The sequence below is a fragment of the Vescimonas sp. genome (assembly GCF_057856985.1).
This window is the reverse complement of the sequence record NZ_DBLZXX010000013.1, coordinates 1-44,027: the sequence shown is the minus strand read 5'-3', so window position 1 is coordinate 44,027 and position 44,027 is coordinate 1. Positions and strand designations below refer to the sequence as shown.

General features: G+C 59.4%; 42 protein-coding genes, 1 tRNA gene and 1 other annotated feature. Of the genes, 14 read left to right on the top strand and 29 right to left on the bottom strand.

Features of this window, described 5'->3' with window-relative positions; genetic code table 11:
- From ACZM22_RS08490 to ACZM22_RS08470, 5 genes are all read right to left on the bottom strand, one after another.
- On the bottom strand, positions 1–545 hold a 545-nt coding region (locus ACZM22_RS08490; protein ID WP_489543748.1), incomplete at its 3' end, for a helix-turn-helix domain-containing protein.
- Positions 546–715: 170 nt separating this feature from the next.
- Positions 716–1,030 (bottom strand): DUF5720 family protein, encoded by a 315-nt coding sequence (locus tag ACZM22_RS08485; protein WP_489543749.1) that lies wholly within the window; start codon positions 1,028–1,030, stop codon positions 716–718.
- A gap of 279 nt (positions 1,031–1,309) precedes the next feature.
- Positions 1,310–2,677: a sensor histidine kinase gene (locus tag ACZM22_RS08480; RefSeq protein WP_489543747.1), complete on the bottom strand. Its 1,368-nt coding sequence runs from the start codon at positions 2,675–2,677 to the stop codon at positions 1,310–1,312.
- A 156-nt stretch (positions 2,678–2,833) separates the two neighbouring features.
- On the bottom strand, positions 2,834–3,640 hold the full coding sequence (locus ACZM22_RS08475) for an HAD hydrolase family protein (RefSeq protein WP_489543746.1): 807 nt from the start codon (positions 3,638–3,640) through the stop codon (positions 2,834–2,836).
- Positions 3,641–3,666: 26 nt separating this feature from the next.
- Entirely contained in the window at positions 3,667–4,662 is a 996-nt protein-coding gene (locus ACZM22_RS08470; RefSeq protein ID WP_489543745.1) for an SIS domain-containing protein, read from the bottom strand.
- Positions 4,663–4,888: 226 nt separating this feature from the next.
- Here ACZM22_RS08470 and ACZM22_RS08465 point away from each other — a divergent pair, with 226 nt between their 5' ends.
- Together ACZM22_RS08465 and frlD are read left to right on the top strand one after the other, a co-directional pair.
- Positions 4,889–5,701 (top strand): TIM barrel protein, encoded by an 813-nt coding sequence (locus ACZM22_RS08465; RefSeq protein WP_489543744.1) that lies wholly within the window; start codon positions 4,889–4,891, stop codon positions 5,699–5,701.
- Positions 5,698–6,486: a fructoselysine 6-kinase gene (frlD, locus tag ACZM22_RS08460; protein ID WP_489543743.1), complete on the top strand. Its 789-nt coding sequence runs from the start codon at positions 5,698–5,700 to the stop codon at positions 6,484–6,486. The genes ACZM22_RS08465 and frlD overlap by 4 nt, the downstream gene beginning before the upstream one ends.
- A gap of 137 nt (positions 6,487–6,623) precedes the next feature.
- Here the strand turns inward: frlD and ACZM22_RS08455 are convergent, their stop codons facing one another.
- The 12 genes from ACZM22_RS08455 to rpmG all read right to left on the bottom strand — a co-directional run bounded on the left by ACZM22_RS08455 (position 6,624) and on the right by rpmG (position 18,321).
- Positions 6,624–7,841 (bottom strand): hypothetical protein, encoded by a 1,218-nt coding sequence (locus tag ACZM22_RS08455; protein WP_489543742.1) that lies wholly within the window; start codon positions 7,839–7,841, stop codon positions 6,624–6,626.
- 80 nt (positions 7,842–7,921) lie between these two features.
- Positions 7,922–10,408, bottom strand: a complete 2,487-nt coding sequence (locus tag ACZM22_RS08450; protein WP_489543741.1) for a helix-turn-helix transcriptional regulator — start codon at positions 10,406–10,408, stop codon at positions 7,922–7,924.
- 59 nt (positions 10,409–10,467) lie between these two features.
- Entirely contained in the window at positions 10,468–12,357 is a 1,890-nt protein-coding gene (locus ACZM22_RS08445; RefSeq protein WP_489543740.1) for a hypothetical protein, read from the bottom strand.
- Positions 12,358–12,423: 66 nt separating this feature from the next.
- On the bottom strand, positions 12,424–13,614 hold the full coding sequence (locus ACZM22_RS08440) for a hypothetical protein (protein WP_489543739.1): 1,191 nt from the start codon (positions 13,612–13,614) through the stop codon (positions 12,424–12,426).
- A 430-nt stretch (positions 13,615–14,044) separates the two neighbouring features.
- Entirely contained in the window at positions 14,045–14,773 is a 729-nt protein-coding gene (locus ACZM22_RS08435) for a hypothetical protein (protein WP_489543738.1), read from the bottom strand.
- 195 nt (positions 14,774–14,968) lie between these two features.
- Positions 14,969–15,340 (bottom strand): 50S ribosomal protein L7/L12, encoded by a 372-nt coding sequence (gene rplL / locus ACZM22_RS08430; protein WP_482680696.1) that lies wholly within the window; start codon positions 15,338–15,340, stop codon positions 14,969–14,971.
- A gap of 75 nt (positions 15,341–15,415) precedes the next feature.
- Positions 15,416–15,925 carry a 50S ribosomal protein L10 gene (rplJ, locus tag ACZM22_RS08425; protein ID WP_483267983.1) on the bottom strand — a complete coding sequence of 170 codons (510 nt, stop codon included), beginning with the start codon at positions 15,923–15,925 and terminating at the stop codon, positions 15,416–15,418.
- Positions 15,926–15,959: 34 nt separating this feature from the next.
- Positions 15,960–16,090: a sequence feature (ribosomal protein L10 leader region), on the bottom strand.
- Between the two features lie 48 nt (positions 16,091–16,138).
- Positions 16,139–16,831, bottom strand: a complete 693-nt coding sequence (rplA, locus tag ACZM22_RS08420) for a 50S ribosomal protein L1 (protein WP_483267984.1) — start codon at positions 16,829–16,831, stop codon at positions 16,139–16,141.
- Between the two features lie 13 nt (positions 16,832–16,844).
- Positions 16,845–17,270: a 50S ribosomal protein L11 gene (gene rplK, locus ACZM22_RS08415; RefSeq protein WP_022135572.1), complete on the bottom strand. Its 426-nt coding sequence runs from the start codon at positions 17,268–17,270 to the stop codon at positions 16,845–16,847.
- Between the two features lie 130 nt (positions 17,271–17,400).
- Positions 17,401–17,928, bottom strand: a complete 528-nt coding sequence (gene nusG, locus ACZM22_RS08410; protein WP_483267986.1) for a transcription termination/antitermination protein NusG — start codon at positions 17,926–17,928, stop codon at positions 17,401–17,403.
- Positions 17,929–17,938: 10 nt separating this feature from the next.
- Positions 17,939–18,151, bottom strand: coding sequence for a preprotein translocase subunit SecE (gene secE, locus ACZM22_RS08405; protein ID WP_483267987.1), 213 nt, complete (start codon positions 18,149–18,151; stop codon positions 17,939–17,941).
- A gap of 20 nt (positions 18,152–18,171) precedes the next feature.
- Positions 18,172–18,321, bottom strand: a complete 150-nt coding sequence (gene rpmG, locus ACZM22_RS08400) for a 50S ribosomal protein L33 (RefSeq protein WP_022135575.1) — start codon at positions 18,319–18,321, stop codon at positions 18,172–18,174.
- 267 nt (positions 18,322–18,588) lie between these two features.
- Between rpmG and ruvX the strand changes: the two genes are divergently transcribed.
- From ruvX to ACZM22_RS08350, 10 genes are all read left to right on the top strand, one after another.
- Entirely contained in the window at positions 18,589–19,014 is a 426-nt protein-coding gene (gene ruvX, locus ACZM22_RS08395) for a Holliday junction resolvase RuvX (protein ID WP_489543737.1), read from the top strand.
- The gene (locus ACZM22_RS08390; RefSeq protein ID WP_489543736.1) at positions 19,011–20,213 is read left to right on the top strand and encodes a BaiN/RdsA family NAD(P)/FAD-dependent oxidoreductase; all 1,203 of its coding nucleotides are present in this window, start codon (positions 19,011–19,013) and stop codon (positions 20,211–20,213) included. The genes ruvX and ACZM22_RS08390 overlap by 4 nt, the downstream gene beginning before the upstream one ends.
- 169 nt (positions 20,214–20,382) lie before the next feature.
- Positions 20,383–23,139: a DUF7601 domain-containing protein gene (locus ACZM22_RS08385; RefSeq protein ID WP_489543735.1), complete on the top strand. Its 2,757-nt coding sequence runs from the start codon at positions 20,383–20,385 to the stop codon at positions 23,137–23,139.
- A 72-nt stretch (positions 23,140–23,211) separates the two neighbouring features.
- The gene (locus ACZM22_RS08380) at positions 23,212–24,240 is read left to right on the top strand and encodes a DUF7601 domain-containing protein (RefSeq protein WP_483269130.1); all 1,029 of its coding nucleotides are present in this window, start codon (positions 23,212–23,214) and stop codon (positions 24,238–24,240) included.
- Positions 24,241–24,247: 7 nt separating this feature from the next.
- Entirely contained in the window at positions 24,248–24,832 is a 585-nt protein-coding gene (locus ACZM22_RS08375) for a hypothetical protein (RefSeq protein WP_484425103.1), read from the top strand.
- Between the two features lie 134 nt (positions 24,833–24,966).
- Positions 24,967–26,220 carry a glycosyltransferase family 2 protein gene (locus ACZM22_RS08370; protein ID WP_483269132.1) on the top strand — a complete coding sequence of 418 codons (1,254 nt, stop codon included), beginning with the start codon at positions 24,967–24,969 and terminating at the stop codon, positions 26,218–26,220.
- Positions 26,221–26,288: 68 nt separating this feature from the next.
- The gene (locus ACZM22_RS08365) at positions 26,289–26,984 is read left to right on the top strand and encodes a response regulator transcription factor (protein WP_484425104.1); all 696 of its coding nucleotides are present in this window, start codon (positions 26,289–26,291) and stop codon (positions 26,982–26,984) included.
- Positions 26,981–28,933, top strand: coding sequence for a sensor histidine kinase (locus tag ACZM22_RS08360; protein WP_489543734.1), 1,953 nt, complete (start codon positions 26,981–26,983; stop codon positions 28,931–28,933). Before ACZM22_RS08365 ends, ACZM22_RS08360 begins: the two co-directional genes overlap by 4 nt.
- A gap of 392 nt (positions 28,934–29,325) precedes the next feature.
- Positions 29,326–29,401: transfer RNA gene (locus tag ACZM22_RS08355), tRNA-Pro, on the top strand.
- 350 nt (positions 29,402–29,751) lie between these two features.
- A complete protein-coding gene (locus tag ACZM22_RS08350) occupies positions 29,752–30,909 on the top strand; it encodes a PIN domain-containing protein (RefSeq protein WP_489543733.1) in 1,158 nt (385 codons plus the stop codon).
- A gap of 56 nt (positions 30,910–30,965) precedes the next feature.
- On the opposite strand, the gene ACZM22_RS08345 is transcribed toward ACZM22_RS08350, so the two are convergent.
- The 8 genes from ACZM22_RS08345 to ACZM22_RS08310 all read right to left on the bottom strand — a co-directional run bounded on the left by ACZM22_RS08345 (position 30,966) and on the right by ACZM22_RS08310 (position 36,469).
- Positions 30,966–32,465, bottom strand: a complete 1,500-nt coding sequence (locus ACZM22_RS08345; protein WP_489543732.1) for a tyrosine-type recombinase/integrase — start codon at positions 32,463–32,465, stop codon at positions 30,966–30,968.
- A complete protein-coding gene (locus tag ACZM22_RS08340) occupies positions 32,429–33,631 on the bottom strand; it encodes a tyrosine-type recombinase/integrase (RefSeq protein WP_489543731.1) in 1,203 nt (400 codons plus the stop codon). The genes ACZM22_RS08345 and ACZM22_RS08340 overlap by 37 nt, the downstream gene beginning before the upstream one ends.
- Before the next feature lie 94 nt (positions 33,632–33,725).
- Complete coding sequence (locus tag ACZM22_RS08335; protein ID WP_489543730.1) at positions 33,726–34,697, bottom strand: relaxase/mobilization nuclease domain-containing protein; 972 nt, start codon at positions 34,695–34,697, stop codon at positions 33,726–33,728.
- Positions 34,658–34,966, bottom strand: coding sequence for a plasmid mobilization protein (locus tag ACZM22_RS08330; RefSeq protein WP_412316193.1), 309 nt, complete (start codon positions 34,964–34,966; stop codon positions 34,658–34,660). Before ACZM22_RS08330 ends, ACZM22_RS08335 begins: the two co-directional genes overlap by 40 nt.
- Positions 34,959–35,264, bottom strand: coding sequence for a hypothetical protein (locus tag ACZM22_RS08325; RefSeq protein ID WP_489543729.1), 306 nt, complete (start codon positions 35,262–35,264; stop codon positions 34,959–34,961). Before ACZM22_RS08325 ends, ACZM22_RS08330 begins: the two co-directional genes overlap by 8 nt.
- A gap of 193 nt (positions 35,265–35,457) precedes the next feature.
- Complete coding sequence (locus ACZM22_RS08320) at positions 35,458–35,820, bottom strand: hypothetical protein (RefSeq protein WP_489543728.1); 363 nt, start codon at positions 35,818–35,820, stop codon at positions 35,458–35,460.
- A complete protein-coding gene (locus tag ACZM22_RS08315; protein ID WP_489543727.1) occupies positions 35,817–36,260 on the bottom strand; it encodes a helix-turn-helix domain-containing protein in 444 nt (147 codons plus the stop codon). The genes ACZM22_RS08320 and ACZM22_RS08315 overlap by 4 nt, the downstream gene beginning before the upstream one ends.
- Positions 36,260–36,469: a helix-turn-helix domain-containing protein gene (locus ACZM22_RS08310; RefSeq protein ID WP_213541927.1), complete on the bottom strand. Its 210-nt coding sequence runs from the start codon at positions 36,467–36,469 to the stop codon at positions 36,260–36,262. Before ACZM22_RS08310 ends, ACZM22_RS08315 begins: the two co-directional genes overlap by 1 nt.
- A 128-nt stretch (positions 36,470–36,597) precedes the next feature.
- Here ACZM22_RS08310 and ACZM22_RS08305 point away from each other — a divergent pair, with 128 nt between their 5' ends.
- Both ACZM22_RS08305 and ACZM22_RS08300 read left to right on the top strand, forming a co-directional pair.
- Positions 36,598–39,675: an RNA dependent RNA polymerase gene (locus ACZM22_RS08305; protein ID WP_489543726.1), complete on the top strand. Its 3,078-nt coding sequence runs from the start codon at positions 36,598–36,600 to the stop codon at positions 39,673–39,675.
- Positions 39,668–40,537 (top strand): hypothetical protein, encoded by an 870-nt coding sequence (locus ACZM22_RS08300; RefSeq protein ID WP_489543725.1) that lies wholly within the window; start codon positions 39,668–39,670, stop codon positions 40,535–40,537. The genes ACZM22_RS08305 and ACZM22_RS08300 overlap by 8 nt, the downstream gene beginning before the upstream one ends.
- Positions 40,538–40,692: 155 nt before the next feature.
- On the opposite strand, the gene ACZM22_RS08295 is transcribed toward ACZM22_RS08300, so the two are convergent.
- The 4 genes from ACZM22_RS08295 to ACZM22_RS08280 form a co-directional block, all read right to left on the bottom strand.
- Positions 40,693–41,160 (bottom strand): helix-turn-helix domain-containing protein, encoded by a 468-nt coding sequence (locus ACZM22_RS08295; protein ID WP_489543724.1) that lies wholly within the window; start codon positions 41,158–41,160, stop codon positions 40,693–40,695.
- A gap of 389 nt (positions 41,161–41,549) precedes the next feature.
- Positions 41,550–42,134 carry an ATP-binding domain-containing protein gene (locus tag ACZM22_RS08290; protein ID WP_489543723.1) on the bottom strand — a complete coding sequence of 195 codons (585 nt, stop codon included), beginning with the start codon at positions 42,132–42,134 and terminating at the stop codon, positions 41,550–41,552.
- 247 nt (positions 42,135–42,381) lie between these two features.
- Positions 42,382–43,572 (bottom strand): MobP3 family relaxase, encoded by a 1,191-nt coding sequence (gene mobP3, locus ACZM22_RS08285; protein ID WP_489543722.1) that lies wholly within the window; start codon positions 43,570–43,572, stop codon positions 42,382–42,384.
- Complete coding sequence (locus ACZM22_RS08280; protein ID WP_489543721.1) at positions 43,560–43,994, bottom strand: hypothetical protein; 435 nt, start codon at positions 43,992–43,994, stop codon at positions 43,560–43,562. Before ACZM22_RS08280 ends, mobP3 begins: the two co-directional genes overlap by 13 nt.
- Positions 43,995–44,027 lie beyond the last annotated feature (33 nt).

Genomic DNA, 44,027 nt, shown 5'->3' with positions numbered 1-44,027 from the left:
ACTTCACGATAACATTCTCTGGCTCCCATCCGATCCGTTCCCATCCTTGCCCCTGCGGGGGTAGGGGGATTTGATTGGATAGGATTTGATATCTCCGTACTTGATAAATCAGTCTTTGGTTGATTAGTATTTAATTGTGCGGGGTTTTCCGTACACGGTTCCGCCGTATCCGGGATACCCATATCCGGGTTTTCCGTATATGGCTTTGCCGTACCCGGTAAAGGCGTACCTGGGCTTGACGACGGCTCGCACTGAGGCATTTCGTAAATGACATACTCGGTATCCGTGATCTTGCCTTTTTCATCCCGAAGCTGGGTGCGCCGGATATACCCGTGGTTTTCCAGCTCCTTCAATGCCGCACCGATGCTGTCCACACCTTCCCGGCAGATCGCCGCAAGACCTCTGGTGGTGTAATTCCACTCGTCAGGGAGCGACAACATCATGGACAGCAGCCCCTTGGATTTCAGGGTCAGCGTCCGATCTTTCAAGTGATGGTTCGACATGACCGTATAATCACGGGTCTTTTCAATACGAAAAACAGCCATCTTCGCACCTCCTTCCTGTGAAAATAAAAAGTGTTGATTTTGAGCGGTTTACCCGTCTGTATGCCTCCGTTACCTTCCGCATGGGAAAACATCCACGCCCTGTTCAGAACGCAAGCCACAGAGGAAGAAACAGAGGATATCCCATTGATTTTGATACATTTTGGGGGCGGCTACCTCTCACGGTCTTTATGGTCATAGTGGAGATCGCCGGAAAACACCTTCGCATGATTGCGGATTTTGATGTGCCCCTTTTCCTGATTCTCCAAAGCCTTGCTGTATCCGGCGTCAGTCAGGAACAGTCGCATTTTTTCACCCTTCCAGCCAACAGGCGAGTCATGGGTAAGAACATCAAAGACGATCATGTGTCTGGTCGCCGGGTCGAAGCGCTCCAAAGCCATAATGTCATGGCCGGATAACTTCTGCGCCCCGGATTGCTGCCTGGCCTCTGCCAGCATTTCCCCGATGGTGCGGGCTTTCTCCGGCAGACGATATTCGGCCTGCACCTTGCGGATCAAATCCATGCACTCCTGATCCGACAGGGAGCGGAGCTTGTCCAGAAGGCCTTTCGCCGTTTCTTTCGTTGCCGGGTTCGGCGCATAGCGCCATGTCATGTAAATCTCATTCAGGGCAGCGTTCTGATTGGTACTTTCAATCTGAAACACCATCCTCATTTCTGCTTCTGTCAGTTTCATTGCCAGCCTCCTTCAAAATGGGTATAAAAAAACGCCATAGGTTTTTTGAGCCTACGGCGTTTCTTGCGATATTCACAATTCCAAACTTTCCAGCCACTCGTCAAAAGATTTCTTGGAAACGCGGATCGCATTGCCTATGCGGACGATCCTGAACTCCTCCTGCTTGACAAGCTGATAGTCCCGCAGCTTTTCGGTGTCGCTGCCCAGCGTGACCATGGAGCGGCTGGTGTCGGTGCTGTACCGCAGCAGCGCCGTCAGACGGCGGATCATCTCGTCCGCCCGCTCCGGCTCGCCCAGCAGAATGGCGTAGCGGATATTCTCCAGCGTATTGTAGAGGAAGTGCGGATGGAAGCGGGATTCCAGCTGAGCGATCTCGGCGCTGTTGTTCAGCTTCGCCAGCTCCATGTTCCGCCGGTTCAGCTCGTTGATGGTGTCCAGCATGGAGTTGATATGCGCGGCGATCTCCTGAAACTCGTCGCCGGTATCCAGCCGGATCTTGTGATCCACATTGCCCTGCTGGATGATGCTCAGCTCGTCGTGGAGCGTCTCCACGGAGCGGGAATTGCGGCTGGCGATCTCCCGAGAGACGCGGAGCAGTGTGAAAAAGAGCACGCCGAACATCAGCACAGCGCACAGGCAGCCGATGATGTAATAGGTGCCCCAGTGCCCCCGCTGCAGCAGTGTGTATACCACAAGCCCGCCCACCGCGGGCTGCCCGGCGCTGACCATATACTGCTGGCCGTCTCTGGTGAAGCGAGTCTTTCCCGCACCGGTGAAGCGGTTGAGGTCATCCACCATTTCGGCATTGCTGGCCACCATGACGGTGCCGCCGGTATCCGTGACCACATAATCGTAGGGCAGGCGTCCCATGGAGCGGTTCCATTCACTGCCGTCCAGCAGCAGGAAGGCATAACCCAGGCCGTCCAGCTGCCGGGCAAACAGCAGCCGGGAACCGCCGGCCGTCATGTAGTAAATGGTGGTATAGACATCCGTGCGCTCCGTCAGCCGCGGGATGACGGACTGGCAGAAGTACAGCAGATGGCTGCTGGGCTCCGCCATGGTGGAAAAGGCCGCGGCGCCGTCTCCGTTCAGCAGAAGCAGGTCACTGACCCGGTGGGAGGAGTAACTGAAGCGGTGGAACTGATAGGACATGTTCAGCTCGGTGATCTCTCCCGTGAGGAAGGACTCCATGACCGCCATGTTGTCCCCGCTGCGCAGATAGTCGGCGCAGGACAGGTAGGTGTCCCGGAATGCCTCGGTGAGCTGGCGGTTGTACTCCCGGTTCTCATAGTAGGTGTAGCCCTCGGAATAGATGGCCAGCAGCACGCCAAACAGCAGCAGGAACGCCGTCAGGAGCACGGCGGTGCTGCGGGTGATCTGCGTCTTCAGCCGTTCCTGAAAGCGGGGCGCGGCGTCCGCCGCCCGTTTCATCCCGCTCATAGGGGCCGCAGCCCCCGCCGGGCCGCGCTCTCCAGCATCAGCGCGGGGTCGCAGCCCGCATCAAAGGGAAACGAGCTGTGAGTATGCATATCCGCCGTTGCAAGCATTTTGCAGCACCTCCGTTGAAGTAGTTGGCTGTATTATAGCACACCGCCGTCACATGGCAAGCAGCTTGTCCACCAGCTCCGCTATAGCGTCGTGCTCGCAGTCGTGTTGGAGCACGATGTCCGCCAGCGCCTTGATCTCCGTGAGGGCGTTGCCCACCGCGATCCCGATACCGGCGTGCTCGATCATGTCCCGGTCGTTCAGGTAGTTCCCGGCGGCCGCCACGTTCTCCGGCGGAATGCCCTCCATACGGCACAGCTCCAGCAGTGCGCTCCATTTGCCGACGCCCCGGGGCGTGATGTCGATGACACCCGGGTCACTGGACACATAGTCCAGCGCAAGACCGCCTCCGCGTATGGCGGCGACAGCCCGGCCCACGTTGCCGCTGGCCATCATGACCTGCACGCCCGCCAGCGGCAGCTCCTCCGCCGAGGTGTAGACCGCCGGGCGGCAGCGGATGCTGTCGGTGTATTCCCGGACGCCGGGGGTCATGCGGCTGACGCCCATGTAGCCGGCGGCGATGACGTAGAGCACACAGTCGTTGTGCCCCAGACACGCGCCGGCCAGCGCACGGACGCTTTCCGCGTCCGCCAGATGCAGCGACAGCACGGCGTCGTCCGCCGCACGGAGGATCTTGCCGCCGGTGTTGCAGATGACATAGTCTGCCTCCCGGTGGTCGCCGCACATGTTCCACATGTCAAATTCGTTGCGGCCCGAGGCGAAGCACACCACATGTCCCGCCTGCCGGAACCGGCGCAGCGCCTGCCGTGTCTTTTCCCCCAGTCGGTGATCGCGGCCCACGGATGTTCCGTCGATATCCATGGCCAGCAGCATGCGGCCCGTTATTCTCTTATCCATCGGTCACAGCGCCTCGCAGCCGGGCATCAATACGGGAACTGGCGGTAATAGCGCCGGATCTCCATGGGATGGCGGTTGATCTGCTCCATGTGGGCGTCAATGCGCTGGGTGACGGCGTGGGTCACCAGATGGGAAATGTCACCCCGGAACGCAGGGCTGATGCCGGTGAGGGGGTAGTCGGCAGCGTCGATAATGGTGTAATTGCCGCAGACTCGGGGCAGGAAGTTCTTCACACGCTCCGACAGCGGACGCTGGGCGTCCTCACCCATAAAGAGGGTCACGGGCGTGTCCTTGTCCACGATCTCCAGCGTACCGTGGAAGAACTCGGCGGCATGGATAGACTTGCTGCGCAGCCAGTGCTGCTCCTCCCAGTAGCACATGGCGTAGGAGTAGGTGGAGCCGTACTGGTTGCCCGCGCCCACGAAATAGTGCATGGCGTCATTGCAGTGCCGCTCCGCAAAGGTCCGGCCGAAGTCGTCCGCCGCCTTCTCCGTCTCCACCAGCGCCTGGGGCAGATAGCGATCATACTCGGCGTACTGCTGCTCGTACTGGGGGAAGTCTCCGGCCAGCTGCATCAGGCGGTCCGCCAGCATGAAGAACTTCAGCTGCTCGTTCTGGGGATAGCGGATGGCGTAGTCGCTGAGCTTCTCCAGCGGGGTATCGGCGGTGTCCACGAAGCCGATGACCACCGCGCCCTGCGCCTTGGCCTTCTCCACCGCCGCCACCACCTCCTGCGTGGTGCCGGTGACGGAGGACAGTACGATCACCGTGTCTTTGCCGATGCGGCGGTTGCCGGTGGTGTTGTACAGCGCGGCGTTCTGCGCGATGATCTCCATGCCGCTGTACTCCTGCACATGGTTCTGGGTCTGCAGCGCGGAGGCGTAGGTGCCGCCGATGCCCAGATAGCAGATGTTTTTATAGCCGCGGCCCGCCACATCCGCCGCGATGCCCTCGATCTCCTTACGGATGGCCAGCGCACCGGCCACGCTGTCCAGCTGCTTCTGCTCGTCAAATTTTATCATAGCTTCCTATCCTTTCTGTTTCAGAATGATCCGATCATTTTTTTGTAGCCCGACGGCTACCGTACATCGTTATCATAGCATAACGCATACGGCCACGCAGGAAAAAAAACTGCACATTTCAGGAAAAAAGCTGTCGGTTTTGCATATGCCGACAGTGGAAGTCTTGCGTGGATTTTGTGCTTTGTGCTATAATTCTGTCACTATCGGACAAGGAGGTCAGTACAGAATGGAGCTGGGACTTTTTACCTGCGGCTACCAGTATACGAATATAGAGTCGGCCTTTATTGACGCGGCGGCCTTCGGCTATGATTTTATCGAGCTGTGGGGCGGACGGCCCCACGCATGGGCGCCGGATATGGACGCCGGACGCGTCGCACAGCTGCGGGAGCTTTCCGCCCGGTACGCCGTGCCCATCCGCGTCTACACGCCGGAGCACAACGGCTATCCCTACAACTACATGCTGGGGGACGAGGGACAATGGGAGGACTGCATGCGCTATCTGGCCCGCAGCATGGAGGTATCCTCCCGGCTGGGTGCGTCCCGTACGCTGATCTCCGTGGGGCACGGCGGCCATACGGAGCCGGCGCAGCGCCGGGCGCGGCTGCTGCGCTCGCTGCGCCGGCTGGCATCGGAGGCGCGGCAGGCCGGGCAGGTCATCCTGCTGGAGCCGCTGTCGCAGTTCGAGTCCAACACCTGCACCACCGCGGCGGAGCTGGCAGAGGTACTGGCAGAGCTGAACGACCCCTGCGTGCTTCCCATGTGCGACGTGGTGGCCTCCTTCGTACAGGGGGAGACAGCGGAGACGCTGTACCGGCTCACCGGCGGGACCATGGCGCACCTGCACATTGCGGACAGCGACGGCCGCAGCGAAAACCATCTCCTGCCGGGAGACGGAGTACTCCCCCTGCGGGAGCAGCTGCAAGCGCTGCGGCGGGCCGGATATGACGGCGCGGCCACCATCGAGCTGGTGTCCATGTATACGGACGATCCCACTTATTACGCAAAATGCGCCATAGAAAGGGTGAGAGAGCTGCTATGAAACGGATCGGATGCGTGGGCGATAACTGTGTGGATCACTACCGTCAGACAGGCGAGGATCATTTCGGCGGCAACCCCGTCAACGTGGCCGTCTACACCCGCCGTCTGGGCGACGGTATCTCCTATGTGGGGGCGGTAGGGACGGACGGACGCGGCGCAGCCCTGCTGGACGCGCTGCGCGGCCGGGGCGTGGATGTCAGTCATGTCCATGTGGACGAGGGCAGTACCGCCGTGACCTATGTGGAGCATATCAACGGCGACCGCGTTTTCGGGGACTACGACGAGGGTGTCATGGCCCAGTTTGCCCTGACGGAGGAGGACATCGCCTTTCTGGGCGGTCACGCGCTGGTGGTCAGCGGCCTGTGGGGACACGCGGAGGGATATCTGGCCCGTATCCGGCAGGCCGGTGCGGTCACAGCCTTCGACTGCTCAGACCGGCCGGAGGATCCGGCGGCGCAGACGGCGCTGCCCTGCACGGACATCGCCTTCTTCTCCGACGACGGCTCAGACGATGAAGCGCTGCGGCAGCGGCTGCGGCAGCTGGCGGCGCTGGGGCCGCGCATCGTGGTGGCCACCCGGGGGAGCCGGGGCAGCATGGCCTATGACGGGCAGCGGTTTTACGGGCAAGGCATCGTGCCGTGCCGGGTGGTGGACACCATGGGCGCGGGCGACAGCTTTATCGCCGGGTTCCTCCACAGCTGGCTGGAGGGCCTGGACATCCCCGGCTGCATGGCCTCCGGAGCGCAGTGCAGCGCCGTGACGCTGGCCTATGAGGGCGCCTGGTGATGTGGGCGGCATGTATACAGAAAGGGCGTGATCTCCACGCCCTTTCTGTATTTCCTGTCTGTATTTATTGGAGCAGCAAGGCAGCCTCCGCAGGAAACCTGCGGAGGCTGCCTTGTTTTCTCCCCCTGTGCGGGCGGTCAGTCCCAGCTCTGGTCCCAGTCCGGCCCCCAATCCGTGCCGGGATCGTACACCGGAAACTCCCAGCCCGCGGCATACACCTTTCCATTGGCGTCATAGGCACGGCCGTCCTGGCCCACGGCGTAGCCCTCCGGTACGGCAAAATACTCCGCGCCGTCGTAGTACCACAACCGCCCGCCGTCCTCCGAGAACCCCGCCTGCGTCAAATCGGCATAGGCCGCGGCATCGCCGTCGCGGTAGAACACACCGGAATAGCTGCCGTCTGGCGCCTGGGTCTCGCTGGCCGTGACGTACAGCGCCAAGCTGCTGCCGTCCTGACTGAGCCGCGGATAGGCGAAGCCGTTCAGAAAGAGGTACGGCCCCCTGCCGTCCTCCCTGTCGTAGATGGTGCCGCTGGCCAGCCCCTCCGGTGAACAGGCGATATACTCCCATCGCGCTGTGTCAATGAGCAGCGTCTCCCCCAGGGCGTTCTGCCACATGCCGTCCAACCGGCTCAGCGGTATCTCCGGCAGATCGCTGTCGGCGGGGACATAACTCACGCCGTCCAGCTCCCCCATGCTGCCCTCCAGGCTGCGCAGGGTAAAGCCGCTGCCGCTGCGGGCCAGCAGGTACGAACCGTCACCGTACCGCAGCAGCACCTGTCTATTCCCGATGTCCCACAGATCCCCCTGACCCGTGCGGCCATACCATGTGCGATAGGTATACAGCGCCTCATCCGCCCGCAGGGCCAGCATACCGCCGTCCTCACCCTGCCAGGTGGTGCAGTCCTCCGCCAGATCCTCCCAGCGCAGCCACTCCGCCGTCACGGTGGAGCCGGATTCCTCCGGCTGGAACACGTACTCCCCGGTGTCCGCGTCCCAGAACCACACCATCCACACGTCTCCCCCCTCGGAATCGGTGAAGGTCATGCCCACATCGCCATTGCCATCGCCATTCCGGTCGGCAAAGTCAATAGCGGCAAAGGTGTCCCAGGGGTCCTGCACGTCCATGGGATACACCACCTGTCCGAACAGCTCCTGGTCCGCGCTGTCGCGGTAAAACACAGCGTCTCCCTCATGGACGCATACCAGCACATCGGTATCCGCGCCGGAGCGCGAGATGGTACCTGCGGCCTGCACCACACCGGTGGTGCGCCAGTCGCCGCCGGATAGATCCTGCCCACAGGCGCTGAGCGCCACTGCCGCGGCGATCAGCAGCGGCATCAATATCTTTTTCATAGTCCGCTCCTCTCCACACATAAAAAAATCCACCGTACTTATTGTACGGTGGATCGCTTTTCTCCACTACTAACCAAAGGTTAGTGCTGTGTCATTTCCACAAGCCGCTTGCGCTTGGTGCGGGTATCGCCCTCGATGAACAGCTTGGCGTAGATGCGGTTGACGTACTGCTTCACGCTGCCCTCCGACAGATAGAGCTTCTCCGCGATCTCGCGGTTGCTGAGCCGCGCCGCGGCCAGCATGGCGATGTCCCGCTCCCGCGGCGTCAGCACGTGGAAGGCCATCGGCACCGCGCTGCGCTGCCGCACCGATGCGCACCGCGCCTCGTACCGCCGCCCCAGCTCGATCATATGCGGCACATCACCCCGCTGGGGCATGTCCGCCAGCAGCGGCGCCAGATAGCGGTAGTTCTCCACCACCGGCATCACCAGTCCGTCCGCCGCTGCATCCTGCAGCACCTGCTCCAGAAGGCCGCGGGCTTCCGCCCGCCGCCCCAGCATCTCACAGGCTCCCGCCGTCTGGAGCTGCACGTGCATGGCCACCAGCGCGTAGTGCATGGCGTCACACACCGCCAGCAGCTGCTGGCTGCGGCCGATGACCTCCGCATAAACCCCCTGGGCCAGGTACACCTGGTTCTCAATGAGCTCCATCATGGGCTTTCCCGGCGCCAGATACCGCACCGACGCCAGCCGGTGCTCCCGAAACACCTCCGGAATGCTCTCCGTCTCGCCGATCAGCGCGTGGTAGTAGGCATCTGTACTGTTCAGGATATTCAGCCACGCCGCGTTGTGCTGGCACAGCAGCTCCCTGCGCCGCTGGTCAAAGTCCTGCCGCGGCGTCTCGCCGGTACACAGACTCAGCCGCCACGCCAGATGGTCGCAGCACAGGGCCATGTTCTCCTGTCCGTTGTCCCGGATCTGGGCGTAGGCGCCGGCCAGTGCGATCCGGGCATCGTCCAGCTGGCCCCGCAGGAACGCGGCCTCGCCCCGCATGATGTGCTCCGCCCCCTGTCCGTGGCCGTTGGTAACACAGTAGTAGTGGGGCATGCACTCGTCCATCTCCGCCAGCTCGCAGTCCAGCCGACCCGCCTGCCGATGGAACATCATCAGCACCGACGGGGACCCGAAGGTCCAGCCGCCCTGCCGCCGGATACTCACCGCCGGACGGGACATCTGGGCGCTGGCGCTGCGGTGCAGGCGGCTCATACCCGCGATGTCGTTGTAGAGCAGGAAGCTCATGATGAGGTCGCACTCGCCCCGCAGGTTGCCCCGCTCCTCCCCGGACATATCGGGCCGCGCATCGATGGCTGCCAGCAGCTGCTCCTTCAGCCGCAGCATCTCGGGGATGCGCCGCCAGTTGAACATGCTGCGCATCAGCACCAGCATGGCCAGCGGGTGCCGCTCCAGTACCTCCGGCAGGCACCGGTCCAGCCAGGAGAGCACCTGCTCCGGCGGCAGCAATGCGAGCAGGATGCCCGCGTCCTTCTCCACCACCCGCAGCACGCCGTCAAAGTCCTCCGCCCCGCCGTAGGCCCGCAGGGCCTGGAGATACTGGCCGCGTTCCTCGTACCACTGGCCGTACCGGCGGCGGCAGCGCTGCTGCGATTCCGGCGGCAGCGTCCGGAAGGTCCGCTGGGCACACTCCTTCATCATGTGATGGAATCGGTAGGTCACGCCGTCCGGCAACCGCGTCACAAAGGCGTTTCGTGCCGTCAGGTCCGCGATCTGCGACGCCGCGTCCGCATATTCGGTGACGGCCTGCGCCATCTCCGCTGTGAACTCGTCCGCCAGCCCCAGCATGGCCAGAAACGCCTGACGCCGCAGGGACAGCGGCTGGATCATGGCGGCGGAGAACATGGTGTAGATATCGGAGCCGCCGTCCGGCAGTGTGCCACGCTCCGCCAGCGTCTGCAAGCTCAGATACGCGGCGGAGAACCAGCCCTCCGTGGTGTGCAGCAGCTGCTCCACCTGGTGGTCGGACAGCTCTGCGCCGCACCGGCGGGCGTAGGCCTCCAGTTCCTCCCGCTCCAGGCGCAGCTGCGCCGCGCCGATGCGCCAGACGTGCCGCCCCAGCCGCAGCACCTCCTGGGGCGGCAGAAACTCGTCCCGCCCCGCCACGATGAGGTGCGCGTTCTCCGGCAGCCGGCGGGCCAGCACGCACAGAAAGGCCGACGCCCGCGGGTCTGCCAGCAGGTGAAAATCATCGATAAAGAGATAGCACGGTCCCAGAAGTGCCAGCGTGCGGCACAGGTCGTCGATGAGCAGGCTAGCCGACGCCTCATCCTGCGGGCACTCGTAGTCCCGCAGCAGGTCTATCCCCGCGTGGGTAAAGGCAGCCTGCACGCTCTGCCAGAAGATGGGCAGACTGTCGGAGTAGACGCTGACGCGGAGCACCGCTGCCTGCTGCTGGCGAATGTGCTCCGCCAGATACCAGCTGACTGCCGTGGTCTTGCCGTAACCCATGGGCGCCACCACTGTGGTCAGTGCGCAGTGCTCAATGGGCCGCAGCTCCTCCCGCAGCCGCTGGGAGATGTAAATGGTATTGCCCTTCCAACGCTGTTTTGCCACAGCGTTTCCCCCTCTCTGTCCCGCCTTGCGGCGGGTATGTCTGATGTGCGCTGCGGCCCTCACGCCGCGTTGTCCAGCTGTGTCAACGGCCGCTCCCAGCGGGGCGTTCCCCAGCCGGTGGTGTCAAAGCCGCTGCGCACCGCCTCCACCATCAGCGTCAGCTTCTGCCGGATGGCGGGCTGCGCCGCCAGTTCCTCAGCAAAATCATCGGAGCCCATGATGTACTCCATGATGCGGGCGCGGTCCTCCCGTGCATTCATGGTGGAGTAGTTGTCCACGAAGTGGACATCCTGCCCGCCGCCGAAGAACAGCCAGTCGCCATCCGCCTCACTCATAGCCGTGTCGTAGTCCTCATAATAGGTGAAGCCCTTGGGGTTGCAGGCAGCCCATGCTTCGCTGTCGATGGCGTCCCACTGCCGGCTTGTCAGCCGGTCCTCCGTGGCATGCCAGATCTCGTGACACAGCAGTTCCTCCGGCGCACCGGCGTTCACCGTATAGGCGACGTAGTGCCACAGGGGACTTTCGAAGGACAGTCCGATGACGCTGTAATCCATGTGGAAATCCGCCACCGGCAGGAACTGTACGCCGCCCTCTCCCAGCTCTGTGCGGAACTGGGCGAAGAAGCCGTCCGGGTACAGAGCCAGCGTCCGGTCCAACGCCTCCAGTGCCTGATAGATAGCGCCCACCTCGTCGTCCAGACCCGCCTGGTCGGTGGTGACGATCTCTTCCCCCGACGCCTGGCAGGGCTGGGCACATTGGCTGGACAGCCGGATGCTGACGCTGTACTTTTCCTCCAGCCGGTCGGCGTAATGCCGCAGCTCCTGCATATTATCCGGCAGCTCACCGCCGGCCAGTTCGCCCCAGTACACCTGAGGGATGCTCTGGTCCACCGTCATGGGCGACGGTGTCTCCTCCGCGGCGCTGCACGTCTCGAATGTCAGCTTTGCAGGGTCCACCGCCGTCAGCACGTAGCTGCCGCTGCCCTGCCGGTACAGTACGTTCACCAGCACCTGCGCCTCCGGCAGCCAGCAGCTGTTCAGCTCCATGCCGCCATCCATGGCGCAGTGTCCCACTGTCTGGCCCAGTCGGTACAGCTCCTGACCGCCGCCATCGCCCCCGCTGCGGTAGGCGTACTGGGAGCCTTCGATCATCTCCAGCTCCATGGCCGTGTCGCCCAACTCCGTGGCCAGTCGGTACGTGCCGTCCTCTGCGGCGTACCGCAGGTCACAGCTCTCCTCTTCCTTGAAGGATCGCAGGCTGATGCCGTATTCCGTGAAGCTCATGCCCTGCACTGTGTCCTGAAGCATCAGGCACTTCCCGCTGTCCAGATCCACCAGCGCCATGCCGCACTCGCTGCTGTACGGTGACAGCATACACCACAGCTCCAGCACATTCTCCGTAGGGTGGTACTCCCCCGTAAATGCAAAGCGCAGGTTTTCCTCCAGCTTCACCAGCAGGGTATCGCCGGTGGCGGTGTCTTGCCGATACAGCGCCGTCCCGCTGAGGTAGTAATACGACGCGCCATCGTGACTCAATACGCCGCCGGGCTCCGCAGGCCGGAACTCTCCGGCGTCCTCCAGCTTCGCGTTCAGGAACCGGTACACCATTTGGGTGCTGTCGTCCCACTTGTAAAATGCCAGGCGGCCGTCCTGAAATGTTTCCTCCGCCATGGTCCAGGCGCCGTCCAGCCGGCGCTCTGCCTCCAGACGGTCCCGCTTCACGTCCACTATCTGCACGGTGGTCCTGTCGCTTTCGTAGTCTGTCCAGCACAATGCCGCGCCGTAGCCGCCGGTGCCGGTCATGGCGGGATAGCCCTGGATATCCACGCAGGACAGCTCCGTCACCGCCTGACGCAGCCCCGTCTGCTGCCCGCCGCAGCCGGTCAGCGCCCATATCATCAGCACCAGCGCCGCCGTCAGCAGCACCAGTCTGTTCCCGCTCCTCTTCATCGGCCGCTCCTTTCCCTGAAAAACAGGGCCTCTCCCCTCACGGGAGAGGCCCCAGCCGTTTGCACGTTATCCCGCCGCGCCCAGATCCAGCGTCAGCGGCTCCTCATAGGACGCCGCACCGGCGATGGACCCGATGGGCAGATAGACGTAGAGATTTCCCGCCGCGTCCGCGTAGGTCATCACATCCAGATTGATATTCTCGTCGGACAGCGTCCATGCCCGCCGCTCGGCCACCAGCTCATCCGTGTCGCCGCCAATACCGGCGTACTTCCCGTCAAACCTCTCGGCTGCCGCCTGACGCACCGCCGCAAGGAACGTCTCCGGCTCCACCTGCAGCGTCTCCAGCAGCTGCGCCGTGGTCATCTGCTCCCCCGTGGCCGTGTCGTACAGATACACGCTGTACGTGTTCATGTCGAAGTCCCAGCCGCAGGATACGATCAGCGACAGCACGTTGCCGCACTGATACGTCTCCCACGTGATGTACAGGCACGACAGGCTGACGCCGCCGGCCATGCTCTCCTGCGCCTCCCGCACGATGGTGCCGTAGGTCTCGTCGATGGTCCGGTTGATGGCTGCCGCGCCTTCCGTCTCCGCCAGCAGCTGGGGCACGCGGTAGGTGTAGCGCCCACTGTTGCCCACGCCGTCGGTGTAGTCAAAGGACTCGCTGTAAAGCTCCTTCACCTGCGGCGTCTGGTGTACTGCGCCTGGCGTGAAGTTGTAGATAGACCCCTTCTCCGTTATGGCATTCAGCATGCCGTCCGCCAGACTCAGGCACGGGACGTACAGCACCTCGCCGCTGTCCCCCGCCACCGTCACCGCCAGGTTGGCCATGATGTCGCTGACGTTGCCGCGCAGGCACACCGGCGCACCGTCGGCGCTCTCGTACAAGATGTCACCGTAGGGCGATGCATCGTTCAGCGGGTCATAGCTCTGCACCGTGACCTTGGCGCTGCTGTCCGCAGACACGATGCAGTACACCTCGTCGCCGTCCTGCTCCACCACCTGCTGCTCCGTCATGTCCGCCAGGAAGGGGAACGTCTGGGTCCAGCCGCTCTCACTCAGCCACGCCAGCACGTCATCGCCCTGCATATAGCCTAGGAATGCCACGCCGCACTGGCTGCCGCTGTTCGCGATCTCCTGCCGCAGCAGGGCCAGCGTGTCCGTCTCCGAGGTCTGATCCTTATTGTTTTCCGCGCCGCCGCAGCCCGCCAGTATCAGCAGGCACGCAGCCAGCAGCAGTGTCCATACTCGTTTCATAGGTTTCCTCTCTGCGGGCCCCGCCCGCGTCCGCAGCCCCGCGCCGTCGGCGCCGGGGGTTGTTGTGGTTGCTGTGTCTGTTCTGATTATATAAGAAGCCTATGCAAATTGCAATCCCTCATCGCGCCGGGGGGATGTTCCGCGCTCTTGGGCGCGGGGATATTTCGCTCTCCGGAGCGCCCCACTTTTGCCAACAGCGGCAAAAGCGGGTAAAAACGAACAATAGGCCAACGGGAACGCCGGCCCCTACGGGGCACAGGGATGTGCATCACGGGAAATGCGGGGTATGTATATCGGGCACGGTGAAAAGCGCAGCGGGCAGGTCGTTTGGTGTCATTTTGCCATTCGTATGTCCATTCGTATGTATAGTAACGCACAAGCCATAAAAAGAGAGGACCGGCCAGCCGGTCCTCTCTTTTTATATTGTTCTTCAGCCCTGGGAGCGGATGTAGCAATCATATTCGCCGCCCCAGTAGAGAATGTTTTCGTCCGCCACGGTGACATTGTACTCCACGTCATCCAGCATGGTGGAACGGGCAAACCAGCTGCCCTCCTCCTGGGAGGGGATAAGCTCGCCGTAGTCCATCATGGCGTCCATGCCGCCGGTGCAATCCAGCAGGGTCCAGACGCCGTCCGCAGTGATCTCCACGCGGCTGTCGCCGTCCACGTCGCCGTCCTGATACCAGTCGCCGGCCAATACAGAGACGTCTGCCGTGGGTTCGGGCTCCACGTCCTGGAAATCGTCAGGCGTGCCGGAACCGCCGTAAGTGAAGGTGCCGATCTCGGCCACGGTCAGCTCCGCGCCATCCAGCTCACAGCGGTAGGCTGTGCCGTTGTGGTCGTTGTAGGCGTAGACATAGCCGTACTCCTCCACATACTGGAGGTAGCCGCTGTACTCCCAGTTGGCACCGGCGTAGAGAAGCCAGCGGACCTCGCCGCTCTCCCCGGGCTCCACCTCAAAGCTGTCGTAGTCACCGGTGCCGTTGGACCAGATGCCCAGATAGTCGCCGTAGTCGAACTGAACAGTGTCGTCCTTGGCCATGTCCTGGATAGTGTCGGGGGCGCTGTCGTCAGCCCCGCTGCCGCCGCAGGCCGCCAACGTCAGGCAGAGGGCCGCCAGCAGGGCCGCCAGCACCGTGCGCCGCAAAAACTTGTTCATGCTCATTCCTCCTGATCGTTCCGTTTCCCGCGCCGCAGGCCGGACGCCGCGGCGCCGCGTTCCGATGGCACTTCGCGCCATCGTATGCCATTATATGGCAGGCAGTGCGGGATAACGATTAACCAAAGGTTAGGGATTCTGGGCAAAAAAAAGAAAGACGCATAGGCGTCTTTCTTTTTTGACTGTGTAAGAAACTTACTTCAGCTCGACCTTGCCGCCGGCCTCCTCGACCTGCTTCTTCATAGCCTCGGCATCGTCCTTGGACAGAGCCTCCTTCAGGGTGTGGGGCACGCCCTCGACGGCAGCCTTGGCCTCGGCCAGACCCAGGCCGGAGATCTCGCGGACGACCTTGATGACCTTGATCTTCTGAGCGGCATCGAAACCGGTCAGGACCACGTCGAACTCGGTCTTCTCCTCAGCGGCGGGAGCAGCAGCGCCGGCAGCGGGAGCAGCCATGGCGGCGGCGGAAACACCGAACTCCTCCTCCAGAGCATGCACCAGCTCGGACAGCTCCAGAACGGTCAAACCCTTGATCTCTTCGATCATAGCAGTAATCTTCTCAGACATTGTGATAGCCTCCTATTTGTGAGATTTTTGTAAAGTGTGTGCGGGCCTGCCGCCCGCGGGGGTCAGGGAGCCGATTTACTCGGCGGCAGCGCCGTCTTTCTCGGCGATCTGCTTCAGCACGCAAGCCAGGGCGGAAATGGGAGCCAGCATGGTACCCAGGACCTGAGCCTGCAGCACGGGCAGAGCGGGGATAGAAGCCAGAGCATTGACAGTTTCCATGGAAACGACCTTGCCGTCCATGAAGCCGCCCTTGATCTCGAACTTATCCTTCAGCTTCTTGGCGTAATCCGCGATCACGCGTGCGGGGGCGACGGGATCATCAGCGCAGATAGCCAGAGAAGTGGTACCGTTGAGCTGATCGTCCAGTTCGTTCAGACCGCAGTTGTTGAAAGCGAAACGCAGCAGGGTGTTCTTGATGACAGCGTATTCCACGTTGTTGTTGCGGCACTCAGCGCGCAGAGCGGTATCCTCTGCCACGGTGATGCCCTTGTAATCAACGATGACGCCGGCGGCTGCGTTCTGCAGCTTGTCGGTCAGCGCCGCCACGATCGCCTGCTTTTCAGACAGAACCTTTGCGTTGGGCATTCTTTGTTTTCACCTCCGTCAGAATTGTCGGTGCGTTCAAAAAAGGAAACCGTCCCCATGCCAAAGGACATGAGGACGGTGAAAAGCAATCATTACGATGTGCCATCCTCGGCAGGACTTACGGCTTTCGCCACCTGCTGTCTTTGGAACGCAACCAATATTATACCAATGGCATGACGGCTTGTCAAGCCAAAGATAACGGTTTTTTCAGCCTTACAGCTGCTTGTTGGCGTTCATCTTCACGCCGGGGCCCATGGTGGAAGCGGCCACGCAGGACTTGATATACTGGCCCTTGGCAGCGGCGGGCTTGGCCTTGATGATGGCGCCGATGAGAGCGGAATAGTTCTCAAACAGCTTCTCGGAGCCGAAGGACACCTTGCCGATGGGGCAGTGGATGATGTTGGTCTTGTCCAGACGATACTCGACCTTACCGGCCTTGGCTTCCTGAACGGCCTTGGCGGCGTCGGGAGTCACGGTGCCGGACTTGGGGGAGGGCATCAGGCCCTTGGGGCCCAGGACCTTACCCAGACGGCCGACAATACCCATCATGTCGGGAGTGGCGACGACAACATCGAAGTCGAACCAGTTCTCCTTCTGGATCTTCTCCACCAGATCCATCTCGCCCACGTAATCGGCGCCGGCGGCCTTGGCAGCCTCGGCCTTGTCGCCCTTGGCGAACACCAGAACGCGGACAGACTTACCGGTACCGTTGGGCAGCACGATGGCGCCGCGGACCTGCTGGTCGGCGTGACGGGAGTCAACGCCCAGCTTGACGTGGAGCTCGACAGTCTCATCGAACTTGGCGCTGGCGGTCTTGCAGATCAGCTCCAGACCCTCCTTGGGGTCATACAGCATCGCCTTGTCGATCTGCTTGGCGCTTTCCTGATATTTCTTACCTCTAAACATCGTTACACCCTCCTTACTCGCCAACGACAACGCCCATGGAGCGGGCGGTACCGGCGATCATGCTCATAGCGGCCTCCAGAGACGCGGCGTTCAGGTCGCGCATCTTCAGCTCGGCGATCTTCTGGATGGAGGCCTTGGAGATGGTAGCGACCTTTTCCTTGTTGGGAACGCCGGAACCGGACTCAATGTTGCACTCCTTCTTGATCAGGACCGCAGCGGGAGGGGTCTTGGTGATGAAGCTGAAAGAGCGGTCGGCATAGACGGTGATGACCACGGGGATGATCAGGCCCATGTCGTTCTTGGTGCGCTCGTTGAACTCCTTGGTAAACGCGGCAATATTGATGCCGTGCTGGCCCAGAGCGGGGCCGACGGGGGGTGCGGGAGTTGCTTTGCCCGCAGGGATCTGCAGTTTGACGTATCCAACTACTTTCTGTGCCATTTGTAGGCACCTCCTTCAATAAAATGTGGTAGCGGCCGGTCCATACCGGAACCGCTTTTGGCGAGATGACGCGCATCTCTCCCACTTGCGCCGGAGTCGTACTGCTCCGGCCTGTACGGCTGCGCCGTACTCAGTTGCTGCTGACCTCTACCTGATCCAGCTCCAGATCCACCGGCGTTTCGCGGCCGAACATGGAGACCACCACACGGACACGATTCTTGTCCGGTTCGATCTCCTCCACCGTGCCGGTAAAGCTGGCCAGAGGTCCTTCGGTGATGCGGACGGTATCGCCCACATGGTACAGCACCACGATCTCGCGCTTTTCCATGCCCAGAGCGGCCACCTCGTCCTCAGTCAGAGGGATCGCCTTGTTGGCTTCGCCCACAAAGCCCGTGACGCCGCGGATGTTGCGGATCAGGTGCCACGTGTCATCGGTCATGACCATCTTGATGAGAACATAGCCGGGGAACACCTTGCGCTGGATCTCCTTGGAAACGCCGGACTCGGTGATCTCGGTGACGGTTTCCATGGGGATCGCGATCTGAAGGACCATATCCTCCATGTTCCGGTTCACCACGGACTTCTCGATGGCGGCTTTCACCGCGTTCTCATAGCCGGAATAGGTATGGGCTACATACCACTTCGCGTTATCAGCCATTCCCGTTTCCTCAGGCGAACAGGCCGACCAGCGTGTTCACCGCCAGAACGCTGACTGCATCAAAGATCCAGATGCACGCGCCCACCAGCAGGGAGCACAGGATCACGGTGCCCGTGTTCTTCATGGTGGTCTTGCCGTCAGGCCATACGACCTTCTTCAGCTCGCTTCTCATTTCGCGGAACCACTTGCCGTGGTCCTTCTTGACCTTCTTCTCTTCAGCCATAGCTCACTATCTCCTTCCGGTTACTTCGTCTCAGTGTGGACGGTGTGCTTTCTGCAGAAGGGGCAATACTTGTTCAGCTCAAGCTTGTCAGGGGTATTCTTCTTGTTCTTCATCGTGTTGTAGTTTCTCTGCTTGCACTCATTGCATCTCAGGGTGATCTTCACGCGCATTAACGGCACCTCCTTATTAGATTAGGTCCGAGGACCCTTTGCCTCCCTGCCGGATGCCGGCTCCCTGCGCGCCCGAAGCGAAAAGCGCGCAAAAAGAAAGCACCCACTCACAGGTAATGCCAAGTATAGCACGGTTTTTGGCAGAGGTCAACTGATTTTTTGGAAAAAATACAGCTTTTTCGGGGGTTTTCCGACTTTTCCGGTTGCAGGCGGCGTTCTTTTTGTGTATGATAATGCCACTGAACGGAAAGCGCAGGTGCATTACCTATGAAAATCATGGCCATCGACTACGGCGACGCCCACACCGGCATCGCCATTTCGGACTATACCGAGACGCTGGCGGGGCACTCCGAGGTGCTCCACAGCCGGAAGCAGGAGGAGGTACTGGTGGGCATCCGGCGGCTCATCGCGGAGCACGACGTGAAGCTGCTGGTGCTGGGCTATCCCCGCAACATGGACGGCAGCGAGGGGCCCCGGGCGGAGAAGTGCGCCGCCTTCGGGGAGCTGCTGCGGCAGGAGACGGGGCTGGAGGTCATCCTCTGGGACGAGCGGCGCACCACCATCGACGCCCACAATATCCTGTTCCAGAACGGGCAGAATGCCAAAAAGCGGAAAAAGACCGTGGATGCGGTGGCGGCGGCGCTGATGCTGGAGGGTTATCTCACCCGCCGCAGGCTGGAGGCGCAGAAATGAGCCGGGATGTCATCATCATCGGCGGCGGCGCCAGCGGTATGATGGCGGCGCTGGCCGCCGCGGAAAACGGCTGCCGCGTCACGCTGCTGGAGCGGCAGAGCCGGGTGGGACGCAAGCTGCTGGCCACCGGCAACGGGCGGTGCAACCTGACGAACCACAACGTCTCCCCCGCCCGCTATCACGGCGGCGACGGATTCTGCGCCTACGCGCTGGACGCCTTCGACGTGGGGGCTACGCTGCAATTTTTCGCCTCGCTGGGGCTTCTGACGGTCGCCGAGGACAGCGGGCGCGTCTATCCCATGAGCAACATGGCGGGCAGCGTGCTGGATGTGCTGCGCTACGCACTGGAGCGTCCCGGCATTGAGGTCGTCACCGGTCAGGCGGTCTCCTCCGCGAAAAAGACGTCCGACGGCTTCACCGTGCGGACGGAAACGGACACATTCTCTGCCGAAAAGCTCATTCTGGCAGCCGGCGGCTGCGCCGGCAGCAAGGTAGGCGGCGTCATGGACGGCTATCAGCTGGCCAAGAGTCTGGGACACCACAGGACGCAGCTCTACCCCTCCCTCGTCCAGCTGAAGACCGACCCCACCTACCCCCGCGCGCTGAAGGGCATCAAGGCCGAGTGCGGCATTGCCATCCGGCGAGGCAATGCGTCGGTGGCAGAGAACCGCGGCGAGGTGCTGTTCACCGAGTACGGCGTCAGCGGCCCTGCCATCTTCGACCTCTCCCGCGCCGTGTCCACCGGCGGTGAGGGGCTGACCTGCGTGCTGAACTTCTTCCCCGACTGGGATCTCGAGGAAGTGCTGCACTGGCTGCACCTGCGGCGGCAGACCATGGCCGCCCATGAGGCGTCCACCCTGCTGGTGGGCTCCTGCCACACCCGGCTGGGGCAGATGCTCTGTAAGGCCGCCGGTTTCACCAATCAGCCGGCCGCCTCCCTTACTGACGATGACCTGCGCCGCATCGCCGCGCAGGCCACAGGCTTTACCCTGCCCATCACCGGCACCTGCGGCTTCGATCAGGCGCAGGTAACGGCGGGCGGCTTACAGACCGGCGAGTTCGACCCCCGGACCATGCAGAGCCGTCTGGTGCCGGGGCTGTACGCCTGTGGCGAGGTACTGGATGTGGACGGTGACTGCGGCGGTTTCAATTTGCAATGGGCGTGGTCCTCCGGCCGATTGGCCGGGCAGCTCCGATAAAAAAGAAAACGAACCGACCCCTATTTCCGGCGGCAGCCGCCGGAAATAGGGGTTTTTGTCGTTTCCGGCGGAAGGCCGCCTTCGCCAGATTCTGCGGAGGCCGGATGCTATAATCCTCCGCGAAAGGCAAGAGGCTTGCCGCACTGACGCAGGACAGGAGGACGGAGCGATGAACAGGTACGGAAGGACAGGACTGCGGGTACTGGGCGGCCTGCTGGCGCTGGTGCTGGCGGCCACGCTGCTGCCCGCCGCAGTATACGCCGCAGGCGGCGCGTATCAGGTGGACGAGGACAGCGTCTATATGAACATGGAGGACAGCCGCCCTGCGGCCTTGGCGGCGCAGGTATCCAGAGCCCCTGCGGACAACGTGACCATGCAGCTGTTCAACTACACGGGGGCCATCAACGGACAGGGACCGCTGGAGTTCTATCACAGCTGGGGCGCCTCGGTGGACGGAGACGCCAGCGGAAGCGGAGCGCGGCCCAGCATGTCCCCCACGCTGGAGGACAACAAGTGGCCCTACGTCACCGGCATCCCCGGCAGTAAAGCCAGCGGCAGTCTGGGCTATCTGTTCAGCGACAGCGCCGTCCCCGGCAAGACCGTCTATTCCGTGGGGCGCGGCGGCAGCACGGGGCTGTTCCAGCGGGACAGCGAGGGCTATCTCTACTATGATTCTCTGCGGAATGCCGCCAGCTATGACGCGGCCAGCGGGCGGTTCCAGCTGTATGACGGCATCGTGCGGCCCTGGTACACCGGCTATGTGGAGCCTGACGGCAAGACGGTATTCAACGACAGGACGATCGCCTTTAACGGAAACTTCCTGCCGTTCAACGACCTGACCGGCGCCACAGAGGCCCCCAGGGGCAGGAGTCCCGCCGCCTACCGCCTGCCGGACGGCAAGGTGGACCTGTGGTTCGGCATGTCCATGTCCTTTGACTTCTACATGCCCGCCGACGGAAAGATCAACGGCGAGGACATGATCTTCCAGTTTCTGGGGGACGACGACGTGTTCGTCTACATCGACGGCGTGCTGGTGCTGGACATTGGCGGCACCCACGGTGCCAACAGCGGCTCCATCAACTTTGCTACCGGTGATGTGACCCATCCCCGAGAGGGGGTGTCCGGTGCGGCGGAGGCCGATGACTACGTCACCACTACGCTGGCAAAAAAGTTCCAGACCGCCGGTATGACCGGCAGCTTTGACGGCAGCACCTTTGGGGACTACACCAAGCACACGCTGCAGTTCTTCTATCTGGAGCGGGGCGGCAATGTGTCCTACTGCTATCTGCGGTTCAACACGCCTACCCTGCCAAACAACTCCCTGACCGTGGCCAAGGAGCTGTCCGGCGGTGAGCAGGAGCTGAACCGCTATCTCGCCGGTGCCATGGACTATCGGTTCCGCGTGCTGCGGCCGGACGGCAGCCTGTACGTGCCGGAGGGCACGGCGTATCAGCTGTTGGAGAACAGCACCGCTGTGGGCAGCGGCGCCGTGGGGGCAGGCGGGTACTTCACCCTGAAGGCGGGGCAGATGGCCCAGTTCACCGACATGCTGACGCTGGGCGGCGGGAGCTATGACTATCTGGTGGAGGAGACCATGCCGGGCCGGCTGACGGGACAGTACCGGCAGGTGCAGTACACCGTGGGCAGCGGCACCGGCACCACCGTCAGCCCCACGGCGGAGGAGGATTTCACCGGCTTCCGCACCGATACCCTCACCGCCGCGGCCACCCAGCTGGTGACGTACCGCAACGTGGTGGATACCAGCGCTCTGGGCGAGCTGCGGGTGACGAAACAGGTGGCGGAGGGCTCCGACGCCGCGGCGGGGCGGGCCTTCGACATTGGCGTGGCTCTGGGCGGCGAGGCGGTGCCGGCAGGCACGCCCTACACGGTGAACGGCGAGGAGCGGACGGTGGAGACGGCGGGCATCGTGCCCCTGGCCCATGGAGAGACAGCGGTGTTCACCGGGCTGCTGGCGGGCACGGCCTACGCCGTGACGGAAACGCCGCCGGAGGGCTGGCGCGCCGCTTTTGCCGCCGCCGTCACGGCGGAGGGCGCCACCTCCCCCACAAGAGCCGACGGTGAGGTGCCGGTGGGCGGCAGCGTGGCCGTCACCGTCACCAACGCCACCTATGACTACGCCATCTCCCTGCCGCTGACCAAGACGCTGCTGGGCGCGGCGGCAGGCCAGCGCCAGACGTTCCGGTTCCTGCTGGAGGAGACGGACGCGGAGGGAAATGTGCTGCGGCAGGTCCACGAAACGGGCATCACCGTCACCGGTGAGGAAGCTGCCGATGGGCGGCTGGTCATCGGTCTGGCCGCCGGCGACACCGCGCCCCGCTACTACCGCATCCGCGAGGCGGAGGCCGACGGCTTCTGGTGCGGCGGCGAGATGTACCGTGTGGCGGTGCTGCCCAACGGTGTGGACGGCGCGGTGCGTATCACCGTCAACGGCAGCGTATGGGACGACAGTGCGCTGGCCTTTGTAAACCGCACTTCCCGGAGTCTGACCGTCCGCAAGACGGTGGAGGGCGAGATGGGCGACCGGTCGAAGGCATTCCCCTTTACGGCGGTGCTGACGGTGGACGGTCAGGCCGTTCCCTTCCCGGCCGGCGAGGGCTACACCGTGTCCGGCGGGCAGGCGGTCTTTGCCCTGCGCCACGGGGAGAGCCTGACCTTCACCGGACTGCCTTACGGCGGGGTCGTGACGGTGACGGAGACGGAGCATGCCGGTTACACCGTCACCAACAGCGGCCGCAGCGGCGACAGCGGTGCGGTGACGCTGGGGGACGGCGGGGAGCTGGTGTTCGTCAACACGAAGCGGGCCGTCCCCGATCTGGGCGTAGCCGGAGGCACCCTGCTGCCGGCAGGAGCGCTGGTATGCTGCGGCGGCGGGCTGCTGCTGTGGAGTCGGAAGCGCCGCGCCTGACCCTTTTTTGTGCTGCGCCGCATGTGCGGTTTTGATACAGCAGAACACATTATATTGCAAGGAGGACTACGTATGAAAAAATGCTTTGCCCTGCTCCTGACGCTGCTTCTGGCGTTGGGACTGACCGCCACAGCCTTTGCCGTGGAGGGAGAGACGCCCACGAGACCCAGCATCACAGTGGACGGCCAGACCTACGAGGACATCACCGAGGTACCCATCACCAAGCTCTATCAGCTGGTGAACGACGGGACCGTCAGTCCCGCCGAGACGTTCCGCTTCTCCATCGCGGCGGACAGCGTGACGGACTCCGCCATCACCGCTGCGGCGGATATGCCTGTCTTTACGCCCAGCACCTTTGACATCGCCTTCAGTGAGGGCGCCGCTACGGCGGCCGGTGCGTCCAGCAGCTTCGCGCTGCCCCTGCCGGAGTTCTCCAGCGTGGGCATCTATACCTATAAGATCACTGAGAGCGCGGGCAGCACCGCCGGTGTCACCTACAACGGTCAGGCGCTGTATCTGAAGATCACGGTGCTGCAGCCGGAGGGGGAGGGCAAGGTCCGCGTGGCCGCCGTCCATCTGGGCAGTGCGGATGGCAGCAAGCAGGATAACATCCTCAACACGTATTCCGCCGGTACGCTGAACGTAACCAAGACCGTTGCCGGTCTGCTGGGCGACCGTGACAAGGACTTCCGGTTCCATGTGACCCTGACCAGGCAGTCGGGCTATGACATGAACAGTACCATCGGCTTCTCCGTGGCCGGCGTGGACCAGAGCTTCACCCCGGCGTGGGATGACAACGGCCAGTGTACTGTGGACTTCACCCTGAAGCACGGGCAGACCGCCAGCCTGACCAACCTGCCCTACGGCATGAGCTACACCGTCACCGAGGATGACTACACCGGTGAGGGCTACACCACCGCCGTTACCGGCGACAGCGGCACCATCGAAGCTGCCGCCGCCACGGCGGAGTTCACCAACACCAAGGGCGGCAGCATCGACAACGGCGTGCTGCTGGACAGCGCTCCCTACGCGGTGCTGCTGACCATGGCGGCGGCAGGCGGCGCAGCGATGTTCCTGCGTCGGCGCAGCCAGAGGAGCTGACGGCGGTATGACGAGAAGGATACCGGCCGCAGCGGCGCTGCTGGCCCTGCTGACTGCGCTGTGCGTCGTCACCGCCATGGCCGCCGGCGCAGCGGTAGAGCTGCCGGTGCGCGTGACGGTCAGCGGCGATGCGCCTGACGTACCGGAGGTGTTCACCCTGACGCTGCGGGCGGCATCCGACGGCGCGCCCCTGCCGGAGGGGAGCCGTAACGGCGCGTATACCTGCGCCGTCTCCGGCGGCGGCAGCGCGGTGCTGACCATCCCCTGCACCCGGGAGGGGAGGCACGTATACACTCTGCGGCAGGAGGCGGGACAGCGCCACGGTGGGCAGTACGATGACCGTGTGTACTACATCGCCATCACGGTGACGCCGGAGGGCCGCACTGCGGCGGTGTACGGTGATGCCGACATGCAGGGCGGCAAGTACGACGTGCTGGAGTTCCGCAACCGTTATCGCGGTGGGCGCAGCCCCGGCGATGCGCCTACCGTCTCCCCCAAGACAGGGGACGGCGGGATGGCGGTGTACGCCGCGCTGGCGCTGGTCAGCGCGGCGGGCATGGCCGTCACCGCGGGGCAGAAGCGGGATTTCTGAGAACAGAGGCGGAGGCGTGAAAAGCGTCTCCGCCTCTGTTTCATCTTAATGGATTCTTAATCCGGCGGTTCCTTGTTTCTTAATGGCTTTTTCTCTACCATAGGAGACACAGAGAAAGAAAGGAAGTGTCTCTCATGGAAACTGCTCTGCGGACCGTGAACGCGCTGATCTCGGCGCTGTTTTTTATCTGCTATGCCTATCAATTCCTCTACATACCGCTGGTGCTGGCCAAAAAGCAGCGCCCTCTTCCCTGCCCTCCCTCGCCCCACCGCTATGCTGTGCTCATCGCGGCGCGGAACGAGGCCGCCGTCATTGGCGGTCTTCTGGACAGTCTGCGGCAGCAGACGTATGATCCCGCGCTGCTCACGGTGTTCGTGGTGGCGGACAACTGCACCGACGGCACCGCCGACATCGCACGACGCCGCGGCGCCGTGGTGTATGAGCGGTTCAACCACATCAACGTGGGCAAGGGCTACGCCCTGGACTTTCTGACTCAGCACATCAAGGCCGACTATCCCGACGGCTTCGACGGCTATTTCGTGTTCGACGCGGACAATGTGCTGTCGCCGGACTACATCGAGAGGATGAACGCCGTGTTCTCCGGCGGGTACGAGATCGTCACCAGCTACCGCAACAGCAAGAACTATGCCGACAACTGGATCAGCGCCGGCTACGCCCTGTGGTTCCTGCGGGAGAGCCGCTACCTCAATGGCGCACGCATGCGGCTGGGCACCAGCGCCGCCGTGGGTGGGACAGGCTTCCTGTTCTCCCAGCGTATTCTGGACAAAACCAACGGCTGGCAGTTCTACCTGCTGACGGAGGACATTGAGTTCTCTGTCCGTCACATCACTGACGGCGAGATCATCGCCATCTGCGAGGACGCGGTGCTCTACGACGAGCAGCCCACGGATTTCCGCCAGTCCTGCCGCCAGCGGCTGCGCTGGGCCAAGGGCTACATCCAGGTGTTCCAGAAGTACGGCGGCAAGCTGCTGAAGGGCGCAGCCCGGGGCAGTTGGAGCTGCTTCGATATGGCCATGGCCATCATGCCCGCCTTTGTGCTGACGTGCGTCAGCATCCTGGCCAATGTGACGCTGGCGGGCATCGGTCTGGCCGAGGGCGCAGGACTGTGGTTCGCCATGCGGTCCCTGCTGGAGTGCCTGGGCGGCATCTATCTGACGCTGCTGGCCATCGGTGCCGTCACCACTGCCACCGAGTGGGACCGCATCCAGGCTCCCGCCTGGCAGAAAGTGATGTATACATTCAGCTTCCCCCTGTTCATGTTCACCTACATCCCCATCTCCTTTGCGGCGCTGTTCATGAAGGTGGAGTGGAAGCCCATCCGCCACGGCGCGGCGGCACGCCTGCCGGCAAACTTAATGAAAAACTAAACTTCCCCTATTGTGCCGCGCCTCATTTTCCCGTATGATAAACGGAGTATGAAAAGGAGGCGCGGCACATGTATACCATTCTTGTCTGTGACGATGAGCAGGATATTGTTTCAGCACTGGAGATCTATCTGACGGCGGAGGGCTATCGCGTGCTGAAGGCCTACAACGGGAAAGAAGCGCTGGCTGTGGCTGCCCGGGAGGAGGTGCATCTCATCCTGATGGACATCATGATGCCGGTGATGGACGGGCTCACCGCCATGGCGCAGCTGCGCCAGACCAGCAACGTGCCGGTGATCCTGCTGACGGCCAAGAGTGAGGACACCGACAAGGTGCTGGGCCTCAACGTAGGGGCAGACGACTACATCACCAAGCCCTTCAACCCCGTGGAGCTGCTGGCCCGTGTGCGGTCCCAGCTGCGGCGCTATCTCCAGCTGGGCGGCGGCACGGTGCAGCCCAGCACGCTGGTCATCGGCGGTATCCGGCTGGACGACAACGCCAAGGCCGTGACCGTGGACGGTGAAAACGCCGCACTGACCCCCAAGGAGTACGACATTCTGCGCTTTCTCATGAAGAACGCGGGCACCGTGTTCTCCCCCAGCGAGATTTACCGCCGTGTGTGGGACGACGTGCCCCTCAACGCCGCCGGCGCCATCGCCGTCCACATCCGGCACCTGCGGGAGAAGATCGAGATCAACCCCTCAGAGCCGCGGTACATCAAGGTAGTCTGGGGAAAAGGCTATAAAATGGAGGGCGGTATCAAGTGAGAAAATGGCTGGACAAGGCCTGGGCCAAGGCCGCTGCCTTCGTGCTGACGCTGGTGCTGGGCGGTCTGACCGTGCTGGGCGGCATCGGCATTGGTATACTGGTCAGCTACAACGTCTTTCTGGACGACGGCGCATACCTGCGGCAGACCCTGTATCAGGAGCAGTGCTATGACAGTCTCAGCATGGCCAACGACTATCTCTGCGCCCAGCTGGACAGCGTAGGGCTGCTGGACAAGTCGTACTACTTCGTCAACACGGACGCGGCCGACTCCGCCGAATATAACCCGGAAGCCGCCCAGCAGCTTTTGTCGGAGCTGCCCCGGCTGTTTGCCGATGCATTCTCCCGGGAGCTCTCCTCCTGCCAGCTTGTCGTATCCGACCCGGACACTGGCGAGACATATCTGGCCAACTTTGATCTGACGGAGAGCGACAAGCTGCTGTATGACACGCAGGAGCTGTATGTCTACCACCTGTCGGAAAGCACGGGTCTTACCTCCATTCAGGTCGCCATCACTGCTACCCTGCTGGAGAAAAGCGGTCAAGCCCCCAGCTACTCCTATCTGGTCTGCTCATGGCTGCTGACGCATACCGGTCTGACCATTTTTCTCACGGTGCTGTGCGGCCTGCTGACGCTGTTCTGCTTCGGCTTCTCCATGGCTTCCGCCGGGCACTGGCATGGCCGCGAGGATATCCACCTGACGTGGCTGGACAAGATCCCCGCCGACGTGTTCGCGCTGGCGCTGCTAAGCGCCTTCTTCATCGGATGGGACGCCTTCTATTCAGAATGGGGGCGGGTTCTTTTCTGTGCAGCGCTGATACCGGTCATGCTGCTGTTCCTGTGCGTCTTTGCCGCCCAGTGTAAGGCCGGCACCGTCATCCGCGGCTCCCTGACCGCCCGGGTGCTGCGGCTGCTGTGGCGCATCCTGCGAGGCGTGACTCTGTGGCTGTGGCGCATCGTTACCGGCATCCCGCTGGTGTGGAAAACGGCGCTGGTGGGGCTGGGTCTGGCGCTGCTGGAGATCGGACTGTATCAGATGAATTACTACGGAGAGTATTTTCTGGTGCTGAAGCTCGTGGAGCTGCTGGCGGTGCTGGCCATCGCCCTGAACCTGCGGACGCTGGAGAAAAACGGCAAGCAGCTGTCGGAGGGCGACCTGTCCACGCCGGTGGACACCAAGCGGCTGTTCGGCGCCTTCCGGCGGTACGGGCAGGCCATGAACCGGCTGCAAAGCGGCATGGAGAGCGCCGTGCAGGAGCAGATGCGCGCCGAGCGGATGAAAACGGAGCTGATCACCAACGTGTCTCACGACATCAAGACGCCGCTGACCTCCATTGTCAACTACGTGGATCTGCTGAAGAAAGAGGACATCCCCTCCCCCGCCGCCCAGGAGTACATTGCGGTGCTGGACCGGCAGAGCAAGCGGCTGAAGAAGCTGACGGAGGATCTGGTGGAGGCGTCCAAGGCGTCCTCCGGCGCGCTGCCGGTGGACGTGCAGCCCATAGATGTAAGTGTGCTGTTCAGCCAGATCGCCGGCGAGTATCAGGATCGGCTGGCGGACTGCCATCTGACGCTGGTGACCCAGCCGCCGGAGGGGCAGCCCGTGGTGGCCGCCGACAGCAAGCTGCTCAGCCGGGTCATGGACAATCTGGTATCCAACATCTGCAAATACGCCATGCCGGAGACCCGCGTCTACGTGTCCGGCGTGGTGTCCGACGGGCAGATGACCCTGAGCTTCAAGAATGTGTCACAGGCAGAGTTGAACATCTCCCCCGACGAGCTGATGGAGCGCTTTGTGCGAGGAGATACCTCTCGCCACACGGAGGGCAGCGGGCTGGGGCTGTCCATCGTGCGAAGCCTTGTGCAGCTGATGGGCGGCACGTTCCGGCTGTCCATCGACGCAGATCTGTTCCGAGCAGATGTAACGCTGCCGCTGGTCCAGCAGGACTGACAGCGAGAGAACGATACAAAAAAGCAGCAGAAAGCGGGCAGAAAATCGCCCGCTTCCTGTTGCTTTTTTCCGCGCGGCATGGTAGGATGGGAGAAATGTAAAATGACCACAGACAGAAAAAACTTTATTTTTACCCCTCGCCGTGGTATCATGGCAGAAATTGAATATCCGGGTGTGGCTCAACTGGTAGGGCGCGACATTTGGGAGTGCCGTGGCGGTATCCGGGATAGGGTGAGGCGAAACGCCGCAAAGCCTTGTGACACCTGCATTTGCGCGATTTCCACCGATTGCCGAAAATAGCATAAAAGCGGCTTTGACCACAGGAATGACCACAGACAGAAAAAACTTTATTTTTACCCCTCGCCGTGGTATCATGGCAGAAAAGTGAATATCCGGGTGTAGCTCAACTGGTAGGGCGCGACATTTGGGATGTCGAGGTTGGGTGTTCAAGTCACCTCACTCGGACCAAAATCCCTCTGAATTCATTGATTTCAGAGGGGTTTTCTTATTCTTTGTCTATTGCGGCGCAGAATTTGAGTTTGTCATTCTTAACATATCTTTTCGACAGTTCTTGTGCAAAGTGTGAAACGATTATACAAGTTATCAGATTGTCCTCTATTTTTAGCTGTATGCGAACTCCGTCAAGTCGACTGAGTAACTTTACTTTTCGCACAGAAAGTGCAGACCAAATATGTAGACAGGCATGCTTAATTACTATATAATGATTAAAAGAATGCTATAACAACGGTAACTCAGTTGCCCTGCGCCTTGCGTAAAGAATCAGTCTATACTAAAGTGCAGCGGGAAGGGGAACAAATATGAACGAGGAGAATCGAATTACTTTAATTTTAATTGACACATGCGCCTTTAGGGATGCAAATAGTGATTTCCCTGGCATAGTAAAAAGTTTGCTTCCCTCTTTTTTCTCGACAGCAGATGAGAAAGGCATTACCTTGTTAACGCATCCAGTGCTCGAAAATGAAATTCATAAACATATTGAAGATTCCGGCATATTTAAAGACTACCAGTCACTACTTACTCAGCTTCGCAAGTGCACCAGCACTTTAAAACATTACAAACTTGATGATGTACTATTGTCTTCCAAGATTTCGGAGTTGGATATTCAGACTAAACTTTTCGAAGCTTATCAACAATATTACCAAGATGCGATTCGTCTTGATTTTGGTGACCCTGCTTCTGTATTTGAGCTTTATTTTAATAGTAAAGCCCCTTTTGCGTTGTCTGGTAAAAAGAAAGCTGAATTTCCAGATGCCTTTGTTTTTGATGCTACAAGAAAATACCTTGAAAAGCATCCAAATGATATCTTGCTGGTCATATCTAAAGACAGTGATTGGACGACCGCATTTAATCAGATAGAGAATGTCATAATCTGCGATTCTATTTCTAATGCGCTAACTAAAATCAGCAATATCGATAGCATACTAAGTCAAGAAATGCTCAGCCAAATTTTCAGAGGTGCATATAAAGAAATAATTTCAAACGCACAGCAGAACGTTGAATGTGAATGTTTTGAACTTGATGATTACGAAAACCTCAACGAGTTGGAAATTGAGTCTGTAAAGATCGATTGTGTTAGCGATAATTTTATCCCGCTAAAGATTGCCCGTGATAGCTTGCTGCTAAGCACCAATGTCACAATTAAAGTTTCTGGCTATGCTGAAGTATTTGATGAGGAGAACTCAATTTGGGATAGCGTTGACAGAGAATATTTCTATATGGCATATGCTGATATAGATTTCACGGATGCTGAAGCAGAAGTTGACTGCGAAATTCTTATTTCATTTGACTTTGATGATCCCGAAAATACCGCTCAAGTAATGGAATTTCATCTTCTTAATCAAGGTAATATTTGCATTGACTGCGAAGGCGCATCAATTAGAGAGATTGATGAAGAGGAGTTGTCGGTAAGGGTCTTGCGTGAAGATAAAGGGTACCCTCGTAGAAATACAAAATAGTTTTTGTATGTAACTCAAAATGCCGCCTTGAATACTCAAGGCGGCATTTTACTTAATTATTTCTTCTTTCCCCGCTTGCCCTCCTTTCCCTCTATTGGCCGCCCATCACCTTTGCCCTCGTCCTTCAGCCGCTGCGCTTCCGCAATCTCCGCTTTCATCTCCACAATCAGCGTCTTCAGCTTCTCTTCGCACTCCTCGCGGGTATGGGCGTAGACATTGCGGGCGTGCTTTTTACCATCGGGCCACTTGGGAGAGTAGCGCCCCTCGAAGAGGTGGTCGTTGATCTCGGAGACGCAGCCGGTGCCGGACCTGCGCTTGCGGCCCACGTAGGGCTTGAAATCGGTCATACTCGGCTTTTCCGCCTGGGCCGGGGCAGTTTCCTGCCCCGGCTCTGAAGCGTCCTCCTGCGGCGCTGCTTTGCCGATGCCGCGGTCGATGTTGGCGGCGGCCGTGAGCCGCATGTCGTCGGTGATGTGGGTATAGATGTCCAGCGTGGTGGCCGCCGACACATGCCCCAGCATGGCGGAGAGTGTTTTCACATCCATGCCGCTCTCCAGCGCCAGCGTTGCGAAGGTGTGGCGCAGATCGTGAAAGCGTACATGCTTGCATCCTGCGTGCTCCAGAATGAGCTGCAATCTGCGCCGCACCACGCCGGGTGTGATGGGGCAGTCCTCCTTCACCGGGGACGGGAACATCCAGCGAGAGTCCACCGTCTTTTTGTACTCCCGCAGCACCGCCACCACAGCGGGCGGCAGGACGATCTTGCGGACGGAGTTCTTCGTCTTGGGCGTGCTGATCTGAAGTTGGCCACGCACATCGTAGACCTGCTTGTTCACATTCAGTACACCGGTTTTGAAGTTCAGGTCGTCCCATTGCAGCGCCATCAGCTCACCCCGGCGCAGGCCGGTTGCCAAGTCCAGAAGGAAGACTTCGTAGTAGCCCTCAAACTTCGCCTGAATGAGAAACCGCTGCAGCTCCTCCCGCGTCAGCACCTGCATCTCCCGTGCCTTCTTGGGCGGCAGCTTGCAGCCGATGGCCGGGTTCACGCGAATCAGTCCATCCTGCACCGCTTTCTCCAGCGCGGAGCGACAGGTGGCGTGGCACATGCGCACCATTCGGTCGGACAGTCCTTCGCCGTACTTGTCGGTGAAGCGCTTCCGGCCACTATTCTTGATCCGACCATAGAACTGTTGCAGGTCGTTCTGTGTCAGCTTATTCAGCGGGATGTCCCCAATCTCCGGAATGATATGCAGGCGGATGCGGCTCTCGTAGGTCTCCTGCGTAGTTGGGCGGATCTTAGGCTTGGAGTGATTCTCGTACCAGTATGTCAGCCAGTCCCCGAAGGGCATCTCAGACCGCACTTTTTCGGGCTTCAGCCCGCCGCATTCCTCCTTGAGCTTTTGGAGTTTTTCGAGGCACCCCTTCTTGGTTTTGGCGAGGACATTTTTCGTCTTGGGGTAGCCGTTATCATCGTAGCCGATGACGATGCGCCCCTCCCACCGACCGTCCTTGCGCTGTCTTACGGTTCCGTCTCCGGCTTTTCGTTTTCTTGCCACGGTTTCAACTCCTTTCCGAAGATGTCCTCCATGAAGCCGCCCACGATGCCGCAGGCTGTCTTCTGCATATCCGATGTGACGTGGGTATAGGTGTCCAGCGTGAAGGAGGCGTTGGTGTGGCCCAGGATACCGGACAGCGTTTTGGCATCCACGCCGCTGGTAAGGGCATGGGTTGCGAAGGTATGACGCAGATCGTGGAAGCGGATGCTGGGGAGTCCTGCCCGCTGGAGCAGCGTTTTCATGTGGCGATACGCCGCGTTGGGATCGACTGGATCCTCCGGCTTCACCGGGTCGGGGAATATCCATTGACTGATGGTATCCGCCTTGCGCCGCCGCAGGATTTCAGTCACACTGTGCGGCAGGATGATGGTGCGCATGCCCTGATTGGTCTTCGTCTCGCCGACGGTGTATTCGCCCTTCCGCTGGCTGTGGAGGGTTCGGCACACCTTCAGCGTACCGGTATTTCTATCGAAGTCGCTCCACTGCAGACCGCAGATCTCGCCGCGGCGCAGGCCGGTCATCAGCTCCGTTTGGAAGAAGTCCCGCCACACCTCATCCTGCTCCACCACTGCGAGGAAGGCGTCCAGCTCCGCACGGGTGAGGATACGCTTGGGCTTGTAGTTGGGCTTGGGCGCCGTTGTCCCCTCAGTAGGATTTCTGGGAATGACATGCGCCTGCACCGCGTCCTTCAGCGCGGCGTGGAGGGTGGAGTGAATGTGGCACACCATGGAGTCGGAGAGCTGATGCCCCATCTCGGGGTGCTCGTGGATGCGTCCCTCCGTTTTCAGGCGGCGGTACATCCGCTGGATGTCCTGCTGGGAGAGGAGGGAGATCTGCTTGTCGCCCAGCTGCGGCTTGATGTAGTATTCGATGTAGCGGCGGTAGCCCTCGAGGGTACCGGGGCGCACCGTACCCGCCTTGTACTCTGTGAGCCAGCGGTCCAGCCACTGGCCCAGCGTCATGCGGCTGTCCTCGGTCAGCTCCACATCGCGGTAGCACTCGATGTTCTGGTGCAGCTTGTTCAGCAGGGCCTTTTGCGTCTTGGCATACACATGACGGAACAGTGGCTCGCCGTTTTCCCGGTGGCCGATGACGATGCGACCCTCCCAGCGCCCGTCGTCACGCCTTCGCACCATGCCGTCGCCAGCCGGTCTTCGTTTTGCCATGTATTTCACTTCCTTTGATTGAGATTTTTTTGCAACACAAACAATTACCACATTTTTGCGGAAATAGCTATCAGAACTTTGAAATGGTTTGCCATTACATCCGCATAGAAAACCCGTGGTACTGCTCGTATTGTTCCTCTTCATTATCTACAGCGTATTCCACCGTGCGGTCGATCTTGCCGCCGCGTTCCAGAATACGCCGGATCTCCTGCTTGCTGTGATGCAGCGTTTCCAGATGGAAGCGGTCATTGTCGCCGGTGTTCATCGCATCCAGGATGGAGATCAAACCGCAGACGGCATCGTCCACCGTAGGCAGGAGTTCACCGTACTCGGTGGCATCGATGCGGCTTTCCAGATACTCACAGCCGCCCATATCGAAGTAGGCTTCCATGCTGCTGCGCAGAAGCGTCTGGTCGAAGAGCTTATTGTCTCTGCATCGGACATTCTCCGGTGTGGTGTAGGTGATGTATTTTTGATTCGCCTCCCATCGCACCTTGTAGCCGTACTCCGCCATGAATGCGATGAACTCCTCACGGGTAGCACAGTTCTCCATAGCTTCCTTAATGGTACGGCACAGCCGTTTCTTCCAAGCAGGAATACGGAACGGATCTGCCTTGCTCTCGGTGAAGGACAAGCCATACTCCCGGCAGAGTTGGTTGCTGTACTCCTTTGCCTGCTGCATCTCCCTGGCGCTCTGATGAAACTTCTGACCGGTTTCAAAATTTACCGAGTTCATGATGATGTGATTGTGGATGTGCGCCGTATTCATATGCGTGACCACCACGCACTGGTAGCCCTTGAAGTATTCCGCAAACTTCAACCCGATCTCATGCGCTGTATCAAAATCCAGCGGATCGTCCGGGGCGAAGGCTTGGACGATGTGGTAGTAGCTGCGGCCATCTGTTTTGCGGAACTGTTTCTTTACCGCTTCGAATTCATCCTGAGCTGTTTGAGCCATGCAGTTGACACCGGATATGAGACGCTCCACCGTTTTCTCACGGTTTGTAACATAGTCCAGGATACCGCTCAGACTGCGTGAGACAGCAATGAATTTAATGTTTGCCATGCGTTCCGGTACACCTCCGTAAAGGGTTCATAGTTCACCTGCGTGATACGCCCCTGCCGAGCCATGACCGTGAGCTGGTTCAGGTTATTTCCCTGATAGCGCAGCTCCCGCAGGAGCTCATCCATACCTTCAATGACAGTGACCTCCCGATTCATGGCCGCCCGGCGTACGAACTCACTTTCGGTCATATGAGCTGCATCCGCCTTGCGGCGGATGCAGTCCTTTTCCCACCCGGCAACGCGGGCGCGGATAAATTGATTCTTAGCCATGGTGCTCGTTACCTCTGCTTGCCAGCATAGTCATCGTCTCGATCTGCTTAGCCAGAGTCTCGTCCCGCGCATGCACATAATAGAACTCCAGCATCTTTTCGACTGCAAAGCACTGCTGCCACTCCGCACAGCCAGACAGTGCGGCTTTGCCCTTGCCGGTGAAAAAGTGATTCAACTCTTCACAGGAGACATCCGCGCCGAGTTGATAGAGCATGGCTTCCCGTACATCGCTGAGCATCTCTTCCTTATCGTACTTGTCCATCATAATTTCATAGGGATTATAGGTGTTCTCCGTCATAATCTTTATCTCCTTTAAATTTATTTTTCTTTGTGTTGATAGGGGTGCGGGCTTAGCCCGCCTGCCGAAGGGGTCGGAACGGGGCAATCGCCCCGTTCCGTACCACGAAGGCGAAACTTGTCATTCTCGAAGCGAGAATTTTCGGCGCTGACGCGCACTTCAGCCGCTCTGCGGCGCTTTGCGGAAAAGGCAGTCATCCCGCTTGGTCAAGCATCCATGGCGCATCACCTCCTTCCGTGCAGAACACGCTGCGGTAGGTACTGACATCTGGCACCATGCCACGCTCCAGCATGATTCCACTCTGCAGCAAACGCACGCACATCTCCGCATAGACATCTCGCATCTCGTCCCGGCACCGACGGGCAACAGCTCTTTGCTCATCGGTCAGATCACCGTAGTGTTCATCGCAGAGGAACAGGCGAAGTTCTTCTTCATCAATGGGGTCGGCATGTTCCTTGTTCCACTCCCACCGAATGTAGCGCACCGTGTCATGTGTGCGCCGGATGACCATCATCGGGTCATGGTCTACGATAAAGTTTGCAATCTGCTGCATCATGCGCTTTCTTCCCCCTTCTTGTTCTGCTGATTCAACTCGGCCAGCCGCTTCTCTGCTCTTGCCCGTTCCATGTCACGCTCCACCTGCAGGAACTGCCGCTGATAATTCAGCTCCAGCGCTTCCTGAATGGGACGGATGGTGTAGATAAGACTGCCGTTGCGCACGCGGCCGTCCTTCGTGATGATGGTGCTGGGCTCGGTGCGGATGAGCCCCTTCTCCTCCAGACCGGCCACATACTTCCGCACGGTGTTTTCGCTCAGCTGCACCGCCTTTCCGATGGTGCGGTAGCTGGGATGGCACTGGTAGGTTCTGCGATCCTCGCAGCGCAGAAGGTAATTGTAGACGGCAATCTCATGCGAGCTGAGACCGAGGTTGAACACCTCGTTTGGCACGAGGTAGTAATACTTGTTCGGATCTCGCTTAGGCCAACGCCGGAACATCAGGCATCACCTCCTGTCTGCGCATCTACCCACCGGCGGAACTCTTCTTTGGGTACCACGATGCGGCTGCCTATCCGCAGCGCGGGGAAGCCCGTCTCGTGCATGAGCTCATAGGCGCTGGAGATGGACACGCCCAGCACCTGCGCCACCGTGTTCGCGTTGAGGAACAGCGGCAGCTGGTCATAGTTGGTGAATGTGGATTCTTGCATTGGATTCCTCCTTTATAATTTTTTGTTGAGAGCTGCAAGCAAAAAGCTCCCACTGAAAAAGTGGGAGCAGTGTCCATATTGCAAATTTGGAACCTTATGATAGAATAGAAGCATCAGGAGGTGAGCCGATGCCGCTGTTGAAATACAGAATCTACGAACTGTCTGCCAGAGCCGTGATCAGCTATGGCAGGCAGCAGGACGGGAGATATACCTTCCATCTCAGCGCCGCCGAGACAGAGAAATGCAAATCACTTTCCGCACATCACGAGCAGGACGATAACGCACTGTTCTATCAGATCATGTGCGTGCTGCACGGCGATGCCTTCACCGGAAGACCCGGTGGGCAGCTGGTGACTGACCTCTCGGACATCATTTTCTATATGGACTTCTCCGGCATCTTCGACCGGAGCGGTGCCAGAAAGAAATACCGGATCCGGCAGGAAAAAGCGAAGGCCCTGTTCCGTCCCGAGGGCGTGAGCCTTGATTTTGGCTCCGGCCCGCATCGCTATCTTGCCTTTGAGCGTTCGGGCAGCATGAGCCGGCAGGCGCGGCTGTCCTTCATTCGGGAAGATTTTTATGACGCCGTGCACCGCCGCATCATGATGGATATGACCATCGGTGACTGCCAGCTCAGCAAGCTCTATGCCTACAACGGCCTGATGCTGTCCAGCGGTATCCGCATTGACGGCATCGGCATTGACCGGCCCCACCGGGTGGTGGTCATCGACAATCCTACGCGCACAGAGCGGAATGTCAGCGTCATCACCGTAGAGGACGGCGGAACGCAGAACAGTACCCGCAAATATCACCGGGTGGAGAAAAAAGAGGACATCGAAATCACCTGCTTCGACGGCGAGGGGCTGATCTCAAAAGAATATGCCCGCGTCGTGGACGAGAAGCTGTGCGGGAAGAAAGTCCACACCTCATTCCAGATCCGTATGCCCTATGTCAAGGGTATGCTGCACGAGGTGGACTTCAAAGACTTCCTGACCCTCTGCGGGACGGACACCATCACCGATCTGTGGGGCATGGAGCATTCCGTCCGGGATGTGGACGTCATCCTCACCAAGAGCATGTTCAAGGGATACGGCTGGCTCACTGCCAGTGGCATGAACTGGGAGGACTACCGGACGGTGTTTCGCAAGTACCGCCATGCGCTGTACATCACCAATGTGAGCAAGGAGAAATCGGAACAGACCACCGAGCTGAACTATCAGTTTCTGACCACCGTTTCCATTCAGGGTGACGAGTTCCGCCCTGCCGATCTGCCGGACGGCTGGGACCACAGCCCGGAGACAGACGAGCGAAATTGGCTCACCAAGCAGACGGAACTGGCGTATTACAATTTCTGCGCCGATGAATCGTTTCGGCAGAATTACTTTCTGGAGAAGTTTGAGCGGGTCAGCTGGTGGGAACGGCATCAGGGCAAAGACCAGATCCTTGCCGCCGTGCTGAAAAAGAATCCGCGTTTCATCAACGAACCGGTCTATGCCAGGCGGCTGGAGGACGAAGCGGACAAGATCGTGGAGCAGTACGCCGTCGGCCGCCTGATCGTGGTGGGAGACAACCGTTATCTTTCCGGTGATCTTCTGGACTTTCTGGCATTTCTGCTCCCGACTGTTCCGCCACGCAAACGCAGGCAACGGATGTTTTACAGCACCGTCATGACCGACCACTTCCCGGAGAGTTCCTTCTATGCACCCCAGGCGGCCTATGCCCATGACGACGCCTGCACGCTGCTACGCAATCCGCACATTGCCCGCAACGAGGAGCTACAGCTTTCCTTCTACGACGCGAAGGAAGAGAGAAAGCAGATGCGGCATTACTATTTCGGGCACCTGACGGATGTGGTGATGGTGGATTCCAATATGCTGGCTGCGGAGCGGCTGGGCGGCGCTGACTACGACGGCGATATGATCAAGACCATATCTGATCCGATCCTGAATGCCTGCGTCCGCCGCAACTACAACCTCTACCGCTACGAGAAACACAAATCCCTCACCAACACAGAGAACATTCCTCTGCTGATGATCCCTACGGCCCAGCCCCAGATCCGCAGTGCCGACGACTGGGAGGCACGGTTTGAGACCGTTCGCAGCACCTTCTCCTCCCGCGTCGGTCAGATCTGCAATGCCGCGCTGGATCGCAGCATTATCGCCTACAACGAAAACTCCGACGCCGAGGAGCGGGAGCGCTGCCGGGAGGAGACGGAAACATTAGCCATCCTTACCGGGCTGGAGATCGACTCGGCTAAGAGCGGCATCCGCCCCGATCTGGATGAGTACCTGACCCACAAGACCGTCAAGCGCAGTGCCTTCCTCAAATATAAGACGCTGGTAGAGGATGCGGAGACCCGGCGCGCCTGGTACGAGCCTACCCATGCGGCCAAGATAAAGGCGTTTTTTAAAAAGGTGGATTGGGACGCGGTAGACTCCAACGTGGAGCGCCTGCCGTATCTGGCACAGCAGCTGAAAAAGAACACGCCGCGCATCAAGGCAAAGCCCACCAAGGACGAAGAATTGTTTTCCTTTGCTGCCCAGCAGCCGGACTGGAGGGAACAGCTGGATTCCGATAAGCTGGCGGCGGTAGCTGCGCTGCTGCAAGATTACGATGCCTGCCTCTCCCGCATCCGGGCCTGCCGCGTTCCGTTGAAGGAGAAAAAGCGGAAGAGCGATGTGGAGCGCATTCTGTATGCCAGAGGGCAGGAGGATGCATACGATCCTGACGAGCTGTACGCTCTGTTCGGCAGCCTGCCGCCGGAAAAGGTGTCCGCTCTGCGGCAAGCCATGCAGAAGCAGGCCTGGCACCTCATGGACGAGGATGCACGGGAGCGTTTCCTGCGGGAATGGCTACCGGAGTTTGAGGATATTTACGATCTGCTGACCGATTTCCGCTTCGGCGGCTACCGCATCCTCGGAGACATTATCTGTGATATAGAGGACGAGAACGCCGGAAGGGAGAAAAAGCAGCTGTTCCGTGAAAGCGACTCGAAAGCCTTCGCCGCCATGATGAGCGCCTTTGTGGGCAAGTCCGCCTCCCGGAGCTACCGTGATGCGGTGACGTCCAAGTGCTGGGAACTGCTGACCGCGATTGTAAGACCGGCTCTGGCCGTGCGCTATGTGGTGGCCCTCGGCAGGCGTGACCTGCTGTGGGAGCTGCTGCCGGAGTACATCGAAAAAAATGTTCTGGAGGTGCGGGATGATTAACGAATGGGAGGAATTCTGTGCATATACCGGGACGGTTTCCTATACCGCCAGTAAGAAGAGCGATACGACATGGCTGGGTCGGTTCACTTTTGCCACGATCCTGGAGTTTGAGGGGATGGCGCGGATTTTGACCGTTCTGGCTCGCGGATACCTGTTCCACGGCAAAGATGGAGCGGTCATTTCGGGTAATCCGCATAATCGGATCGACCACGCCCGCCGTGCACTCTGCGCCTGGTGCAGTGTACCGGAGGATGGGAAGCGTGCACCGGACAAGGAATGGCAGTTCCAGACGGATTTTTCGGAGCTCCACACGGAGTTCCCGGAGCTGGTAGATGCGGACGGGACCGGCTGGTTCCTCCGCCATGTCCTTCGCACTGCAGACTTCATGCTGACGAACCCGGAAAAGGTGCGCAGCACCTCGCTCAAGTATGCGGAGGTCATTCAGTCCAAGTTCTCTGCCGCATGGCGAAGCAAGGTGATGCAGTATCAGATCCCGATTTTTGCCCCCCAAACCAAGGGTGCCTGGACGCTGCGCTTTGACGATGTCCTTGCCGATGCGTTGGAGCTTGGCCCGCTGCGCAGAGAAGGGCCGGAACTGCCGCCCGAGCTGACAGAGAAAGTGAAAGCGGCGCTTCCGAAGGAAATTCCGTCTAATGCTGTCTGTACTCTGATCCGCTATTATCTCGCCAACCGGCAGGATGATTGTGAATGGGTGGTCCTGCCGGTGGCAAACTTTGACGCCTACTTCGGAGATACCAGCTTCAGCAAGAAGTTTCTGCCCAAGATTCCGCTGGAAATCATGGAGCGAAGCAGTGCCTTCGGCATCAGCCGGTATCGGATCACGGAAGAATATCTGTCATAAATACGGACAGCGGGACAAGCCTTTATGGCCTGTCCCGCTGTTTTTCTGTCTGGATTTTGAAAGTGTTTTCCTTGTTTATGGCGGTGCAGCCGCTGAGCTATTGCCTAAGGTTTAGTCATCGCCATCGGATCATGATAAGATTAGGTTCTCACCTCTCATAAATATTTCGCACGGAGATAGTCTGCCTGCTCCTGCGTGATGGCATTGCTCCACTGATTGGAGTTGATCGCACTATACAATTCTCCCCACAGGCAGTCCATATAAGACACTTTGTCTTTTTCGCCCTGAATGTACTCACGAAGCGCTTTATCCAAACTGGCGGGCAGATCCTTTTCCAGATAGGTTCGGTCAGCCGGCTTGCCGCCATTCATTTGTGGTTTCTCCGCAGTCAGCGTAATGAGCTGCTCCATCGGGATACCCAGTGTGGAGGACAGCTTCATCAATGTTCTGGCACTGCATCGGGAGAGCGTTGTCTTGCCAGAACAAATGTCCGCCAGCGTTGCCCAAGGCACACCGCTTTTCTTGGAGAGCTGGTAGCGGGAGAGGTTCTTTTCCCGAAGTATCTGTTGGATTGTCATATACATCACCGCTCTTATTATATCGGTGCACCGATAATCAGTCAAGCAAAAACCTCCCAAATCCCTGACCAACCTGTTTGTTTGCATTTGCCCTCCTCAAAACTGTTGACCATTACGATACAGACAGCGGGACAAGCCTCTACGGCCTGTCCCGCTGTATTTCTGCCTGGATTTTGAAAGTATTTTCCTTGTCTATAGCGGTGCAGCCTTTGAGCTGTCACCAAATCAGAATATGTTATTAGACTTAGTACCGAAGCATGTCGCAATCATAGATAAGTATTGATTCTGGTTTTTTAGCACTACAACGTGAACATAGGGAATCTGTTGTTTCCTGACTTAGCATCGGCAAAGGCTTTTTATGCGGGTAGTGGCACGACTTGGTGGCATAATTTCAGAACTGTTAGGCAGAAATTGCACTTAGTAACCTGTATCTATTAAGAATCCAAACTACCGATAGCGTTAAGCGCACCCGCCAAATCCTTTTGGGCTCGGCGGATTTTCCCGCGGTAATTCAGGATTGACATGAGTATTTCTTTGCAATCATCATCACTTAATATGGCAGCAATTTCGAGCTTGATACGAGCACGCGAAGTACCGACATAGAATATCAGAGCATTCCCTTGTTCAAAAGTAGTCTTATCAACATCAAGAAGAATCACGACATCGGCTTCAAGCCCTTTGAACTTTCGACATGTAGTAAACAAATATTTGTTGCGATACTTTCCGTTATTTACGGAATCGCTCAAGATACTCGTTGCTTCTGTTTTACATGTCAAAAGGACAATATCCCGATACCCGTCAGCTGCGAGATCATCAATTATTGAATCAATCCGTTCTCTTTCGTTCTGGGCTGAATCACAAAAGTGAATTTTGGCCGGAGTGCCTTTAACTGCCCCCTCAAACACTTTTGGTTTGCGCTCAGTAATCGGGCGCAAAGAAGTTACGGCAATATTTTCGGTGTTCCTGCAATTCCGATACAGCGTCAGTCGGCAATCCAAGTCACCTATAAATTTAGGCATCTCTCTTGCCTGAATCAATTGTAACCGATCATAAAAGACATAGAATGTTCCCCCCTGATCCGCGTCAACAATTATATCATGGATAAGTTGAATAATATCGGTTTCTTCTATTGCTTCGCTTCCAAAATCCTGCCCCTCATCAATAATAACATGTTTATACGGAAAGGAATCCGATATATAGTAATCTTCAAGTTTCGCTTTAAGTTCGTTATAGTTTGGCTTTACTGTATATTCCTATAGTCTCCAGCTAACTCAAATCCTCTTCGTAGTCGTAGGAGGCGTTGCGGTATTCCTCCGGCTCGTCCTGCTGATTGAGGCCCTTCTCCTCGAAGCCGATCTCACCCAGGCGCAGGCACTCCGCTTCCTGAATGACCGCGTTCTTGATCTTCCGGAACTCCTTTTGCTGTGAGAGCGGGATGCGTTCCTGGGGCTTATCGTGGTAGTAGCTGTCCACCTTGCCTTGGAGCATCAGCCAATGGTCATAGCACTTGTTCACGACAGGGAGCCGTTCCATCTCGTCCACGATCTCATCCACCAGCTGCTTCAACCGTTTGGGAAGATAGCCGTAGGATTTCTTGCCCTTGACTGTTCCGAGCTGCGCCGCCAGCTCCAGCACGAGCCGCTCGGCATCCGGGTGGTCGCACATACTATCCCGCATGGTCTGCACCAGCTCCAGCATTGCCCGCCGCGCTTCCCGCACCAGCTCATCTCTGGACTCAGACTTCTGTTCGTAGAGATGGAGCATTTCGTTGCGGAAAATATCGTTGGTGAGCTTGGACTTGATCTGACGGATACCTTCCCTGGAGAGATAGGCCTGTCCCGGCTTTGCGGACCAGGCCATCATGTGGATGTGCGGATGCTCGCCCTCGTCGTGGAAGGCCGCATACCAACGGAAGTCACCGGGCGGTATCTTCATTGCCGCCGCGATGTCGTTACGGTGCGCCCGAATGAGATTGCGCCACGCCGCGGCGTTATCGAAGCCGAGCCGGGCCACATCCTCCCGCTTGATAGAGATGATATGTGTCCACACATTTCCGGTGTAGCTCTCCAGTTCTTCCATGGCCCTGTCGAGAGAGATAGCATCGTCATCACCGAACAGACCGTGAGTGCCGATGCGCTCCGCGCGAGGACGGGTGGCGATATACTTCATGTACTGGTCTGACTCGTGGATGGCATCCCAGTTGGACTCCAGCGCCAGCGTGATGAACGCAGAGGCTTTGACTTTGGTGGGCTTCGTCAGGTAGTCCTCGTACTCATAGAGCGTTTTGCTGTCCGGAAAGTCCTTGACCAGTTTGGCGACGAGCTGCTCCTGCTTTCGTGTGGGCGGACGGTCATCTGGGATAAGCTCCACCCGCTCCCGGGTCGCGATGTAGCGAAGGTATCCGGAGGCCCCGCCGGTGCTTTTGATATAGGGACTCTTGAGGATCAGTCTTGCCATTCGTCATCATCCCAGTCCTGCTCCTGGCGGGAGCGTGCGTACTTTTCCAACGAGATGAGACCGTTTGTGGCTTTCACATTGCGGACGCTCTGCGCCCGTCTGCGCTTCAAATCTTCCCGATCCATCTCGAACGCTTCTGCGATAATACCGTTGGTCATGTCCTGCTCCACGTTTCTTGTGAAGCTGCTTCTGGCGATATAGTCCTCCATTCTGCGCAGTCTGCCGTCAATGGCATACTGGATCGCCATAGGCAAAAGCGTTTGGTTGTCCTGTATCTCCAGATGATCCACATAAAAGTTCACCGCCTTCTCCACGAACTCATTCATGCTTTGGCAGTTGTCGGCGGCGTACCACTGCTCGATCCTTCTTCTGGTTTCCGGCTGCATCCGGAATGCAATACGATCTCTGGTTTCTTTACTCATTCAATTCCTCCTTTTTGCTGTAAGACATCCTTG

What these genes read in the sequence shown, in the direction of transcription:
- ACZM22_RS08480 (WP_489543747.1), bottom strand. Translation starts at nt 2,677, where the DNA reads ATGAGCGGGATGAAACGGGCGGCGGACGCCGCGCCCCGCTTTCAGGAA.
- ACZM22_RS08475 (WP_489543746.1), bottom strand. Translation starts at nt 3,640, where the DNA reads ATGGATAAGAGAATAACGGGCCGCATGCTGCTGGCCATGGATATCGAC.
- ACZM22_RS08470 (WP_489543745.1), bottom strand. Translation starts at nt 4,662, where the DNA reads ATGATAAAATTTGACGAGCAGAAGCAGCTGGACAGCGTGGCCGGTGCG.
- ACZM22_RS08465 (WP_489543744.1), top strand. Translation starts at nt 4,889, where the DNA reads ATGGAGCTGGGACTTTTTACCTGCGGCTACCAGTATACGAATATAGAG.
- frlD (WP_489543743.1), top strand. Translation starts at nt 5,698, where the DNA reads ATGAAACGGATCGGATGCGTGGGCGATAACTGTGTGGATCACTACCGT.
- ACZM22_RS08455 (WP_489543742.1), bottom strand. Translation starts at nt 7,841, where the DNA reads ATGAAAAAGATATTGATGCCGCTGCTGATCGCCGCGGCAGTGGCGCTC.
- ACZM22_RS08445 (WP_489543740.1), bottom strand. Translation starts at nt 12,357, where the DNA reads ATGAAGAGGAGCGGGAACAGACTGGTGCTGCTGACGGCGGCGCTGGTG.
- ACZM22_RS08440 (WP_489543739.1), bottom strand. Translation starts at nt 13,614, where the DNA reads ATGAAACGAGTATGGACACTGCTGCTGGCTGCGTGCCTGCTGATACTG.
- ACZM22_RS08435 (WP_489543738.1), bottom strand. Translation starts at nt 14,773, where the DNA reads ATGAACAAGTTTTTGCGGCGCACGGTGCTGGCGGCCCTGCTGGCGGCC.
- rplL (WP_482680696.1), bottom strand. Translation starts at nt 15,340, where the DNA reads ATGTCTGAGAAGATTACTGCTATGATCGAAGAGATCAAGGGTTTGACC.
- rplJ (WP_483267983.1), bottom strand. Translation starts at nt 15,925, where the DNA reads ATGCCCAACGCAAAGGTTCTGTCTGAAAAGCAGGCGATCGTGGCGGCG.
- rplA (WP_483267984.1), bottom strand. Translation starts at nt 16,831, where the DNA reads ATGTTTAGAGGTAAGAAATATCAGGAAAGCGCCAAGCAGATCGACAAG.
- rplK (WP_022135572.1), bottom strand. Translation starts at nt 17,270, where the DNA reads ATGGCACAGAAAGTAGTTGGATACGTCAAACTGCAGATCCCTGCGGGC.
- nusG (WP_483267986.1), bottom strand. Translation starts at nt 17,928, where the DNA reads ATGGCTGATAACGCGAAGTGGTATGTAGCCCATACCTATTCCGGCTAT.
- secE (WP_483267987.1), bottom strand. Translation starts at nt 18,151, where the DNA reads ATGGCTGAAGAGAAGAAGGTCAAGAAGGACCACGGCAAGTGGTTCCGC.
- rpmG (WP_022135575.1), bottom strand. Translation starts at nt 18,321, where the DNA reads ATGCGCGTGAAGATCACCCTGAGATGCAATGAGTGCAAGCAGAGAAAC.
- ruvX (WP_489543737.1), top strand. Translation starts at nt 18,589, where the DNA reads ATGAAAATCATGGCCATCGACTACGGCGACGCCCACACCGGCATCGCC.
- ACZM22_RS08390 (WP_489543736.1), top strand. Translation starts at nt 19,011, where the DNA reads ATGAGCCGGGATGTCATCATCATCGGCGGCGGCGCCAGCGGTATGATG.
- ACZM22_RS08385 (WP_489543735.1), top strand. Translation starts at nt 20,383, where the DNA reads ATGAACAGGTACGGAAGGACAGGACTGCGGGTACTGGGCGGCCTGCTG.
- ACZM22_RS08380 (WP_483269130.1), top strand. Translation starts at nt 23,212, where the DNA reads ATGAAAAAATGCTTTGCCCTGCTCCTGACGCTGCTTCTGGCGTTGGGA.
- ACZM22_RS08375 (WP_484425103.1), top strand. Translation starts at nt 24,248, where the DNA reads ATGACGAGAAGGATACCGGCCGCAGCGGCGCTGCTGGCCCTGCTGACT.
- ACZM22_RS08370 (WP_483269132.1), top strand. Translation starts at nt 24,967, where the DNA reads ATGGAAACTGCTCTGCGGACCGTGAACGCGCTGATCTCGGCGCTGTTT.
- ACZM22_RS08365 (WP_484425104.1), top strand. Translation starts at nt 26,289, where the DNA reads ATGTATACCATTCTTGTCTGTGACGATGAGCAGGATATTGTTTCAGCA.
- ACZM22_RS08350 (WP_489543733.1), top strand. Translation starts at nt 29,752, where the DNA reads ATGAACGAGGAGAATCGAATTACTTTAATTTTAATTGACACATGCGCC.
- ACZM22_RS08340 (WP_489543731.1), bottom strand. Translation starts at nt 33,631, where the DNA reads ATGGCAAAACGAAGACCGGCTGGCGACGGCATGGTGCGAAGGCGTGAC.
- ACZM22_RS08335 (WP_489543730.1), bottom strand. Translation starts at nt 34,697, where the DNA reads ATGGCAAACATTAAATTCATTGCTGTCTCACGCAGTCTGAGCGGTATC.
- ACZM22_RS08330 (WP_412316193.1), bottom strand. Translation starts at nt 34,966, where the DNA reads ATGGCTAAGAATCAATTTATCCGCGCCCGCGTTGCCGGGTGGGAAAAG.
- ACZM22_RS08325 (WP_489543729.1), bottom strand. Translation starts at nt 35,264, where the DNA reads ATGACGGAGAACACCTATAATCCCTATGAAATTATGATGGACAAGTAC.
- ACZM22_RS08320 (WP_489543728.1), bottom strand. Translation starts at nt 35,820, where the DNA reads ATGATGCAGCAGATTGCAAACTTTATCGTAGACCATGACCCGATGATG.
- ACZM22_RS08315 (WP_489543727.1), bottom strand. Translation starts at nt 36,260, where the DNA reads ATGTTCCGGCGTTGGCCTAAGCGAGATCCGAACAAGTATTACTACCTC.
- ACZM22_RS08310 (WP_213541927.1), bottom strand. Translation starts at nt 36,469, where the DNA reads ATGCAAGAATCCACATTCACCAACTATGACCAGCTGCCGCTGTTCCTC.
- ACZM22_RS08305 (WP_489543726.1), top strand. Translation starts at nt 36,598, where the DNA reads ATGCCGCTGTTGAAATACAGAATCTACGAACTGTCTGCCAGAGCCGTG.
- ACZM22_RS08300 (WP_489543725.1), top strand. Translation starts at nt 39,668, where the DNA reads ATGATTAACGAATGGGAGGAATTCTGTGCATATACCGGGACGGTTTCC.
- ACZM22_RS08290 (WP_489543723.1), bottom strand. Translation starts at nt 42,134, where the DNA reads ATGCCTAAATTTATAGGTGACTTGGATTGCCGACTGACGCTGTATCGG.
- mobP3 (WP_489543722.1), bottom strand. Translation starts at nt 43,572, where the DNA reads ATGGCAAGACTGATCCTCAAGAGTCCCTATATCAAAAGCACCGGCGGG.
- ACZM22_RS08280 (WP_489543721.1), bottom strand. Translation starts at nt 43,994, where the DNA reads ATGAGTAAAGAAACCAGAGATCGTATTGCATTCCGGATGCAGCCGGAA.